General features: G+C 62.1%; 55 protein-coding genes and 1 pseudogene (2 of these 56 running past the window's edge). 24 read left to right on the top strand and 32 right to left on the bottom strand.

What is annotated here, in order from left to right; translation table 11 throughout:
- Both IB223_RS06610 and IB223_RS06605 read left to right on the top strand, forming a co-directional pair.
- A protein-coding gene (locus IB223_RS06610) for a cupin domain-containing protein (RefSeq protein ID WP_192200813.1) crosses the window boundary here: on the top strand, positions 1-272 show its 3' portion. 223 nt of this gene lie to the left of the window's left edge; the window shows 272 of its 495 coding nt (coding positions 224-495); the start codon falls outside the window, past its left edge; the stop codon is at positions 270-272.
- 140 nt (positions 273-412) lie between these two features.
- A complete protein-coding gene (locus tag IB223_RS06605) occupies positions 413-910 on the top strand; it encodes a hypothetical protein (RefSeq protein ID WP_192200812.1) in 498 nt (165 codons plus the stop codon).
- Here the strand turns inward: IB223_RS06605 and IB223_RS06600 are convergent.
- The gene (locus IB223_RS06600) at positions 907-2,022 is read right to left on the bottom strand and encodes an IS1595 family transposase (protein ID WP_192200811.1); all 1,116 of its coding nucleotides are present in this window, start codon (positions 2,020-2,022) and stop codon (positions 907-909) included. The two genes, IB223_RS06605 and IB223_RS06600, sit on opposite strands and share 4 nt — an antisense overlap.
- A 762-nt stretch (positions 2,023-2,784) precedes the next feature.
- Here IB223_RS06600 and IB223_RS06595 point away from each other — a divergent pair.
- The gene (locus IB223_RS06595; protein WP_192200810.1) at positions 2,785-3,744 is read left to right on the top strand and encodes a hypothetical protein; all 960 of its coding nucleotides are present in this window, start codon (positions 2,785-2,787) and stop codon (positions 3,742-3,744) included.
- Between the two features lie 141 nt (positions 3,745-3,885).
- On the opposite strand, the gene IB223_RS06590 is transcribed toward IB223_RS06595, so the two are convergent.
- From IB223_RS06590 to IB223_RS06570, 5 genes and pseudogenes are all read right to left on the bottom strand, one after another.
- On the bottom strand, positions 3,886-6,072 hold the full coding sequence (locus IB223_RS06590; protein ID WP_192200809.1) for a xanthine dehydrogenase family protein molybdopterin-binding subunit: 2,187 nt from the start codon (positions 6,070-6,072) through the stop codon (positions 3,886-3,888).
- Between the two features lie 11 nt (positions 6,073-6,083).
- Complete coding sequence (locus tag IB223_RS06585) at positions 6,084-7,076, bottom strand: xanthine dehydrogenase family protein subunit M (RefSeq protein WP_192200808.1); 993 nt, start codon at positions 7,074-7,076, stop codon at positions 6,084-6,086.
- An 82-nt stretch (positions 7,077-7,158) separates the two neighbouring features.
- Positions 7,159-7,881, bottom strand: a pseudogene (locus tag IB223_RS06580) (2Fe-2S iron-sulfur cluster-binding protein); the annotation flags it as partial.
- Between the two features lie 304 nt (positions 7,882-8,185).
- On the bottom strand, positions 8,186-9,214 hold the full coding sequence (locus IB223_RS06575) for an XdhC family protein (RefSeq protein WP_343227149.1): 1,029 nt from the start codon (positions 9,212-9,214) through the stop codon (positions 8,186-8,188).
- Positions 9,215-9,304: 90 nt separating this feature from the next.
- Entirely contained in the window at positions 9,305-10,192 is an 888-nt protein-coding gene (locus IB223_RS06570; RefSeq protein ID WP_192200806.1) for a LysR family transcriptional regulator, read from the bottom strand.
- A 139-nt stretch (positions 10,193-10,331) separates the two neighbouring features.
- Between IB223_RS06570 and IB223_RS06565 the strand changes: the two genes are divergently transcribed.
- The 6 genes from IB223_RS06565 to IB223_RS06540 all read left to right on the top strand — a co-directional run bounded on the left by IB223_RS06565 (position 10,332) and on the right by IB223_RS06540 (position 16,012).
- Positions 10,332-11,381 (top strand): NAD(P)-dependent alcohol dehydrogenase, encoded by a 1,050-nt coding sequence (locus IB223_RS06565; protein WP_192200805.1) that lies wholly within the window; start codon positions 10,332-10,334, stop codon positions 11,379-11,381.
- Positions 11,382-11,394: 13 nt separating this feature from the next.
- Positions 11,395-12,429 (top strand): alpha/beta hydrolase, encoded by a 1,035-nt coding sequence (locus IB223_RS06560; RefSeq protein ID WP_192200804.1) that lies wholly within the window; start codon positions 11,395-11,397, stop codon positions 12,427-12,429.
- 199 nt (positions 12,430-12,628) lie between these two features.
- Positions 12,629-13,618 carry an aldo/keto reductase gene (locus IB223_RS06555; RefSeq protein WP_192201273.1) on the top strand — a complete coding sequence of 330 codons (990 nt, stop codon included), beginning with the start codon at positions 12,629-12,631 and terminating at the stop codon, positions 13,616-13,618.
- Positions 13,619-13,667: 49 nt separating this feature from the next.
- The gene (locus IB223_RS06550) at positions 13,668-14,894 is read left to right on the top strand and encodes an MFS transporter (protein ID WP_192200803.1); all 1,227 of its coding nucleotides are present in this window, start codon (positions 13,668-13,670) and stop codon (positions 14,892-14,894) included.
- Between the two features lie 207 nt (positions 14,895-15,101).
- Positions 15,102-15,443 (top strand): cyclophilin-like fold protein, encoded by a 342-nt coding sequence (locus tag IB223_RS06545; protein WP_192200802.1) that lies wholly within the window; start codon positions 15,102-15,104, stop codon positions 15,441-15,443.
- Positions 15,444-15,493: 50 nt separating this feature from the next.
- Positions 15,494-16,012: a cupin domain-containing protein gene (locus tag IB223_RS06540; protein WP_343227148.1), complete on the top strand. Its 519-nt coding sequence runs from the start codon at positions 15,494-15,496 to the stop codon at positions 16,010-16,012.
- A gap of 131 nt (positions 16,013-16,143) precedes the next feature.
- On the opposite strand, the gene IB223_RS06535 is transcribed toward IB223_RS06540, so the two are convergent.
- From IB223_RS06535 to IB223_RS18820, 5 genes are all read right to left on the bottom strand, one after another.
- Positions 16,144-16,392: a protein L gene (locus IB223_RS06535; protein ID WP_192200801.1), complete on the bottom strand. Its 249-nt coding sequence runs from the start codon at positions 16,390-16,392 to the stop codon at positions 16,144-16,146.
- Between the two features lie 166 nt (positions 16,393-16,558).
- Positions 16,559-17,443: an NmrA/HSCARG family protein gene (locus tag IB223_RS06530; RefSeq protein ID WP_192200800.1), complete on the bottom strand. Its 885-nt coding sequence runs from the start codon at positions 17,441-17,443 to the stop codon at positions 16,559-16,561.
- Positions 17,444-17,460: 17 nt separating this feature from the next.
- Positions 17,461-18,336, bottom strand: a complete 876-nt coding sequence (locus IB223_RS06525; protein WP_192200799.1) for an NAD(P)H-binding protein — start codon at positions 18,334-18,336, stop codon at positions 17,461-17,463.
- A gap of 97 nt (positions 18,337-18,433) precedes the next feature.
- Positions 18,434-18,865 (bottom strand): limonene-1,2-epoxide hydrolase family protein, encoded by a 432-nt coding sequence (locus tag IB223_RS06520; RefSeq protein ID WP_192200798.1) that lies wholly within the window; start codon positions 18,863-18,865, stop codon positions 18,434-18,436.
- A 64-nt stretch (positions 18,866-18,929) separates the two neighbouring features.
- Positions 18,930-19,628, bottom strand: a complete 699-nt coding sequence (locus IB223_RS18820; protein WP_343227147.1) for an AraC family transcriptional regulator — start codon at positions 19,626-19,628, stop codon at positions 18,930-18,932.
- 487 nt (positions 19,629-20,115) lie between these two features.
- On the opposite strand from IB223_RS18820, the gene IB223_RS06510 reads away from it, so the two are divergent.
- From IB223_RS06510 to IB223_RS06475, 8 genes are all read left to right on the top strand, one after another.
- Positions 20,116-20,685 carry a TetR/AcrR family transcriptional regulator gene (locus IB223_RS06510; protein WP_192200796.1) on the top strand — a complete coding sequence of 190 codons (570 nt, stop codon included), beginning with the start codon at positions 20,116-20,118 and terminating at the stop codon, positions 20,683-20,685.
- A gap of 134 nt (positions 20,686-20,819) precedes the next feature.
- Complete coding sequence (locus IB223_RS06505) at positions 20,820-21,833, top strand: hypothetical protein (protein ID WP_192200795.1); 1,014 nt, start codon at positions 20,820-20,822, stop codon at positions 21,831-21,833.
- A 50-nt stretch (positions 21,834-21,883) separates the two neighbouring features.
- Positions 21,884-22,702 carry an SDR family oxidoreductase gene (locus tag IB223_RS06500; protein ID WP_192200794.1) on the top strand — a complete coding sequence of 273 codons (819 nt, stop codon included), beginning with the start codon at positions 21,884-21,886 and terminating at the stop codon, positions 22,700-22,702.
- Positions 22,703-22,878: 176 nt separating this feature from the next.
- A complete protein-coding gene (locus tag IB223_RS06495; RefSeq protein WP_192200793.1) occupies positions 22,879-23,712 on the top strand; it encodes an SDR family NAD(P)-dependent oxidoreductase in 834 nt (277 codons plus the stop codon).
- A gap of 693 nt (positions 23,713-24,405) precedes the next feature.
- Positions 24,406-25,599 carry an AAA family ATPase gene (locus IB223_RS06490; RefSeq protein ID WP_192200792.1) on the top strand — a complete coding sequence of 398 codons (1,194 nt, stop codon included), beginning with the start codon at positions 24,406-24,408 and terminating at the stop codon, positions 25,597-25,599.
- A gap of 232 nt (positions 25,600-25,831) precedes the next feature.
- Entirely contained in the window at positions 25,832-28,480 is a 2,649-nt protein-coding gene (locus IB223_RS06485) for a protein kinase family protein (RefSeq protein ID WP_192200791.1), read from the top strand.
- A complete protein-coding gene (locus IB223_RS06480; RefSeq protein WP_192200790.1) occupies positions 28,477-29,625 on the top strand; it encodes a hypothetical protein in 1,149 nt (382 codons plus the stop codon). The genes IB223_RS06485 and IB223_RS06480 overlap by 4 nt, the downstream gene beginning before the upstream one ends.
- Before the next feature lie 353 nt (positions 29,626-29,978).
- Positions 29,979-30,836, top strand: coding sequence for a hypothetical protein (locus IB223_RS06475; RefSeq protein WP_192200789.1), 858 nt, complete (start codon positions 29,979-29,981; stop codon positions 30,834-30,836).
- Positions 30,837-30,838: 2 nt separating this feature from the next.
- Here IB223_RS06475 and IB223_RS06470 read toward each other — a convergent pair whose 3' ends face one another.
- The 3 genes from IB223_RS06470 to IB223_RS06460 all read right to left on the bottom strand — a co-directional run bounded on the left by IB223_RS06470 (position 30,839) and on the right by IB223_RS06460 (position 33,841).
- The gene (locus tag IB223_RS06470; RefSeq protein ID WP_192200788.1) at positions 30,839-32,023 is read right to left on the bottom strand and encodes a Druantia anti-phage system protein DruA; all 1,185 of its coding nucleotides are present in this window, start codon (positions 32,021-32,023) and stop codon (positions 30,839-30,841) included.
- A gap of 345 nt (positions 32,024-32,368) precedes the next feature.
- A complete protein-coding gene (locus IB223_RS06465; RefSeq protein WP_192200787.1) occupies positions 32,369-32,854 on the bottom strand; it encodes a hypothetical protein in 486 nt (161 codons plus the stop codon).
- Between the two features lie 600 nt (positions 32,855-33,454).
- The gene (locus IB223_RS06460; RefSeq protein WP_192200786.1) at positions 33,455-33,841 is read right to left on the bottom strand and encodes a hypothetical protein; all 387 of its coding nucleotides are present in this window, start codon (positions 33,839-33,841) and stop codon (positions 33,455-33,457) included.
- 304 nt (positions 33,842-34,145) lie between these two features.
- Here IB223_RS06460 and IB223_RS06455 point away from each other — a divergent pair, with 304 nt between their 5' ends.
- Positions 34,146-34,745, top strand: coding sequence for a hypothetical protein (locus IB223_RS06455; protein ID WP_192200785.1), 600 nt, complete (start codon positions 34,146-34,148; stop codon positions 34,743-34,745).
- 188 nt (positions 34,746-34,933) lie between these two features.
- Here the strand turns inward: IB223_RS06455 and IB223_RS06450 are convergent, their stop codons facing one another.
- From IB223_RS06450 to IB223_RS06425, 5 genes are all read right to left on the bottom strand, one after another.
- A complete protein-coding gene (locus tag IB223_RS06450) occupies positions 34,934-35,395 on the bottom strand; it encodes a hypothetical protein (RefSeq protein WP_192200784.1) in 462 nt (153 codons plus the stop codon).
- Positions 35,396-35,583: 188 nt separating this feature from the next.
- Positions 35,584-35,805 (bottom strand): polyprenyl synthetase, encoded by a 222-nt coding sequence (locus tag IB223_RS06445; protein WP_192200783.1) that lies wholly within the window; start codon positions 35,803-35,805, stop codon positions 35,584-35,586.
- Positions 35,806-35,988: 183 nt separating this feature from the next.
- Positions 35,989-36,282 carry a hypothetical protein gene (locus tag IB223_RS06440; RefSeq protein WP_192200782.1) on the bottom strand — a complete coding sequence of 98 codons (294 nt, stop codon included), beginning with the start codon at positions 36,280-36,282 and terminating at the stop codon, positions 35,989-35,991.
- Between the two features lie 20 nt (positions 36,283-36,302).
- Positions 36,303-36,983 carry a nucleotidyltransferase domain-containing protein gene (locus IB223_RS06435; protein ID WP_343227172.1) on the bottom strand — a complete coding sequence of 227 codons (681 nt, stop codon included), beginning with the start codon at positions 36,981-36,983 and terminating at the stop codon, positions 36,303-36,305.
- Positions 36,984-37,812: 829 nt separating this feature from the next.
- Positions 37,813-38,469 (bottom strand): hypothetical protein, encoded by a 657-nt coding sequence (locus tag IB223_RS06425; protein ID WP_192200779.1) that lies wholly within the window; start codon positions 38,467-38,469, stop codon positions 37,813-37,815.
- Positions 38,470-38,773: 304 nt separating this feature from the next.
- On the opposite strand from IB223_RS06425, the gene IB223_RS06420 reads away from it, so the two are divergent.
- Positions 38,774-39,064 carry a hypothetical protein gene (locus IB223_RS06420; protein WP_192200778.1) on the top strand — a complete coding sequence of 97 codons (291 nt, stop codon included), beginning with the start codon at positions 38,774-38,776 and terminating at the stop codon, positions 39,062-39,064.
- A gap of 6 nt (positions 39,065-39,070) precedes the next feature.
- Entirely contained in the window at positions 39,071-40,075 is a 1,005-nt protein-coding gene (locus IB223_RS06415; RefSeq protein ID WP_192200777.1) for a DNA topoisomerase IB, read from the top strand.
- 69 nt (positions 40,076-40,144) lie between these two features.
- On the opposite strand, the gene IB223_RS06410 is transcribed toward IB223_RS06415, so the two are convergent.
- From IB223_RS06410 to IB223_RS06355, 12 genes are all read right to left on the bottom strand, one after another.
- The gene (locus IB223_RS06410) at positions 40,145-40,498 is read right to left on the bottom strand and encodes a PilZ domain-containing protein (protein ID WP_192200776.1); all 354 of its coding nucleotides are present in this window, start codon (positions 40,496-40,498) and stop codon (positions 40,145-40,147) included.
- Positions 40,499-40,520: 22 nt separating this feature from the next.
- Positions 40,521-41,498 carry a DNA polymerase III subunit delta' gene (locus tag IB223_RS06405; protein ID WP_192200775.1) on the bottom strand — a complete coding sequence of 326 codons (978 nt, stop codon included), beginning with the start codon at positions 41,496-41,498 and terminating at the stop codon, positions 40,521-40,523.
- Positions 41,495-42,157 carry a dTMP kinase gene (tmk, locus tag IB223_RS06400; protein ID WP_192200774.1) on the bottom strand — a complete coding sequence of 221 codons (663 nt, stop codon included), beginning with the start codon at positions 42,155-42,157 and terminating at the stop codon, positions 41,495-41,497. Before tmk ends, IB223_RS06405 begins: the two co-directional genes overlap by 4 nt.
- Entirely contained in the window at positions 42,154-43,221 is a 1,068-nt protein-coding gene (mltG, locus tag IB223_RS06395) for an endolytic transglycosylase MltG (RefSeq protein WP_343227146.1), read from the bottom strand. The genes tmk and mltG overlap by 4 nt, the downstream gene beginning before the upstream one ends.
- A 125-nt stretch (positions 43,222-43,346) precedes the next feature.
- Positions 43,347-44,708 (bottom strand): aminodeoxychorismate synthase component I, encoded by a 1,362-nt coding sequence (locus tag IB223_RS06390; protein ID WP_192200772.1) that lies wholly within the window; start codon positions 44,706-44,708, stop codon positions 43,347-43,349.
- A 145-nt stretch (positions 44,709-44,853) separates the two neighbouring features.
- The gene (gene fabF, locus IB223_RS06385; RefSeq protein WP_192200771.1) at positions 44,854-46,095 is read right to left on the bottom strand and encodes a beta-ketoacyl-ACP synthase II; all 1,242 of its coding nucleotides are present in this window, start codon (positions 46,093-46,095) and stop codon (positions 44,854-44,856) included.
- Between the two features lie 110 nt (positions 46,096-46,205).
- On the bottom strand, positions 46,206-46,445 hold the full coding sequence (gene acpP / locus IB223_RS06380; RefSeq protein WP_014161144.1) for an acyl carrier protein: 240 nt from the start codon (positions 46,443-46,445) through the stop codon (positions 46,206-46,208).
- A gap of 143 nt (positions 46,446-46,588) precedes the next feature.
- A complete protein-coding gene (fabG, locus tag IB223_RS06375; RefSeq protein ID WP_192200770.1) occupies positions 46,589-47,332 on the bottom strand; it encodes a 3-oxoacyl-ACP reductase FabG in 744 nt (247 codons plus the stop codon).
- A 69-nt stretch (positions 47,333-47,401) separates the two neighbouring features.
- Positions 47,402-48,346, bottom strand: coding sequence for an ACP S-malonyltransferase (gene fabD / locus IB223_RS06370; protein ID WP_192200769.1), 945 nt, complete (start codon positions 48,344-48,346; stop codon positions 47,402-47,404).
- Positions 48,347-48,535: 189 nt separating this feature from the next.
- Entirely contained in the window at positions 48,536-49,531 is a 996-nt protein-coding gene (locus tag IB223_RS06365; protein ID WP_192200768.1) for a beta-ketoacyl-ACP synthase III, read from the bottom strand.
- An 87-nt stretch (positions 49,532-49,618) separates the two neighbouring features.
- Entirely contained in the window at positions 49,619-49,813 is a 195-nt protein-coding gene (gene rpmF, locus IB223_RS06360; RefSeq protein ID WP_192200767.1) for a 50S ribosomal protein L32, read from the bottom strand.
- 67 nt (positions 49,814-49,880) lie between these two features.
- A complete protein-coding gene (locus tag IB223_RS06355; RefSeq protein WP_192200766.1) occupies positions 49,881-50,387 on the bottom strand; it encodes a YceD family protein in 507 nt (168 codons plus the stop codon).
- A 125-nt stretch (positions 50,388-50,512) separates the two neighbouring features.
- Here IB223_RS06355 and IB223_RS06350 point away from each other — a divergent pair, with 125 nt between their 5' ends.
- Positions 50,513-51,082 carry a Maf family nucleotide pyrophosphatase gene (locus IB223_RS06350; protein ID WP_192200765.1) on the top strand — a complete coding sequence of 190 codons (570 nt, stop codon included), beginning with the start codon at positions 50,513-50,515 and terminating at the stop codon, positions 51,080-51,082.
- 4 nt (positions 51,083-51,086) lie between these two features.
- Here IB223_RS06350 and IB223_RS06345 read toward each other — a convergent pair whose 3' ends face one another.
- Positions 51,087-52,928 carry a glycosyltransferase family 39 protein gene (locus IB223_RS06345; protein WP_192200764.1) on the bottom strand — a complete coding sequence of 614 codons (1,842 nt, stop codon included), beginning with the start codon at positions 52,926-52,928 and terminating at the stop codon, positions 51,087-51,089.
- 71 nt (positions 52,929-52,999) lie between these two features.
- Between IB223_RS06345 and IB223_RS06340 the strand changes: the two genes are divergently transcribed.
- The 3 genes in view from IB223_RS06340 to IB223_RS06330 are tightly spaced (at most 2 nt apart) and all read left to right on the top strand, a layout consistent with a single transcriptional unit that may run on beyond the window.
- On the top strand, positions 53,000-53,926 hold the full coding sequence (locus tag IB223_RS06340) for an AAA family ATPase (protein WP_192200763.1): 927 nt from the start codon (positions 53,000-53,002) through the stop codon (positions 53,924-53,926).
- A gap of 2 nt (positions 53,927-53,928) precedes the next feature.
- Positions 53,929-54,894, top strand: a complete 966-nt coding sequence (locus IB223_RS06335) for a DUF58 domain-containing protein (RefSeq protein WP_192200762.1) — start codon at positions 53,929-53,931, stop codon at positions 54,892-54,894.
- Positions 54,881-56,477, top strand: partial view of a DUF3488 and transglutaminase-like domain-containing protein gene (locus tag IB223_RS06330; protein WP_192200761.1) — the 5' portion only. Its footprint extends 350 nt past the window's final position; the window shows 1,597 of its 1,947 coding nt (coding positions 1-1,597); it begins with the start codon at positions 54,881-54,883; the stop codon falls past the right edge of the window. The genes IB223_RS06335 and IB223_RS06330 overlap by 14 nt, the downstream gene beginning before the upstream one ends.

Here is a 56,477-nt window from a genome sequence, read left to right as displayed (position 1 = left end):
TCCCACCGCATACCCGCATCGCCGCGCACCATCATCCGGATGACCGGATCGGAACCGTTGTTTCAGGGACCTGGTATTTCGGCTATGGGGCAACGTTCGATGAAGACACATTGAAGGCATTGGCGCCGGGAAGCTTCTACACCGAGCCCCCAGGCCAGCCACATTTCGCACGAACCGGTGACACGGCAGTAGTACTGCAGATCACCGGGCTGGGACCCACCGGCACTACCTACGTGGAGGTCCTCCCACACCCGGAGCACCCTCTGGATTGACCGCCCGGCGCACACCGCAGGATGCGGGTCCCGGCAGAAGCAAAGAAAAGGCCCCGCGATGCGGGGCCTTTCCTGTTGGGGTCGCTTAGAAGTAGCAAATGCCCCGTGTAAGTCCGGGGCACGATCTCTAGAGTGCGCCTATGACATGGCGCACTCCTTCATCTCTCAAATGGTTGATTGTTAAGCACTCCCGGTTACAGGGTGAGCTGGAATTACTTCGGCGCCAATCGACCGAATTGGACAGGCAAGCGGCTGAGCAGAGGGAGCGTGTTGATGAAGCCAAGCGCAATCTGCAAGCCATCGAACGGGCATTAGGCCTGCACGACATCAAGGTCGATCCGAACGATATCGAAGGCGTGCAGCCTCACGTCGACAAGCCTCTTTATAAGCATGGCGACCTGTCGAGGCTTATTTTCTCCGCACTAAAGTCGACTGATGGATGGCTTTCAACCGGCGCTGTGGTTCAGCACGCCACCGGTTACACCTACGACAACATCGACCACGAAATGTACGAGAAGGTTCGGCGCACCTTCCGCAAGAGGATGCGAGCACTAGTCATTAAAGGAATGATCGAGCGCAAGGCCAGCGCAGACCATCGGGGTCACACGCTGTGGCGCTTGGTTAAGTCTACGGACTAGGCCGCACTCTGAGCTGCCTTGGCAGCCCGCTGCAAGAAGTACTCCAAGGTAAGCTCGCCATCACGATGGTTACCTTGGAAATAACCTTTCCACCAGCGCGACGGAGGCGACCCCATCATGCCCTTAAGCAGATCTTGGATCTTTGTCTTCTGACATTGGCGTCGGTTGTTCTCTCGCCAGACCATTTCGCAGACGTAGTCCTGCATGTACTTGGGGCGGAATCCATGCCCCACGCCATACTCGTAACGCCGGATACGGCTGTTCCAAGCTTCAGCTAGGTTGTTGTTGACGCCATCGGAAGTGCAGAACATCAAGGCGTGAGGGACCGCGTAGTGCTCTATCGTCGTCCCCTGCAGACCGCCATATGCAGCGTTCTCATCCGACCAGATCATCGAGTGCGGTGCCACGAAATGACTGGCCAATGTCATCACATTCTGTTCGTTCTCGGAATGAGTTACAAACGCCATCGTGCGTATGGAGCCTTCCCCGGCTTCACCCGCCAGGCAGAGGGAGAGCACGACACGTCGGTTCTTACGCCTCTCCAGGTTCTTGCGCGACATGAAGTGCTTTGCGCGCTTTCCTTTCGTGAGCTTGGCCTTCATGACTTCGCTAGTCATTTTGCCGCGGTGATTGGATTTGCGCGGTTTGCCTCCCAGGTGGATACCATCCATGTGTATCAACCCCGACAAGGGCGTCAGGTCCATCTTATTGATCAAGGTTTCGCGAATTTTTCCCATGTTCGCGAGCATTGTCTTGATCTGAACTCCGAACATACGCGAGGCCTCGGCGATAGATTGACCCTTAGCGCCACACTCGAAGAACACCAGCAAGCCAAGCAGTCGGCGATATGACAGCTTGCGTCCATGAAAAGCGGTACGGCTGGTGGCGCTAAACTCATGGCCGCAGTCAACACAGCGCCAACGACGTTTCGCTTGCAAGCGGTAGTGGCTTCTAAAGGATCCGCAGTCGGTACCTGGGCAGCCCTGTTCCGTGGTGCTTCCCCATCGCACTTGGGCGAATAGCGCCTCAGCCTCGTACTCAGTCATATCCAAACAGAGGCCAGCATAGTTGTGGGCCTCCTTCGATTGCAGGTGGTTCTTTTTCTTTGCCATGTTTACGCCCGGACAGCGAGTTCCTGTCCCCGCCGCCAACCGGCAGCGGGCCAAAGCTGGCTCAAGGCCAGCGGCCGGGCGCACGATGCCGCTCCACCCCAAAAATCTTTGGCTGGGGTAGTTGCGCTCATCGGGCGGAAATGCATAATGGGCGTGCAGGCCCTCGCAGATCTGCATCCCACGAAGACCTAGGTCGCCCCTGGCAGGGCCCCTAGGTTTTCGTGCATTTGGCTCCCGGTTTTTCCTTAGTCATCGCTAGGTCATGGCTGTTTCTCCTCCGTAGGGCGGTCTGCATCCCCTACGGCTGGGCGCAATGACGCCAGCCAGAGGGCTAAGTCTTTGACTAGCGCGTATTTGCCCCGCCGATGTGAGATGGCGAACACGGGAACAGGCACCTGCCCTCGGCAGTAGGCTTGGCGAAACGCTGCCAGGGAGGCGTAACCGAGTGCCTGGCGCAAGTCATCTTGGCCAATCATTGGCCCATAGCGCTTCAGCAGGTCCTGCTCCAAGGACCCAGCCAAACCATCGATTTCCGTTTCAGGGCTCCGGGCCCGAGACGATCCCAAGTCACGCTCTGTCATGGACGCAAGCGTAGCTGCGCTATTCAGATTGAGATACGCTGAGCGCGCGCGGCAAAGCGTTACTCTACAGTGACGGCATAACTGATTGAATAATATAAGGAAATACAACAGATCTCGGCAAAAAGTGCTACTGCGCTTGCTCGAATCGGCCGACGCGAAGGCAGTCGCTGAGGCACTGGGAGTGCTGAAGATCGGTGCTTGGTTTGAGGAACTGCGACGACGAACAGGCGCACCCTCGGCTTACGCGCTCGGCAAGCTGGTGCGCCCCGAGACCTACACGCTACGGATCGACAAAAACCCGCCCCAGCATCACAACCTGTGGGCCAAGTACGCTGCCGGCTTGCATGCGCCAGGGCTCGCAACTCTCAAGCAAACCAGTGCCCTCGTCCCTGGTTCCGAGCAAATTCTCTTGGCTGCGTTCTGGGATGCGTTCGACGTCAGCCAACCACTACAGCAACGAGGCGACATCCTTCTTCGTGGGCTACGACCGGGTGTTGTTCAAGCAATCTACGAGCCCGGACCTTTGGCTGCGGGTAGATACGTTCGCCGACGCGCACCCAAGATGCCGCTGATGCGGCTAGAAGGTCAGGCCGACTTGCAAAGTCTCGCCGCCGCTGTCGTACTACTACGCGAAGCATTTGAAGCGCAAGACCGCGAGAGGGCGTTCGCGGTGGGTCACTCTGTGCATTCGCTGCTTCTCATGGCTTGCGCTGAAATGGGCGAAGTATCGATTGCTGAAGAATTGCTCGGGTTCTTCGTAATGAAGATATTCCCATTGGCTGCGACAGAAGAAGTTCAATTGGCCCCAAACTTTGGGGAGCTGATCTTGCAGATGAAGATGCTTCGCGTAATTCATTCATCACTCAAGCAGCTAGGAACGCTCAGCGACAAGCCGGCATCTACCAAGCAGTTGAGGAAAGTTCTCGTCAACGGCTACGGCTTTGATTTCGGGTTCGCCTTGGCCCCGAAGTTGAGGCTCGTTAACCAGCCTGAGCAAACAAGTGAGGCGGCACGACGGAGGGTCGGCTTCAGGCGAGCAAGCCAAAAGTGGGCTCTCGGTGTCTTGTTTTCTGGCAGGCGTGAAAAGATCCCGTCTGATCATGCATTGGATTTGATGGCTGCAGATGAAGGGCTAGCCTGAGGTGTCGAGTCGGTGATTCCGCCCCTCAGGCGCGCCGATGTCCGCTTCCGACCCGAAGCGTACATGATGTAATTACCCGTTTGATGCAGCGACTGATCGCCCCCTGCACCTGAGCTCGGCTACAAGCGAGTTGCGGGCTGGCTAGACCAGTTTGTCAGGCGTGATGGGCAAATCACGAATGCGTTTGCCTGTGGCGTGGTACACCGCATTGGCAATAGCAGCCGGAATGCCGACCATTCCCAGCTCTCCCATGCCCTTGACGCCAAGCGGGTTGACGATGGTGTCATCTTCCTCGACAAAGATCGTCTCGATGGCGTGGATGTCGGCATTCACCGGCACGTGGTAGTGCTGCAGACTGGCGTTCATGATGCGGCCGTAGCGGTGGTCGATCTCGGTGGCTTCTTCCAGTGCCATGCCGATACCCCAGACGACGCCGCCGATCTCCTGGCTATGCGAGGCCAAGGGGTTGAGGATCTTGCCGCAGGCGGTGATCTCGATGACGCGACTGACGCGGACGGTCCCCAGTTCGGGATCGACCTTGACCTCGACGAACTGGGCGCCGTGGGCGAGCGATGCGTACTTCTCGCGCTCGGGTGAAGGCTTGGAGTCGTAGACCTCGGTCAGCTCCTGCGTTCCAGCGCGCTGCATGATCGCGGCGATGTCGACCGAACGTGCTGCGTCGCTCTTCAGGCGCAAGCGGTTCTCGAACATCTCCACCTCATCGATCGAAGTACCTCGCAACGGCGAACCCGCGTCCTGGTTGGCCAGGCTCAGCAGCTTCTCGGTGATCGTCAAGGCAGCTCCGCGTACTGCGGACCCGACACTGGACGTGGTCCAGGAGCCGCCTTGCGCAGGCGCGCGCGGCTGGTCGGTATCACCTAGCTCGAACTTCACCTTCTCCAGCGCCAAGCCCAGGAACTCGGCGGCGATCATGGTCATGACCGTATAGGTGCCGGGCCCGATATCACTGGTCGCACTGGCGACGCTGGCGGTGCCATCTGCACGGTATGTCACCCGCGCACTGGCCGGCATCTGCATGGCGCCCCACACGCTGGAGGCCATACCCCAACCGACCAGCAGGTTGCCATCGCGCATCGAGCGTGGCTCGGGATTGCGCTTGCTCCAGCCGAACTTTTCGGCGCCCAGCCGGTAGCACTCGCGCAACGCCTTGCTAGAGAATGGCTTGCCACTCTCTGGATCCACCTCGGCATAGTTGATCAGGCGCAGCTCCAGGGGATCGATCTTCAGCGCGTAGGCCAGCTCATCCATCGCGCTTTCCAAGGCGAACATGCCGCTCACCGCTCCGGGAGCCCGCATCCACGTGGGCGTGGCCAAGTCTGTGGCGGCGATCTTCAGAGGCGCGTGCAAATTGGGGCAGGCATAGACCTGCTTGAGAAAGCCCGTGGTGTTGTCCGAGAAGGACTCGAAGGAAGAGGTGTTGTGGAACGCCTCATGGATGATGGCCTGCAGCTTGCCGTCAGGTGCTGCGCCCAGTGCCACCTTCTGGATTGTCTCGGGGCGGTACCCGTGCCCGGTGAACATCTGCGCGCGCGTGAAGACCACCTTGACCGGCCGCTTGAGCTCGCGCGCGGCCATGGCGGTCAGCGAAGGATAGTAGTTGGGCTTGAGCGAGGCGCCAAAGGCACCGCCCACGAAGGGAGACACCACGCGGATATTGCCGGTCGGCACCCCGAGGCCCTGCGACAAATGCTGCTGTACGCCGTAGACGTTCTGGGTCTTGTCGAAGATCGTCAGTTGATCGCCTTCCCAGAATGCGATGGCGGCATGCGGCTCCATCGGATTGTGGTGCTCGATCGGAATGCGGTACTCGGACTGGACCTTGACCGAAGCGGCCTGCATGGCGGCCTGCGGATTGCCCCGCGGCGGCGCTTCCTGTGGGGCCGGTTTGGCACGGCCCAGCACCGCCACCACGTTAGTCTCATGCGGCTGCGCCTGATAGCTCACCTGCACCAGCCGCGCGGCATGACGCGCTTGTTCGTAGGTCTCCGCCACAACGAGGGCGATCGGTTGACCGTTGAAGAAAATCTGATCCGATTGCAGGGGCCAGGCCCATGTGGGCGACGCATCGGCCGCCCGCGGCTTGCCCAGCTTGCCGGCATTGAGGTGGGTAAAGACCTTGATCACGCCGGCAGAGGCTTCGGCCGCACTGGTGTCGATCTGGGTGATCCGCCCCTTGGCGATGGTGCTCAGGACGATGAAGCCGTACGTCAGGTGGGGGATCTGGAACTCGGCGGCGTACTTGGCCTTGCCGGTGACCTTGGCGATCCCGTCTACGCGTGTTGTTTCCTTGCCCAGGTAGCGAGCCATGGTGGTTCTCCTTAAGCCAGGTGCGCCGCACGCGTCAGGGCGCGCACGATGGAGCGTTGAGCCAGTTCGACCTTGTAGGCGTTATGTGCCAGGGGCCGCGCCTGCTGCAGCGCCGCCTGGGCGGCCTGCTGGAACACTGCCTCACCAAGTCGCTGGCCCTTCAATGCCGCCTCGGCCTCGGCGCTGCGCCATGGCTTATGCGCCACGCTACCCAAGACCAGTCGTGCATCCTTGATGGCGCCGTTCTCCATGCGGAGTGCAGCAGCCACGGCCACCAGGGCGAACGCGTAGGAACTGCGGTCGCGGACCTTCAGGTAATACGAATGGCGGGCAAACTCGGCCGAGGCCACCGGCAACTGGATGGCCACGATCAGATCGCCATGCCCCAGCACAGTGTCCCTGTGCGGCTCTTCGCCTGGCAGGCGATGGAACTCGCCAATGGGAATCAAGCGTTCTTTCCCGCCGGCACCACGGACACGCACACTCGCATCCAAGGCGTAGAGCGCATTGGCCATGTCGCCGGGATAGGTCGCTACGCACCCCTCGCTCCAGCCCAGGATCGCGTGGATCTTGTTCAGGCCTTCGCGCGCGCCACAGCCACTGCCCGGCTCGCGCTTGTTGCACGGCATGGCGGTGTCGTAGAAGTAGTTGCAGCGCGTGCGCTGGAGCAGGTTGCCACCGTTGGTGGCCATGTTGCGCAGCTGGCCGGAGGCCCCGGCGACGATGGCCTGCGTCAGCAGCGGATAGTTCTCCCGGATCAGCGGATGGTTGGCCGTCTGCGTATTGGTGGCCAAGGCCCCCAGCGACAGGCCCGCTCGGGAGCGCTCGATCTTGTGCAGCGGCAGGTGGGAGATGTCCACCAAGCGGGTGGGCCGCTCCACGTCCTCCTTCATCAGGTCGACCAGATTGGTGCCGCCGGCCAGAAATTTCGCCCCGGGCACGCCGACGACAGCGTCCACCCCGGCACCCGCGTTCTCGGCGCGGACGTACTCAAACGGTCTCATGGCCCGTCTCCTTGCGTACCGCAGCCAGCTGGGTTTCGGTCGCGAACTGCCAGGTCTGGGCGCTCTGACGTCCCGAATGCGCTTCCTGGACAGCCGCCACGATGCCGGGATAGGCACCGCACCGGCAGATATTGCCGCTCATCCGCTCGCGAATCTCGTCATTGCTCAATGACGTCGTGCCAGCACCCACATCAGCGGTGACATGGCTGACGTGGCCGCGACGGGCTTCGCTCAACACGCCGACGGCCGAGCAGATCTGGCCCGGGGTGCAATAGCCGCACTGGAAGGCATCGTGCTTGATGAAGGCTGCCTGCATGGGGTGCAGCTGATCGTCTTCAGCCAGCCCCTCGATCGTGGTGACCTTGCGACCCTCCAGCGTGGCGGCCAGCGTCAAACAGGCCAGGGCGCGCTCGCCGTCGATGAGCACGGTGCACGCCCCACACTGGCCCTGGTCGCAGCCTTTCTTGGTGCCGGTCATTCCCAATCGCTCACGCAGGGCGTCGAGCAGCACCACGCGGGAGTCCAGTTCAAGCGATTGCGGTTTGCCGTTGATGGTCAGGCTTACCTTGACGACGTTCTGGGCTCTTATCGGCGCAGTAGCTGCGCCAGCGGCCAACGGCATGTGCGCCAATGCGGATTCCTGCGCAAGCAGGTTGGCGGCGAACAAGCCAATACCGCCTACGGCGGAGGTGACCATGAACTCGCGTCGCGACTGGCCTATCCCGTCCAGCGTTGGCATTTCTTTGAGAAGGGCCGCCTCGTCTTCGTTCAACTCGACGGGTTCGTTCGGGGGCGTGTGCGGCATGACAGTGTCCTCTCTGGAACGCGCTAAGCGTCGGCGATGTGGCTGGCCCAGGATGGATTGGTCGCGAGTAAAGCACGTGCAGAGACCAATCCGAACCTTAACCAATTCCCAGTTAAAAGTGCATATCCGTTCGAAACTAGCCCCCATAAGCTGGGCTAATCAATCAGGCTTGCGATGGAGGGTGCGGGATCTGCGACGAAGCGCCTCCCTCGGATGAAGCAGGGAGGCGGACGATGGACGAAATGCCCCGCCTATTCACAGGAAGGTCCTGAATGATGCCTGCTATCAAAGTTGGCAGGCCCACTCACGCCTCCATATTCGTGTGCCTATTGGCTACTACGCCGGGCTGCGCAGTCACCAGCACATGATCCTCGCGCAGCTCACCGCCGACTCCTCCGCGGACGCGTGCCTGCCAAGCCAAGGCAATGTCCGCCAGGACGGAGAGCGCCAGCGAGCTCGCATCCCGCGCCTTGGGGAAGATGCCGATCGGCGCCTTGACTCTCGCAACGTCCTCGGCCCGGTAACCCAGCCCGAGCAGCGCATGTGCCCTGCGCTCGTGAGTCCGCGTGCTCCCCAAGGCGCCGATGTAGAAGGGTGCTGCGTCCAAGGCAGCCTGCAAAGGTCTCATCTCACGGTCTAGGTCATGAAACAGCAGCGCGATGGCGGTGAACTCATCGATCTTGGGCATAGGTCCTGCGTGACTCGCCAAGGCCACCTCGTAACCCGCAGCGTGCGCCAGCGAGGCGGCAGATGAGGCTTCGATCGATCCGCCGAAAATCACTAACCTGGGTCTGGGGACGAAGGCGAGATGGAACTGGTCGCCTGCCCAGCCGATAAACGCGGGGCATGGGATACAAGCGATCGATGAGTGGGACTGATCGTAGGCAAGGCCTGCCGACTGCCGTCGATAGAGTCGCTCCAGCGTGTGCTGAAGGGGGGCGCCGCTTCGGATAACGTGGATGGCCAGCGTGATGCCGCCTCCGCAGGGCAGCACGATGTCGAAATAATCGGAGCCCTCGCCAAATCGAACGACGCGGTCCCGTCCAGAGGCAATGGCCTCAGATGCTTCATGTGCCGCTGCCGCCTCCACACAGCCGCCCGATACGAAACCGCAGTAACGGCCATCAGCCAGGACCACCATTTGGGCGCCAGGCTGACGGGCGGCTCCGCCGCGCACTTCCACCAGAGTCACCAGCGCAGCAGAAACACCAGCGGCTACGGCGTCTGCTGCGTACTGAAGAATCTCCAATGCATCGTCAGTCAGTACGTCCTGCCAGGAAGCGGGGATGGCGCCGCGCGGCGAGGGCTCGTCGGTGTGAGCGTTAGGTAGCACGGCAGCGCAGGTTCCTTGGAGTATGTTGTGCCGGTGAAGGCGCACCCACGAAAGCCAGAACGTTGTCGGCGTCTGTGCTCGCGTGGCGCGTCAGAGCCGAAGAGCATCAACGACAAGCGTGAAGGCAGGCGACGGCTGGCGACGGCTGGGGTAGTACAAGTGGTATCCGGGGAAAGGAGGGCACCAGTCCTCGAGGACTCGCATCAACCTGCCATCGTCCAGATAAGGCGCGAATTCACCCTCGGGCAGGAAGGCGATACCCAATCCCATCACGGCAGCCTCCACGATATGCGGCGAGGTATTGAAGATGCCCTGTCCACTCGCCCTGAAGTTGAGTTCTCGCCCCTTCTTCTCGAATTCCCAGACGTAAACACCGCCGCGCGTGGACTGTCGGATGTTGATGCAGTTGTGGTTGACCAGATCCTGCGGCTTCTTGGGCAGTGTGCGAGTAGCAAAGTAGGTCGGCGTCGCAACGGCGGCCATCCTCAGCGGCGGCGTGATCGGCACGGCGATCATGTCCTGATCGATGGCCTCGCCAAGACGAACACCTGCATCGAACCTGTCGGCCACGATGTCGCGAAAGCCGTAGCAGACATCAAATTCAATGTTGATGTCCGGATACTCCCTCATCAGCGGAACAAGCTTGGGCAGCAGCACCGACTTGAGGACCTGATCGCCTGAGGTTATCCGCACTGAGCCGGCGGGCTTGTCCCGCAGTGCGGTGATGGCGTCCAGTTCGGCTTCGATTTCATCGAAACGATGGCCGATCGCTTTGAGCAGGCGCTCGCCCGCGGCTGTGGGAGACACGCTGCGTGTAGTACGCGTCAGCAGGCGGATCTCCAGCCTGGCCTCCAGCGCCTTGATTGCCTGGCTCAGCGCCGACTGGGTAACCCCCAGGATCGAAGCGGCGCGGGTGAAGCTGCCTTCCCGGGCCACGGTCACGAAGGCGACAAGATCATTGAGGTTGCGCTTAGCCATGAGACAAGTCTGCCACCACTATTGATTAGGTGCGCTTATAGGGTAAATCAGTATTTATTATCTAATCAAAGCGACCCGCGCCCGACAGAATGACCGCCGATACCCGTGCCACCAGGCACGCCCTCTGTCCGGAGCCGACATGACTGTCAACGCCTATGGCGCCCACGCAGGCGACAAGCCGCTGGAACCCGTCGAGATCACCCGCCGTTCCCCTGGATCTCACGATGTCCAGATCGACATCGCCTATTGCGGCGTCTGCCATTCCGACCTGCATCAGGTCCGCGCTGAATGGGCGGGGACGCTGTTCCCTTGCGTGCCGGGCCACGAGATCGTGGGCCGGGTGTCCGCCGTCGGTGCACACGTGTCGGGCTTCGCCGTCGGCGACCTGGTCGGCGTGGGCTGCTTGGTGGACAGCTGCCAGCACTGCGAGGACTGCGAGCAGGGACTGGAGAACTACTGCGACAACACGGTGCTGACCTACAACTCGCCTTCCACCGATGCGCCTGGTCACACGTTGGGTGGCTACTCCGAGCAGATCGTGGTGCACGAGCGATATGTGCTGCACGTGCGTCATCCAGAGAAACAGTTGGCCGCAGTCGCCCCGCTGCTTTGTGCAGGCATCACGACTTACTCGCCTCTGCGTCATTGGAACGCCGGCCCAGGCAAGAAAGTGGGAATCGTCGGTATTGGTGGCCTTGGCCACATGGGCGTGAAGCTGGCCCATGCAATGGGTGCCCATGTTGTGGCCTTCACTACCTCCGATTCCAAGCGTCAGGCAGCCCTGGATCTCGGCGCCGACGAGGTGGTGGTTTCGCGTAACGCTGAGGAAATGGCCAAGCACGCCACCAGCTTCGACCTGATCGTCAACACCGTGGCCGCACCGCATGACTTGGATGCCTTCCTGTTGCTGCTCAAGCGGGATGGGACGATGACCCTTGTCGGTGCACCTGCCACCCCGCACCCGTCGCCCGGGGTCTTCAACCTGATCCTGAAGCGCCGATCGATTGCTGGCTCGGCCATCGGTGGCATCCAAGAAACCCAGCAGATGCTCGATTTCTGTGCCGAGCACGGAATCGTCGCAGATATCGAGCTCATCCGAGCCGATGAAATCAACGACGCCTACGAGCGGATGCTCAAGGGCGAGGTCAAGTATCGCTTCGTCATCGACAACGCCACGTTGTCCGCGTAACTGAGGAACAAACATGAAGAAGACATTGCTGTCACTGGCCTTGCTGGCCAGCTCATTCACTGCGTTGGGGCAAGACATGTCAAACGGTGCAAACAACTTCTACAAGAGTGACCGGCTGGTCGCTGAGAAGGTCGCCTTCAACAACCAGTACCGGATGAAGGTCGCCGGCAATCTGTTCCTGCCCAAGGACCGCAGGCCGGGCGTCCGGTATCCGGCCATCATCGTGGGTCACCCGATGGGTGCGGTGAAGGAACAAAGCTCCAACCTGTACGCGCAGAAGTTGGCCGAGCAGGGGTTCATTACCCTGGCGATCGACTTGCCGTTCTGGGGCGAGAGCGAGGGTCAGCCACGCAACGCGGTAGCCCCAGATCTCTATGCAGAAGCATTCAGTGCAGCCGTGGACTACCTGGGCACCCAGACGTTCGTGGACCGCGAGCGGATTGGCGTGCTCGGCATTTGCGGCAGTGGCAGCTTCGTTATCAGTGCAGCCAAGATCGATCCGCGGATGAAGGCCATTGCTACCGTGAGCATGTACGACATGGGGGCCGCCAACCGAAACGCGCTCAACCACTCACTGACGCTCGATCAGCGCAAGCAGATCATCGCCGCGGCGGCAGCACAGCGCTACGCCGAGTTCGAAGGCAGGGAGGTTGCAGTTTCGGGCGGCACGGACCTGGAGCTGACCCAGGATACCCATCCCATCCAGCGCGAGTTTTACGATTTTTATCGCACCTCGCGCGGCGAATTCACCCCGGCTGGCGCCTCCGACCAGAGAACTACGAAACCGACGGTCACCAGCAATGTCAAGTTCATGAACTTCTACCCGTTCAACGACATCGAGACCATCTCGCCACGCCCCATGCTGTTCATCGCCGGCGATCAGGCCCACTCGAAGGAATTCAGCGAAGAAGCCTATCGCCTGGCAGGTCAACCCAAGGAGCTTTACTGGGTGAAAGACGCGGGACACGTGGATCTCTACGACAGAACCGACTTGATCCCGTTCGAGAAGCTGGCTTCCTTTTTCAAACAGAACCTGCGCGCGAACTGAGGACGTTGGCCCCGCATCCGTCTGAGGAAAGACAATGGACACGCTCCACGACGACAACATATCCACGTCCGAACGCCGTCGCTTCCTGATGGCCGCCGGCGCAACGGCTGCAGCGGCGGCACTGCCTCTGGGCGCAGCCTCGTTGGCGCTGCCCACGAAGGCGCGTGAAGCGCAAGGCAATCTTGCGCAGACCTACAACATGGGCGCCCGCAAACTGGGCGGCCTGCAAGTATCAGAGCTGGGCTTCGGTTGCATGAGCATCAGTGGCAACTACGGTCCGGCGATGGACAAAGCCCAAGGCATCCGCGTCATTCGCGATGCCTTCGAGCGGGGCATCACGTTCTTCGATACGGCAGAGGTCTACGGACCCTACGCGAACGAAGAGCTGGTCGGCGAAGCGCTGGCGCCGGTTCGCGACCAAGTGACCATCGCCACCAAGTTCGGCTTCAAGATCGACGGCACCAATGGCTTGGACAGTCGCCCTGAGCGCATACGGCGCGTCGTCGAGGAATCGCTCAAGCGCTTGAAGACCGACCGCATCGATCTCTACTACCAGCACCGCGTGGATCTCACGGTGCCGATCGAGGACGTCGCCGGCACCATCAAGGATCTGATCGAGCAAGGTAAAGTGCTGCACTTCGGCTTGTCCGAGCCAAGTGCACGCACGATCAGGCGCGCGCACACCGTCCAGCCGGTCGCGGCCATCCAAACCGAGTACTCGCTGATGGAGCGCAGCGTGGAACGCAACGGCGTGCTGCAGGCGTGCGAGGAACTCGGCATCGGCTTCGTGCCGTGGGGACCGTTGGGCCAAGGTTTCCTGGCCGGCAAGCTGCCGCTGGATCTGCAGGCCGGGCTGGATGGGACCCAAGACCTGCGCAAGACCTTCACTCGCTTCAGCCGCGAGGTGATGCAGGCCAACCAGCCGATCCTGGACTTCCTGAAGACGTTCGGGGAGAGGAAGGGCGCCACGCGCGCCCAGATAGCGCTGGCGTGGTTGGCGGCGCAGAAGCCCTGGATCGTTTCGATCCCTGGCACCACCAAGCTGGACCACTCGCGCGAGAACCTGAGCTCGATCAACGTCAACCTCACGCCGAAGGATCTGCAAGAGATCGAGGCGGCGTTAGCCGTGCTCACCGCCCATGGCGGCCGTATGGACGCGAAGCAGATGGACCAGATCGGCAAGGATTGAGCGCGCTCCCGCGACACCCGCTCCGGATACGACGTATGCGCCCATCATCATGCAAAGCGAAACCATGACTCTCCTGACAGGCGTCCACACGGACGACAAACACAGCGACGCCACCGCCCAGCCCGCCCACTGGGGTGGCGTATTCGCCATGACGCTGTGCGTGTTCGCATTGATTGCGTCCGAGTTCATGCCTGTCAGCCTGCTCACGCCGATCGCCGCCGACCTGGCGGTCAGCAAGGGATGGGCGGGCTACGGCATCGCCATCTCCGGCGCGTTCGCGGTGCTGACCAGCCTCTCGATCGCCACAGTGAGCCGTAACATCAACCGCAAGACGCTGCTGCTGTCACTGACGGGCCTGATGGCGGTTTCAGGTGCTGTCGTGGCGTTGGCGCCCAATTACCCCATTTACATGCTGGGCCGGGCGCTCCTGGGCGTGGTGATCGGCGGCTTCTGGTCGATGTCCGCCGCCACGGCCATGCGCCTGGTGCCGACTTCGCAGGTGCCACGAGCCTTGGCCATCTTCAACGGCGGCAACGCTCTGGCTACCGTGATTGCCGCACCCTTGGGCAGCTACCTGGGCTCGGTCATCGGCTGGCGCGGCGCGTTCTACTGCCTCGTGCCTGTGGCGCTCGTTGCGCTGGTTTGGCAATGGGTCAGCTTGCCAGCCATGCCCTCCGCGAACGGGTCCGCGTCTGCCAGTGCATTCCGGTTGCTTCAGCGCCGAGCCGTCGCGCTGGGTATGGCCGCCTGCGGCGCCTTTTTTATGGGGCAATTCGCATTGTTCACCTACGTCCGACCATTCCTTGAAACGGTCACGCACGTGCAGGTATCCATACTTTCGCTCATCCTTCTGGTGATCGGTGTGTCGGGCTTCATCGGTACCGCCGTCATCGGAACCTTCCTGAAGCGCGGCCTGTATCGAACCCTCATTGCCATCCCGTTGTTGATGGCATTCATCGCACTTGCGCTTATCCCAATGGGCGCGTGGGTGAGTGGCGTAACGATCCTGTTTGGTCTTTGGGGGCTGATGGCTACTGCCGCCCCCGTTGGCTGGTGGAGCTGGATTGCGCAGGAATTGCCAAAGGATGCTGAGGCTGGGGGCGGATTGATGGTGGCAGTGGTCCAACTGGCCATCGCCCTGGGCTCAACCATAGGCGGGTTGCTGTTTGACCATGCCGGCTACCAAGCTACCTTCGCTATGAGCGCCGCCGTGCTGCTGTTTGCCGCCTTTCTGACACGGGCGGTCGCGCGATCGCCCCTGCAGCCCTCGGTATAAGCGGTCCATCCTTCTAGGAATCGTGCCATGAGCTCAAATACTACGGGTCCCACTCAAAACCGCTCAGCGAAACGTGGATGCCTGCTCGGATTGGGTGTTCTACTCGGTCTGACGATCCTGGGGGGCTGCAAGGCCAGCCAGCTCGAGGCTCCCGTTATCGTTGCCAAGGATGCAGGTCGTGCATCCGCTACTTCGGAGGGTGCTCGCATGTGGATGACCGTCGGAGAACGTCGTTTCGCCATAACCTTGGCCGATACCGCGGCCGCGCGCGCGTTCGTGGCCAGACTTCCCTTGACGCTCGATATGGCAGAGCTCAACGGCAATGAGAAGCACGCCGATATGCCGCAAGTGCTGCCAACCCATGCAGAGCGTCCAGGCACGATAGAAAACGGCGATCTAATGCTTTACGGCTCCAGTACGGTTGTCATCTTCTACAAGACATTCCGTTCGTCGTACTCGTATACACGGCTCGGGCGTGTTGAGGACCCCAACGGCCTCAGTCAAGCGCTGGGTACGCGCAATAGCCGAGTGGTGTTCTCGGGCAACTAGCCCGACGCACCACGCCTTAAAAGCCTTATCGGAATGGAGAGTAAGTTCCTATGCAGATTCCAACCTCACGGTCACGTTACTCAGCGCTTCTGTTTCTATTGGTTGGCCTTGGGACGATTCCACTCTCGCTCGCATCATCGGAAGGGGCCGAAACCATGCGTATAGATCGGAATGGAACTTTGCCGTCCAGCGTGGGCCCTTCGGAGTACTTCACCGGAAGCGTCAGGATAGACATGCAGTTTCAGCGAGAAGCACCTTCCCGTGTTTCCGGGGCAACGGTGACGTTCGAGCCGGGCGCACGTACGGCCTGGCATAGCCATCCGCTGGGCCAAACGCTGATAGTTCTCTCCGGCAAGGGCTGGACGCAATGCGAAGATGGACCAATCATCGAGATCAATCCCGGAGACCACATATGGTGCCCACCTGGTCATCGTCATTGGCATGGCGCTACGCCCACCACTGCAATGACCCATGTTGCTATCCATGAAGCACTGGATGGGAAGGTGGTCACATGGATGAAACATGTGAGCGACGACGAATACCGAGTCGGCCCGCCGGTGAGCGACTAAGGGAGACCGAAACGCTATTCGAACTCGATGTCCGCTTCTGGCCGGAAGCAGACATCTAGCTCTAACAAAGGAGCAGATGTTGGCCGACTCGGAGTTCATACCGGTTAGGCGCGAAGTGCCACCTGCCTCACTCAACTCTTAGCCGCTGTATTGGCTCGTATGTTGAGCTTCCAGCGGATATCACCTTCGTCCGTGCCGTGTTGATGATGGTTCTGGTGTGGGAAAGGGTCACGTTGGTTAGCCGCGATTTCTCGCCGGCATCCCAGGCAACGGTAGATGCCGGACACCGGCACCTTCTCGCCTGGGCCGTAAACATCCTTCCAGTGCTTCTGCGCGGCATCGCCTTCGCCTATGACCGAAGTGCTGATCGTCCAGGACATCGTCTTCCCCCTTGTTTTTGGGACGGACTCGCGTTGTGGATTGAGAACTTACGCAGAGGAGGAAGTCTCCTCTGCGCACGGGCTGTCATCACGACAGTCCGGCCGCACCATGGGTGACGGCCTGATTGGCCCGGTGTGAAGCCAATCCTCAGGGGACTTGGTGTGGCTACCCGACCGCCGACTCGGAGCACTGCTGAACGCCATCGGCGATCAGCCAGTCATCGAGCCGCCGCAATCTGGGATCACAGGATCGTAGTGCTGCCAGATCAGCTTGGTAGCCGGCCGTACCGAACCAGGCGAACATGTGTCGTACCTCCTGGGGCAGTGCGAGCAGCAGTACGCGCGGAATCGGAACCGGCAGGCCAGCCCATCGGCCTTGGCGATTGAACGTTTTTACGATCTGCGCATAGGTGAGCTCATCACCTGCCAATTCCTCGGTCCGGCCGATGTAGGCCTCGGGGTGGGCAAAGGCGTTGGCGACCCAGCGTCCAATGTCCTGGGTCGCCACCATCTGCAGGGTCTTGTCCGCTGGCAGGTAGCTGCGCAGCATCGCCAAGACGATCACACGCATCGATGGCTTGGCGAAGTTGTTCATGAAGAACGTGGGCCGAACGATGCTGGCCGGCAGACCGATGGCCCTGGTGTACTCCTCCACGCGCCACTTGCTCTCGAAGTGAGCAATGCTCGAACCACGCTCTGCACCGCCCACCGAGCTGTAGATGAAGTGCTTCACCCCTGCAAAGCGTGCGGCCTCGGCCACATCAATCCCGCGTGCGGTCTCGATGTCTCCGCCGCGGTCAGTTCCCTGGACCGAGAACACACCGTAAGCGCCGGCCATGCCGCGCTGCAGCGAATCCAGGTCATCCATGTCTGCTCGCACGACCTCCATGCCCGCGATACTGAGTAGGCGTGCGTTTCGCGAGGCCGGGTCCCTGCTCAGCGCACGCACCTGCCAACGACCATCGGTCACCAGAGCTTGAGCGACCGCGCCTCCCTGCTGGCCCGTGGCCCCGAGGACGACGATCGTGCGCGTTGTCGTTGGGCTTTCCATGGGCCTGTCCGCCCTCGTCATGCTGCAGAGATGAGCGGGCGCAAGGCGTCGATCAACGCCGTGGTGCCATAGCGCATCTCACCGGTGTTGGGCTCGGCGTCCACCTGCCCTCTGTTGTGGGCGTCGTACAGATCCACCAGCAGGCTGGCGGTGCTGGGGCTGGCGATCTTCTCCAACGTTTCCTGCCATGCCGGGCGAGGTAGCTCGACGGCCGCAACAGGCTTGCCGATCAGCGCGCCGATCGCCATGGCGACGTCATTGGCGCTATAGCGGCGCGGACCTTCTGCCTGGACCAGTTGCTCGCCATCGGTGAGGTTGGGCCGACGCAGCAGGTCGGCCGAGATGATGCCTAGATCGTGCGCCGAGATCGTGGGGAATCTGACGGTGAGCGGATGATGCAGGCTGGGCAGTGTGCCGGTGGCGATGGCCACGGGAATCAACGGCGCCCACCCCTCCATGTGCTCGGCCGAGCGTAGGATCACGCGGGGAATCGGCACCTCCCGCAAGCGGGCCTCAAAATTGTGGAAAACACTGGGCATGCCGATGTCCTCTTCGACATGCGCGCCATAGTCGGAGATGGCCACCACCAGCTGCGGCTGGGCCCGGCTCAATGCCTCGACCAGGCTGTTGATGGAGGTGTGCATGTCATCCACGATGTCCTGCGCCGTGGGAATGGGCGGGACGATGACCTGCACGGCCGTGGCCCCGGTGATGGCCTGTGTCAGCGCGTCCGGGTACTGCAGGTCAGCCTGCACGATCTCACAGCCGATAGCCTGCAGTGGGCCAGCCTTGGCCACGTCGCGCACGATCGCGCGAACCGGATGACCCGCCTGACGCAACACCATGGCGGTGGACGTACCCACCTTGCCGGCGGCACCTACGATTGCAAACATGCTTTTTGGTTCCTAAATGAGGGCCAGCGACTATCGCCAGCACCGGTGGCGGCCGTCGCGCAGGATCGGACCGGCCTTGGCAACAACGGACAGCGCGTCAGGCCTCGGTGTAGAGGCCGGTGGGGACGGATCGGGCAAAGCCGGCGGTGTCGAAGTAATCGCGCCAGCTGGCAATCTTCTTGCCGTTGATCTCCAACACGCCCAAGGCTTTGATCGAGGACACGATGGTCCCGTCTGCTTTGCAGAAATGGTCCATGCGTTCGACGTATACCCGGTTGCCCGCACCGGCCAGCGACACGTCCTCAATCCTCATGTGATCGAACTTCACCGGGAAGGCCTTGGCAAAGGCAATGGCCTGATCCCGACCCACGGTACGTGAGACACCCACGTTCTCCCAGACGGTGTTCTCGTCGAAGTAGGTGTCGAAGGAGCGCCAGAACTGCTCGGCAGTGGGTCCTACCGAATTGAAATACTCACGTACCAGGGCGATAGCGCCCTGGCTCTGATCATCATGTACATCAATGGACATGGGTCTCTCCTGGGGAAGGGGGAGACCACAGGGTGGATGCCGCCCAAGGCGGCGTCGCGCAGGATCAGACGCGCCGTTGCAGCTTCGGACCGAAAGAGCTCAGCCGGGCGATGTCGCTGGGCGCTTGGCCTGTCAGGCGACGCATGGTCGAAGCCATGTGGCTCTGGTGCGAGAAGCCGGCGGCTACCGCCACCTCGCTGGCAGGCATGGTCGTAGTGGTCAGCAACGCCTTGGCGTAGTCGACCCGGCGCCGGATCACGTATTGATGGACCGGGATGCCCGTGCTGTTGCGAAACAGGGTCTTCAGGCGCGTACCGCTGACGCCGACGGCATCAGCCAGATCCGACAAGTAGAGCTTGCGATCAAGATTGGTCTCTATGAACTCGGTGAGCAGCTTGAGCTGGCGTTCGGAGAACTTCTGAGTGTGCCCGGTATTAGACGCAGGCTGTCGGTCAATCGTCTCGATCAGGCGCACGGCCAAAGCATTGGCCAGCAGATCGATATAAAGAGGATCCGAGGGAGTTTCGGCCTCCAAGTCCGCCCTAATCGCCCAGCCAATGGCCTCAATGCGGGTATCGCGCATCTGGAAGCGAGGCAGCAGCTCAGCGGCCCGGTCATCCACCCCCAACTCGCCCGCCACCTCAGCCAGCAGTTTGGGATCCAGGCTCAGCTGCAGCACATGGACGTCGGCATCGTCCTCCCAGCTGCCACCCATCCCGGCGGGAACAATATCGATATCCCCCGACCTCTGTATGCGGCGCACACGGCGCCCATCGCACGCACAGCTAGCATTGACTGGTGGGCCTACGTGCATGCCCAAGCGATGAACTTCCGCGCTCGGCGCATGGGAAAGGCCCTTAGGAAAGCGCATGAGATACGCCTCCATACGCGACCAGTCCCTACCAGCGCTGGTAAGCAGTAGTTCGGGAATAGTCGGTAATGATGAGCCGGTCATGGGTCAGGCCTCGAGGACACAGGTAACGCTACTCTCCAGACCGCTCGACAACAACCGAAGGCAAAGATCGTCGCGGACAATCTCTGCCCTAAATTAGGAGTGTCTGCCTCCGACCCGGAGCAGTCTTTGGCCTTGCCGCAGTAGGCAGCTTCAGGGCCGGCGCACGCCGTGGTTGAACTGAGGGGCAACGGACTCTCGCGATCTGAATGCGACACAACACCCTTGAGTGGCTATCCTTGACCTGCGGTCCTGACTGGAATACGTTAATGAGCAAGTACTCAGGCATTGACACTGTATGGCCCGCCCCCTCAGCGAAGAAAAACGCGAAGCGATCCTGGCCGCTGCCGCCGAACTCGTCTCGAGCTTGGGCACCGGCGCACCCACGGCGAAGATTGCTGCTGCGGCAGGTGTCGCCGAGGGAACGCTGTTCACCTATTTCGCGACCAAGGACGATCTGCTGAACGAACTCTTGGTCGATATTGAGACCCAGTTGGCTCAGGCACTGCTCATTTCCTGTCAGGGAGCCAAGAGCCCTCGCGAGCGCGTTCAGCGCGTGTGGGAGTGTCTGGTCGAGTGGGGCACGACGAACCCTGTTCAACGCAGGGCCATGCGGCAGCTCAAGGTGTCGGACCGCATCAGCGCGCAAACACTCCAGCGCTGCAGTGCCTTGTTCGGCGAGATCCGCGCAGTGATCGAAAGAAGCTTGGCTGGCCATGCTGACCCCAAGCGCCTCCCTTTCTACATCGACCATGTCCTGATGGGCCTCGCGGATATCGCGATCGAGGCGACGGCTGCGAATTCGAAGAATCACAAGCAGCACAAGGAAGCGGGCTTCGACCTGTTCTGGCGGGGGATCAAGGCCTGAGGCTTTCTCTTTTCACCCCCAATATGAGCATGTACTCACGCATTAATGGGGGCATTCATGTCCTCCACCGAATGACCGACGCCGACGTTCGGCGCCTGATCCTCGCCCAGCCGAAGCACTGAAAGGAACAAGTTATGCCCACCACCAAGCGCCGCGCATTGATCATCATCTCGTCCGCCCGACAGCTGCCGTTGGCCGAACCGGCTGACGTCAAGTCGATCTCGACCGGGTTCTTCTTGGTCGAGATGGCTCAAGTGCTCAAGGAGTTCGAGAACGACTACGAGTTCACCTTCGCCACCCCCGATGGCAACGCCCCGCAACTCGACATCAACGGCATGGCCCTGTCCATGCAAGCCATCGAGAAGACCGGCACCATTACCATTCCCCTGCGCATGCAGCAGCGCCGCCGCTCGTTTGACGTCAACAGCTTCCGGCAGCGCCACCCCGAGTTGGTCGCCCGCCGCGAGCAGGAAATCCGACTGCTGGAGCGGCACATCGGCCGGATCCCGGTCTCCGAGCTATTGCCTAACAGCGAACCGGAACTCACCGAGTACCGCCCCGAACTGATCCGCCGCCTGGACAAGCTGCCGGAGGGCACCTTCCAGTCTCTGCAGGAACTCATCCTGCGTCACCGCGACCCGGCCGATCCGTTCACTTTTGCCGACTTTGACTTCATCCATACCCCTGGCGGCCACGCCCCCATGGTCGACTTCCGTGACAACCCGTGGCTTGGCGAAACCCTCCACGTGGCCCGGGAGAACGACGTCACCATCTCGCTGATCTGCCACGCGCCCATCGCGGTGACCTCCACCCGGCAGCGCGTCGACGCACAGGGCCGCCCCTACCTCGTCGGCGACAACCCGTTCCTCGCCGCCGCCATCTCGACGGTCCCCGCGATTGGCGAGTTGTTCGCGCTGCGGTTCCTGTACCCGCGCGTCCCGGGAAAGAAGACACGACTTTCCTATTTCGTCGACAAGGCCATCAAGGAAGCCGGCTTCAAACTCGCGACCTCCCTGAACATGGCTGCCCCGCTACTGGCCTACGAGCCGTCCGTGCGGCTGCTCACCGGCAATGGCCCACAGGCCATCGACCAGCAGACCGCCAAGCTGCGCGCCATCCTCGCTGACACCCCGGCGCACCAACAGTAAGCAGCTGAGAAAGTCACTTTGGCCGTCCATCACAACAGGAGAATTACATCATGAGCAAAGTTTGGTTTATCACTGGCACGTCAAAAGGTTTTGGCCGCGAGTTCGCCCTCGCCGCCCTCGAGCGTGGCGATAAAGTCGCAGCGACCGCCCGCAACACGGACACTCTGAGTGACCTGGTCGAGCAATACGGCGACGCCGTCCTGCCGGTCGAGCTCGACGTCACAAACCGCGACCAGGTGTTCGCTGCGGTGAAGTCCGCGCACGAGACGTTCGGGCGGATCGACGTCGTCATCAACAACGCCGGCTACGGGCTCTTCGGAACGGTCGAGGAGATCACCGAGCAGCAGCTGCGCGACCAGATGGAGACGAACCTGTTCGGCGTTTTCCATGTCACGCAGGCGGTCCTTCCGATCCTCCGCGAGCAGGGCGCGGGCCACATCATCCAGATCTCGACCATGGGCGGCATCGTCGCGTTCCCGACCCTTGGCGCCTACCACGCGTCGAAGTGGGCACTGGAAGGGATGACGGATGCACTCTCCCAGGAAGTCGCTGGCTTCGGTATCAAGGTGACGCTGGTCGAACCCGGTGGCTTCGCCACCGACTGGTCCGGTGCATCTGCCATCGTCGCCGACGCGCACCCCGCGTACGCGGCTCTGCACGAGAACATGGCCACGATGCGGGCGCAGGTTGTACTTCCGCAGCCGGTCGGCTTCGGGTCCGCGATCCTCACGGTCGTGGACGCTGAGAAGCCGCCGCTGCGCGTGTTCTTCGGGGAGGGACCGACCCTGATGGCACCGCAGGTCTATCAGCAGCGCCTGGCCGAGTGGGCCCAGTGGGCGCACGTCTCCAAGGCCGCGGAAGGCAAGTAGGAAGGCCGACTTCAAACTCGCGACCTCCCTCAACATCGTCGCCCCGTTACTGGCCTACGAGCCGTCCGTGTGGCTGCTCACCGGTGATGGTCCACAGGCCATCGACCAGCAGACCGCCAAGCTGCACCCGAGCGACTCTCTCCAAATAGAACTCTCCAAATAGAAAAGGTAATGACATGTCGGAAAAAGTCTGGTTCATCACGGGCGCCTCACGCGGTTTTGGCCGCATCTGGGCAGAAGACGCTCTCAAGCGAGGCGACAAGGTTGTCGCAACGGCGCGAAAGCTGGCCGACATCGCCCCCCTTGCCGATGAATTCGGCGATGCCGTCCTGCCTTTGGTGCTGGACGTGACCAGCCGCGATCAGGTTGCCGAAGTCGTCGCGACGGCGCACGCGCATTTCGGCCGTCTGGATATCGTCGTAAACAATGCGGGCTATGCGCTTATCGGCGCGATCGAGGAAGCCAGCGACGCCGAGGTCCGCGCCGAGTTCGATACCAACGTCTTCGGTCCTCTCTCTGTCATCCAGGCAGCCCTTCCGCTACTGCGCGCGCAGGGTTGCGGCCACGTCATCGGCGTTTCAAGCGTGCAAGGGGTCGCCGCCGGCCCGATCACCGGCCTCTATAACGCTTCCAAGTGGGCGTTCGAAGCGCTCCATGAGAGTCTCTCGAAGGAGGTTGCGCAGTTCGGCATAAAGGTCACACTCCTGGAGCCTAATGCGTATGCGACAGACTTTTCGAGTCAGTCCTCGCTGAAGCTCACCACGGGTATCGACGCCTATGCCGAGACACGAGCACAGGTATTCGCCGGCGGCGCAAGCACGAAATTTGGCGATCCTGCCGCAACCTCGGCGTCCCTGTTCAAGGTCGTGGATTCGGAAGAGCCGCCGCTACGCTTCTTCCTTGGGACTGAAGGGTTACCGGTGGCTCGCGCCGCCTATGCTGAGCGACTTGCCGTTTGGGAATCCTGGGAGGATGCCTCCAATGCAGCCCAGGGTCAGCCGGGGATTTGATAAGGAGGGGGGCGCGGAGCGACAGCGCTCCGCGACGGGGCTTGCCCGAGGGATGTGGCGGTCCGTCGGAAGACGGCGCTGGGGGACGTATAGGGCTTCCGCATCGCGAGGAACTTGCGTCTCTGGATTGCGACCTTCCTTTCCATTCTTCTAGCGCTATCAGATCGCTCGGAAAACAACATCCGGTGTACCTTCTTGAGAGCAGACCTTTCAAAGGTTCGAAAGGAGCGTCTTTGCCCTTTGGCTTCCTGTTCGCAAGCGGACCTTGCTATGGCCACCGCGAACGTCTGCTCTGGGGAGAAGCCGAGCCCGCATCGACGGCGCAGAATCCCGGGCTTACGCGGGCGTCTTTGGGATGCATCAGTCGCAGCGACCGGCATCGTCCGGGCCTTACGGCGGCATGCTGACAACGCTTCCGCCGATAGCCCGGCAGCGGGCATTGCCACGTGTCGGCTTCTGGCCGAAAGAAGAAATTCGACCGAATAGGGTAGCCGGATCAGTGGCAGCGATTGATCTAAAAGTAGATGTGTAGATGGCGGATAGGGATGCATGACTCTTATCGAGCTAACTGCATTAGATATCAAATCACGTCACGTGATCTAGTGTTAGATGTGAAATTTCATCCCATAAACGGGGGCACGCCGATTTTTTCAAAGTGATTTAATGGCGACGAGTTCAACACGCCCGGTTGCCATGAAGTCTCGATACGAAATTCCTAGTGGATACACCAACGGTGAGGGCGAACTGCTCGTCCCGACCAGGCTGGCCTATCGTTTTGCTCAGGACCGTCTTGGGCAGGTAGATGATTCAAAACCATCTGTACCGCCCGTTTCAGAAAGCGCCGTTCCACCACTGGTCCCGGTGGCTCGCAAGTCACGCGCGCATCGCGTGCTTCAGGTGTACACCGAACAGGACGTGCAAGAGATGGAGGCAAGCTTGGAGAGCTTGGCCCGGAGCAACGATCGCCGAAAGAATGGCGAGGCGATGGTCCGTCAGTTGAGGAAAACCCAGCCAGTCGGACAGCGCGTGCTGGCGCGCGTACCCAGGGCGTTCCACAAGTACATGGACCTGCTCGAAGCAGAGATGCCCAACTTCAGGCAAGTTGTGGCCACGGTGCGACGCCTACTCGCCTTGCAAGTCGCCGGCGACGGCAGCTTCTACCTGCCGCCCATGCTTTTGGCCGGCGACCCTGGCGTGGGCAAGACCTATTTCGCCATGCGGTTGGCCAGACTGATGGGAACGGGCTTCGAGATGGTGAGCATGGAGGGCGCCTCCAGTCCCATGTCGCTGATTGGCCTGGAACAGCACTACTACACCTCCAGCCCGGGCAAGGTCTTTGATGTGCTTGTCCAAGGCCAGAGCGCCAACCCGGTGTTCGTAGTCGACGAGTTGGACAAGGCTTCATCCGAAGCCCGCTTTCCTCCCGCCAATGCGCTCTACCAATTACTGGAGTCCGAGACGGCGAAACGATTCTGCGATCAGTCGTGCCTGCAGGTGAAGCTGGACGCCAGTCGGATCAGCTGGGTGGTCACGGCCAACGACCTGTCCGCCATTCCGGTCCCGATCCTGTCTCGGCTTTCCACCTTCCATGTCCCCACCCCGGCGCGGGTAGAGCGCGTGCAAATCGCTGGCACCATTTACCGCGATCTTCGCCAGCAGATGGCATGGGGCAAGCGGTTCGGCGCTGTGTTACCTCAGCGCAGTGCCTGTAAGTTGGCCGACGTTGCCGGCTCAGTGAGGCCCATGAAGTCCTTGCTTCGCCTGGCGTGCGCCAACGCTTACCTCCGAAAGAGCTCGTCCGTAGAGCCCGGCGACATCGAACAGGCGCTTCGCTGTGCGATGCCATTGCCGGACTTGGAGCAGTTGGAGACAGGGGGCTGCGCCTGACGCGCAGGATAAGATTGATTGCCGAGCGCCCGTTGTCGTTTGCTGCTTCAGCCTCCGCCGCACTCCCATCAACTTCCAAATCCCCGACTTAGGGCACCGATCCCCGGGGCTCTAGACATAGGCCTACAGTAGTGCTCCCCTATTGGGCCTGAGGCTCTGGATCACCTAGTGACCAAAGTTGCCAAGGGAGTGTTCGGCGTGCCGCCGAAGGGACTGTAGGAGGGGGCTTTAGATGGAACCTTTGAATATGAAGTCGCGTCGGATTCAGATGTCGGATCCCACGAAAGCCTGGCTAAGGGACGGGGGCTCGTTCCCGGCGTTCTTGGACATCACGCTGGCCAATGCATCAAAGATGCAGTTCGAAATCCTTGACCGGCTTGCGGATGGACGAGTGCCAGGTGTTGCGGAGCGGATGGGGCACAAGGGATTTACTCTTCGCGTGCGGAGCAGTGCAAACAACCGCGTGTACGCAGCAAAAATATGCCTGCGGGAAGACTACAGTCCTGACAAGCTAACCGAAGAGATGACGATCGCGAGTGAGATAGATGCGGTCGCTCCAATTCTATCTCACGAACATGTTGGAATTGTTGATTCCCTTCCAGCGCAGCCGGATCCATCAACTGTGTGGCTGTGCTTTATCGGCAGATGGATCGAAGGATCGACACTAGAAAGGCTGATAGAGAGCGGCGCTGACAAGCTCCAGCCGGAACTCGCCCTGCTTGTCCTTAAGAAGCTTCTGTCAGCAGTTCTCTACTTGGAGAAAAAAGGGCTTAAGCATGATGATCTGCATCTTGGCAACGTCATGCTCTCAAAGCGCCCGCAGGAAATCATTGATTCCGAGCCAGGCAGCGATCAGTACTCAATTGACATCATTGACCTGGGCTCTATCAAACGTCGTGATACGCCCACTCGTAAGTTGCATGATGACTGGTCTTGCTATGTGCGGTGCATTGTCAAGATCCACAACACTCTACATGGCGATCGGGCAATCGCTGCGCGTTATCCCCAGCTGTTAAAAGGCCTCTTTGAGTTTTCGCAGTTACTGTCTGATGATGACCCCACGAGGCACTTCATAGATCCAGCATCGTTGGTAGCGCATATCGATGATGCGAAAAGATCCATGTACATGGCGCCAGCTGATGTGGGTGGATCGGCGCTGTCCTCTCCCTTCACTGCTATCAGCGCGGAGCACTTGGCCAGCGACCGACTGCTACTGCAGTTGTTCGTTGATAACTTGGGCTGGTTTAGTAGCGTAAAGGACCCGACCCCTAGTGTTTTGACAGGTCCGCGCGGATGTGGAAAGTCGATGGTCTTTCGCTACATGTCGCTCCGTACGCACTTGGCTACCGAAGAGACCGCCAGGACGGCGTTGTCTGATCTTAGCTTCGTTGGGATATACATTGGTTGCGCCAGCGATCTTCAGAATGACCTTCTTTGGATTAAGAGAGAGCCTGGGCGAGCGGAGCATCTCGCTTCACAGATCGTAACTTTTTTCAACCTGATTGCCGCGAGAGAGCTCTTTCGAACCTTATCTATGATCGCGGCAACTGATAGCGTGGGTAAGGCTCTTGGCGTGAGTCAGGGCACCATTTCACGATTGGCTGAGTTTTCCGTATCAAGCCTTGGGTTGCCCGCAAATCACATCTCAGCTACAGGCATGGATTCGGGGCAAGGACTTGCTGATGAGCTGGATAGAATCCGGATCAAACTTGCGAGAAGCATGCTAGAAGGTTCCTCACCCGAGGTCGTTCTTCCCGACACGTTTCTTCGAGATCTGACGCGAATGGCGGTCAGATTTATGCCCGGTCTGCAGAGTCGGCCTATCGTATTCTTGCTTGATGATTTCACACAGCAGAGACTTGGAGAGAAGGTTCAGTCGGTTCTCAATCCGATACTTTGGCAAAGAGACTCAGCTTGCGTTTTCAAGATATCTTGCGAACCGTATGGCTTCTCGAATTCCCATATCGACGATGCGAAGCTTGACCAGAATCGAGAATACATAGTCATAGACACTGGGCAGCAGCTGCTCAATAGTGCACCGGACATTGCGGCACAGCGGCGAAGATTTGTAGAGGGCTTGATTGATAAGAGGCTAGCCGCGGCAAACTACATCGGTCGCGTAAAGGATCTCATTGGTGAAAGCAGCCACAAGAAGGATACCGAGCTCGCGATCTCGATAAGGGACTCAGTTCAGGGGAGAAGCTATCACTACAACGGCCTAGAAGTCCTTTCCAATGCATGGTCGGGCGATGTGGCCACTGTACTGTTCATGGCAAGAGAGATGTTCCATCGAGCCGGAGTTACCCAAGAAAGAACAGCCCTGATACCCCATCAGCATCAACACGAAGCGATCGTTTATGTGTCCAGAGCGCTAGTTGAGCGCGTCGAGTACTGTCATCCGTTTGGGTCAGAGATGCGGGGCGTGCTAGATATGTTCGCCAGGCTTGCGCGACGCCTGTTGATGGAAGCAAGTCTCCAGACCGATATAGACAGCAAGCTGGAGGTTCCACAGCGGCGATATCGAATGGAAGTCGATATCGATGAAGAAGGTGCATTGTTTGACCAGCTCCATCGCATGACCGGCAGCGACCATGCGGGGTTGCTTCTCAAAGAACTCGTAAGACGATCGATTTTCATCGATCTTGGCGAGAGTCGCAGCAAGGCTAGGAAGCGGACCATCCGACTTCAGGTGAGGTCATCGCTACTGCCGAACTACGGAACGTCGCTAGTTCGCAAAAACTACTTGGATGTAAGGAGCTTGCACGAGCTATCTCTTCTGTTGAATCGCGATAAGGCTTTTGTTGATCGGGTATGGAGTAGATCAGCTGACCTTTCCCGAGCGATAACGGGCGACTTGTTCACCGGGGCGGATCAGCCATGACCGAACGAAAGAACTTCACTGTGAGAACACGGTCAATTGAAGAGGCGATGGTCGATTTTCCGGTGACCACGAGTTGGAGTCCCGGCGCCATAGATGCTGATGTTCTGATTCTGGCCGCCGGATTTGAGCCTAGAGTCAGTGCGTTCCCTGCAAAGTTTCTTGAGTTTGATCAGGCGCCCATACGAGCGGTGCTTGTTGGGCAATATCAAACAAATCCAGAAGACAACGCACTAAGGTTCCAGGAGCTAAGGCCGCTTCTACAGAAGTTCTCGGGCGAACTACGAGAGGTCGACGCTGATGTTCCCGAAGATGTTCTCAGATCGATTATCGAGTTAAGCAAGCTTGGCGGCATCGATAGAATTGCTTTTGATATCAGTGGCGCGTCCTCTAGCTTCATATTCAGTGTGGTTGGGGCTATTTTTCGACAGCTCCCCAACGTCGAACTGACAATCTTCTACGCTGAAGCGGCCACGTACAATCAATCTAAGAAGGTCGGCGACGACTCAGACTCTCCTGCGGAGGCCCCAGAGCATGGCGTTGCCTCTGTGTGGACGAATCCGATATTTCAAGGCAGGCACCAGGATTCAGCCAGCAGCTATATCGTCGCGTTTCCTTCTCTATACTTGTCCCGACTATCTCGTTGTTTGAACTTCTGCGGCGAGGCAGTCGAGAGTCTCGCTGAGCGCAATGTCCTCTGGGTACTTCCTCTTACCGAGGCTGAGGAACATAAATGGCGCCGCGGCGCAACTGTTGATGTAATTAGGAAGTTGGTCGTTCCAATGAGCGAGGATAGTAGTGGCGAATCGATGATGGATCGAGAGGCTCATATCGATTGCCATGTTCGCTCGCCGGATCAGGCGGCACGTATCCTGCTTAGAGAGGCAGAGATAAAATCTGGTCGGAATATCTACCTTGTACATATGGGGTCAAAGATGCAAGCGATTGGTGCGGCGCTCGCACTTGCGGCACGCGAAGAAGTGTCGCTTGTTCATGCAAGACCCGAGCGATTCACTCCAAGCGCATACTCTGACGGAATTGGAAACATGTACTGCCTCAAAATTCCCAACTTGGGAAGAACGGTAAAATCGATGGCTTCAGTTGGTCAAATGGTGTTGGTCTGCGCCGACGGCACAGAAGAGTATTGACTCGGCGCGGGCCTACTTGGGGCAGGAGAATGGGATATCGAGATTCACCCTTACTTGAGGCCGGCAAGGTTTGGCTTTGCCTGACGACGCTCGGTCACCGGCGATTTGTCGAAGATGCCATTCACGCGGCAGGCCTACCCCGCGGCGCTCACTTGAGGTTGAGGTATCGCAGGCCTTATGTATCTAGGCAACTCTGGGATGAGATCAATAGCCGCTCACTTCCCGCGACTAATGGTGAGCGCGTGCTAATTGCTCTTTGCGCAACTCGAATCGATGGAACTAGTCGTGTTGCCCCTTTCCGAGAGGGGAGGATAGTCTCTGTAAGGTGTGAAGGCTCGCTACTAGTTATCGACATGGCGGTAGGTGACTTTGTCAATGAACGAGGCATAGCCGGCAGCTTCTTGATGGAGTTGCAGTCAAAAGTTCACGAACTTCCAGCAACATTTGAGTACCAGAAAGGCGCAAGTCCGACTTATCTTCAGAGGATAGACTTCGTTCCCGGAACAATTCTTACGTCATCAAAGATTGCTACCTGGGAGAGAGCAGCCGATGCATTTTTCGAGGTTGATGCAATAGGTACTGCCGATCAGGGAGAGAACAGGCGTGGTGCTGTGCCATTCTTGTTCTATGTATCAAACTTGGGGCCCTCTGTAGCAAAGCGTCTTGAGAACTCAGGGAGAATTGATGTCGAGGCTGGCCATCGACTCAAGTTCGAAGTGCACACACTCACATCGCCGGATCAGAATGCACTGAAAGATCCGCTTGGTGAGATTCGTTTCGAGCTTTCTCAAGCAGCATGCAATTTTGAGAGTAGTCGAAGGGTTAGAATTGATTCTCGCAGGGACGTCCGTGCAATCACGATAACCACGACCGCACTGTTCAGGCGAGTAGGCGGTCACTTGTCGATTAGAACTGTACTGTTTCAAGAGAAAGATCCGAAAGCGGATCAAGCTCAACCCATCAGAAAAGGTATGACGCCTGCTGCACAGCGCGAGGATTTAGTCATCGCACGCTACGACTTTCCGCTGAAGGTAGGTCGATGGATGCCATGGATTGCGGCCGGACTTGTTTCTCTTGCAGCGGCTGCGGCGGTTCTAAAGATTCCCGAGAGCGGCGGCATTACCCTCAAAGGAATGCTACTGCCGACACTTGTATTTGTGTTGGCAATGTTGGGGATAGTGTTGGGCTTGAAAAATGACTCGAAACGGTAGATTCACTGCAGTAGCGCCTGTAACAGTGCGCTCTTCGCGTCGAACTCTTGCCAGTCGGCATCACGTGCTGCACGAGGTATACACCAACGCTCTTTCCAGTAGTTGCCCCATTCACGGTCATCGAAACTAGTCACCTCTGGAGTCGCGTCGGACTGGCAGACTGCGGTTAGGTTATGCACTAGTTCAAATATAAAGACTTCGCGACGCAACCCGTGCTCTAAATGCTCTCGTGACAAGCCAAGATCTATGAGGGCTCGCATGATGTTCTGCCAGCGCACTTTCGGTCCATTCCCGAAGCCCGCTGGAACGTGACGTTCATGCGCCTTAAGCCAGTCAGCGATACGAGGATAGAGTTCTTCAAGATGGAGAGTGCCGAAGCCTTTGGTGTAACCAAGAGGCTTAGCCAGCACTTTGTTTCCTTGCCTGAGGCGGTTGTAGATAGAACTCCGGCCAAAAGCACTTGCGGTAGTAATTGCGAGTAGCGGCTGCGGAATTCGCTGGTTCAGCTGGGTTGTTCGCCGGCCACCGTAGGAGCGCCAGTATTCCTGTCGAATTACGTTGGAATGCAGAAAGCCCGCAACCAGCTTACCCGCGAGCAAGGGAGCGTAAGTCGGAGATGCGCCCACGGTGTAGGCATCGAGCGTGTTGTTGACAACAGCAAGCTTCTTTTCCTTTGACACGCGAAAGTACTCGTCGCGGCACGCAAGATCGGCAGAAGGAGACTGCAGGCCAATGATTCCTATCACCGCTTCATGGAACGCATCCATGACCAGGAAGCGGAGGCGACGACCATACCCCTTTGAATAGGGCATAGACCAGTAACCACGCATGATCTTGAAAAGATGCTCTTCTCGACTGCGTGGGCGGACCGGTACGAGAATCGGTTCGATCCTGTGCGGCTCGATCTTCGCGGCTTGCGGAAAATATGACCTGAGGCGTCTCAAGTCTAACCGCAAGATTTCGTAGTTGACTGACTTGTCAGCCGCCTTCGCGCTTAGATGCAGCTCTCTGATGGCAGCCTTGTCACCAGATGCGACCGCTTGCCGGCAGTTGCGCCAGGCTGCGGCGATGTCCTCGGATAGAGCTAGGGCGTCCGGGACCCGAACCTCATCAGAGCCTAGAGACGGACTCCGGGCAGGCTGGAAGGCGTGATCGAGCACATAGGCCCTGGTTGCCACGCCTTCCATCAAAGTTCTGCCTTGTCGAGTCTGCCCGCCGTATTTGGCCAGCTACCCCCCCTCCTTGTCAACGGCCTGGCTGAATAGGCAGTCCGCTTTGAGCGGCCTCGGGTGGACCCTGTCATGGTGGGTGTCAGGTTACCCCCAAGTGCGTGTGGCGGCCTCTACTCGATCCTAGTCAGTCTTCCGGACTAGTCTCTGACTTGGATGGCCGTAGCTGTGACAGTTCTAGCCTGATCCAGGCTGGGTAGCCCGTAGAGTCAAGATATTGATTTGTAAAGATTAAGTTCACTCAAGAGCTAGCTAGCTATTCTTGGGGCATTTGCTACGAATAAGCGGTTGGGGTGCGGGGCGTCAGCCGTTGCCGCCGCTGCTTCCCGGCTCGGGGGTGCCGGGCCGTGGCTTGCGGCTGAAGCGGTTGGACAGGATCTCGCGCAGGCCTTCCAGCCCCTCGCCCTTCCCGGAGACTTTCAGCACGGCATAACCTTCCAGCGAACCGGACATCAGGTCGCTGCCCAGTGCCATCTCGCTGTCGCTCATGCGTTCGAACAGGCGCCGCACGCGGGCCAGGCGCGGGCGCAGGGCGTCGAGGGCCGCCAGGTCCGCCACGTAGCCGTCCAGGTCGAAGTTGCGCGGCAGGACACCGCTATTTTCGGTGAAGACCACGACAGCCTGACGGCAGAAGGCTTCGGACTTGTCGCCCATCTTGTTGAGCTGGCGGCGTTCGTCGATGGACAGGCCGATCAGGTTGGCGAACTCGGCGTCCAGCACACCGAGGGCGGCGTCGATAGCGTCGAGCGAGGCTTGCGGGTAGTTCAGTGCGATGCGGTTCTGACTCATTGTCGTTCCTTGATTCCATGTCATGGGATGCCGGCCTCACAGGCCGGCATCCGCAGCGTAGCGCGCGGCACGCGGGCGGCGCATACGTCACGCGCTAATGGGAAACATGTCACGGCAAGGTTCGGAGACTTGCCGGCAAGCCCCTGAATGCGAGGCTTCGCCCGCCAGGACTCGCGCGCAAGCTGCCGGGAGTCGCCAGCAAGTACTTGAAGCTTGCGAGCAAGGCGGGAAGGCTTGCCGCTTCAAGCCTCCGAACCTCGCCGACGACGCTCGATGTGAGACGCGCGGTTCTTCGACACGTGCGGCCGAGTCTCCGGACCTTGCGGCCGAGTCCTGGAGGCTTGCACCGCGACCCTCCGACACTCGCACGCATGTGTTTCGGCGTCGCGCGCAAGGCGGGCGCATGTCAGCCGTGGGAATGCGATGGTTGCCGACGAGTCTCCGGGGCTAGCCTGCGGATTCGGGAAAGCGAACGTCCGCCTCCGCCATACCACGGGCGCACCCACAGGGCGGGCTCGCGCCCACCGAACCGCACCCCACCCGCCACCTGCCGTCGATCGTCACGAACGAAGGGACACCCGACTCGGCCCACCGTGCCGCTCACTCCGTCTGCTTGAGCGTGAGGAGATGGTTCGCCATCACGCCGAAGCCGAAGCCGCAATCGGAGCCGGCGCCGACCTGCTTGATCTCCACCTCATCACCGACGAACGCGAAGGCCAACGCGCACCCCGGGAGTGCGTAGGACTGGTAGATACCCAGATGGTTTTCCAGGGTGAACTGCCCGGATGCCACGCCGATGTTGTACGACGGTTCCCCCCGGTTCAATTCGAGGCGGAAGCTGACCGTGCTTCCGCGCTTCTCTGTCTGCAACCACGCACCCGCCTCACCGGGGCCGTGCCATTCCCACTCCTTGTGCTCGGTCTTTTCCGTTGCTGTGGCCGAAGAGCACATGAGGAGAAGCAACACGGCAGCGGCTGGGGTCTTCATCTGTGGCCTGTCGTCTGTCGTTGGTGGACCTGCGGAGCGGGTCCGGCACTGCGGAATGTCGATGATTCATCCGGTTTCTTGTCGTCATTGCAAGCTGCCGTCGTGGTTTTCTTCATCCGATGGGTCAACAAGCTGCGCCGTTGATGGCCGCGTTCTGCCCACCCCATCCTGCGCGTTGCCCGCGATCATGCAGGTAGATGCGTTTACCTGAAATTCTCCGATGTGCGGTTGCCCGAATTTCATCCTTTGACCGTGATAGCAAGCGTAAGGTCATCCGCTTGTAACGGTGGGTCAGGAGCAAGGAATGTCGGAAGCCAGACGGTTGGACGGCAATCAGGCGCGTCGGCTGGAGATACTGAGTGGTATTGCGGACGACCTGGTCGCGGCGGCCATGTACGTGGATCGGATACTGGATGCAGCGCCAAACGGCGATGTCGAGGCGTGGTGGACGGCGGCCCTGGTCCGTTATGGCCGTTGCTTCGGCAAGGGCGTCGCGCCCTGGGGTGCCGCCGAGGTCGTCGGCAGCCTCGCGGAACTGCTGCAGGTGCGCCACCGCCACTTCAGGAGGCTACGCGACACGCTGGTTTCCCACCCTGGCGGCGTCGACCACACCTACGCCGCAAAGGCCGTGCGTGATCGCGACGGCTACCTCCGTATCGGCTGCGAACGGGTCCCGATGTTCTCCCTGGGCCGTCTTGAGGCCATGGATTTTTCCGAGCTTCTGGATGCGCTGCAGACCCTGGTCGACCGGCGGAGAGTCGAGGTGGAGAACGATCTCCGGATACAACTCTCGGCGATGACGGAGGAGGAGTTCGGGCAGATGCCGCCTTCCAATGCAGCGGGGAAAACGGATCACAGCGAGGCCGGCGTCGTACGCCATGCGCCGGGCGACCGGCCGAATTGATGGTACCCCTTACGATGGAAGCGCGCGCGTAGGATGGGTTGAGCCGAAGGCGATACCCATCGCGTGCAGGGATCCACAACAGCGAGTTGTGACGGCGACGGCTACACGAACAACGCAGTGGAGACTTCAGGCTCTGCCATGCCGTCGTATCGATGGGTATCGCCTTTGGCTCAACCCATCCTACAAGCTCACCCCAGGCTGCCCGACAGCGCGCCGCAGTACATCATCGTGCGGCACACCGCGATCTGCGCGATGCCAAACCCGACGCAGCAGGCAAGAAAGCCGATACCGAAGGCGGAGGCCGGACGTAGCTGGCGGCGCCGGATGACGACGGCAGCCATGATCGCAGTCACGGCCAAGCCAGGCAGAGAGAACAGGTGGCCGAGCCCAAGGAGTCCTTCCGGCTGCGGCAGGGAGGCTTGCCATGCCCAGTAAAGGAGGACAGACACGCCCAACGCCGACGATGCACCGGCAGAAAACAGGGGCGGCACGCGCGCAATCTGCACCGCGCCTATCAGGCCCGCCCAGGCGAGGACGTAGTACCAGACGCCCGCATAGATCGGATCTCCCGCAACGGCGGTCACCGCAAGGATGGCGGCGCCGATCCCGAAGGCGGCAATGACATCTGTTGTGCGTGAATATCTCTGCATGGAGGCTCACAACGGGATTGGGCCAGCGCGTAGGATGGGTTGAGCCGAGGCGATACCCATCGATACGACGGCATGGCAGAGACTGAAGTTTGCGTTGCGCTGCTTCTGTCGCCGTCACAACGCGCTGTTGTCGATCCCTGCACGCGATGGGTATCGCCTTCGGCTCAACCCATCCTACGGGCTTTCGCTCACCTATTCTTCAAGCCGGCAACGACTTCCCGCACGCTCAGTCCCAGTTCGAGCTGGAGGCGCACGTACTCGCGCTCTTTGCGCGACAGGTCGCGCCCCATCTCGATGCGTACGTCCTCGGCCTCGAGGATGCGCAGGATCCTCGGCATCGCTGAGCCGATTGTGTCCTGCCCATAACCCGCCTCGCGCAGCGCGGCACCCAGAAGGGCTTCGATGTCCATGATGTTTCCAGATCCAATAAAGGTGCCGCATTGTGCACCAGCAGCCCGGTATAGGTTGGGGTGAACTTAGTGAAGCCCAACGGCGCGGGCTTTCCAGCATCGTGATGTTGGGCCTTGTTGACTAAGCTCGACTTATCGCATCAAAAATCGCCGGCACCGCCCTCTCCGAAACCCGCAAGACACTCATAGCCTTTCCGCTTTCTCCAAAACACTAGTCAAAAGCTGAAAGGTGGACTCTGCAGCCTCCTGATCGATATCCACAAAAACTTCATCACTGATATCAGCCTCACTTCTGGAAGCCTCGGCGACTTCATACAAAACATCTCTTAGAATCGAGATGAAGTCATCGCCAAACTGGCTTGCAATGCTATCGATCCACGAGTCGATAGCGACATATGAGAATCCAGGTATAGGACGACCGACGCCAACACTGCTGTTAATAATATCAAGAGCACGCCGCTCCAGCGCCACTCTCATCGGAAATCTTGATTCCACTATTATCCACCTTTTAAGATGTTATCAATCCAGTGACATATTGTCTTCGCGCACTCAGCGAGCACCCGCCCGTTCAGATCGGGAATTGAGTACCCTCTATTACTGGCATGCCTAGCTTCAATAAGAGATTTGTAAACACCAGAATCCAATGGCAGTGAGAACTTCCCAGGCAGCGCATAAGGCGCCATACGTGAAAAGTTGAACTCGCCGGAAATCCTAAGAGATGAAAACATTCCTACGTTTCTTGCTGCCACATACAAAAGTCCCGCCTCGTAGCACTCACAGCCCAGCACGCGCCCTGACAACCTAGCCTCTGAAGAGGTAGCGATATCACGCATCATTAGACAATCAGCACGCTCATTTTCATAAGAACTTGGGGCGCCAAAATCAGTAAGAAAGTCACTTCTAAAACCTTTGATAGGCCGGGCTTGGCTATACAAGTGCCACGCAAACGGCGACCCATCCTCCCACATCGCTTCAATCCTCCTCCTCCCATAGATCGACAAACCAATTCTCTCATTGAAGAATGACTGTATTTCAGACCTTAAAGCTTCCTTACTTATTCCCGATGCATTATTAACCACCGCGATTACATCAAGGTCACTCTTAGCATCATTCTCACCACGAGCAACTGAGCCAAAGATGGCCACCTCAACATCTTCCCGGATCATCGCCTCGCATATCTCCGCACAAGAACTGCTGCAAGCAAGCCCAAGAATAGAAACCTGCTAAAAGCAATGACGAAACTTATCCACCATGGGTAAATATGTGTCGACGACCTCTGATATCCCATCATCACTGACGACACAAACTCAACCGAAGATTTGAAGTCTGATTTGTAGAAAAAAGATATTACTGCGGACGAGAATAGCAACCAGATAACTATCCAGACTATCAACCTGAATGGCGAATCTCCGTGCCCCCAGAAATGCTTACCAACAAAGATTCCTGCCCGCTTAAAGGATGACGAAATTTTCCCCTTCCATCCAGGATAGTGCTGACGGTAGTAGGGCTGAACTTGCAGCTGTGCACTTCTCCAATGCTCAGAGCTTGCATCCATCTCCTTTTGAAGAAAGGCCCTAGCATCTTCAACGTCCCCTAAAGACTCGGCGTTCTTCCTTAGATAACGAAGAAATTCTCGTCGTGCATTCTCCCAATGCGGGAGATTTTCAAGAAGCTGACGCGCCTCAACAGGAGATGATTTTATGAATGAATACTTGAAGTCACATTGACTGAAGCGCGCCCCACGCAAGTTTGACTCTGAGATGGTACAACCCGTGAAATCGCAGCCAATAAATTCTGCGCGATGAAAGTAGCAATTCTTTATCAGCGCAGAAGAAAATTTGCAGTTTACAAATCTAACCTTCTTTCCCCTACACCACTCCAATCGACAATTACTAAAATCTTCGTCGCTAACAGTGCTCGGGAAATCAATCGATTCAATTCTTCTTCCAGGCCTTTCAGGATAGACAGTACTGTTCATATCGCACCAATTGAAAAAATTTACAGTCCTTAACAACCCATCGGCGGCAAAAACCCCACCGTCGTCACCTCGACCCATTTCCCCTTCCGCAGCACTTCCACCCTCACGCGCACCGCACTGATCGCCACGAACGGCACCACCGTGCCCAGCGCGTCTCCTTCCCCGATGCGGGGAATCCAGTCATCGGCCATCGCCGGATCGCCCTGCGCCACCGCGTACGCACGCACCGCCTGATCCAGTTCCGCACGCGTGTACGTGGGGAAACACGCGTGCTGTTCCGCTGACGGCGTCGGCAACACGAACGACACCGCATCGAGCGCGTCCGCCGCCTCCCAGTCCGATACACAGTGCTTCCAGTCCGTGAGATCCAGGTGCGGGCCTTCCGCACTCAGGCCCAGGCTGGTTTCGTACTGCACGCGCACCCGGTACGTTTCGCCCGCCTTCGCCGGCTGCACCTGCAATGTCGCGCCGTATACCTCGTCGCCCAGCTCCAGCGGCACCGTCAACTTCGCCGGCACCGCACCTTCGCTCTGCCACCCCGAGAACGCATAGTCCGGACCTTCATGCGGCAATACCCGGAGGCCGGACAACGCCTGCGCCTGCGCCAGCAACGGCGCGCACACCACCAACATCGACAACAGCACGGCCCATGAGCGCGACGGCTGGCTTGCGCGTGATTCCTTCATTCCCTGCTCCCTGCGGGACTCCGACATCCCCGGAGCGGATGGTAGCGCGGCGTGAAGACGTTGCGGAGGGACTGCACGCGCCCCTCATCCGGCCTTCGGCCACCGTCTCCCCGCCGCGCGGCGAGAAGGAGAGCGTGGTCCGTCCGCAGTCATCGTGCAGCGGGCATGAGACCTGCCGTTGCCCTGTCGCGAGAAGGACGTGCTGAACGCCGTTCCACCGACATCCGGATGACTTCACGAAGGCGTGACCGGAGCCGCCCTATGGTCGGGCGAACCACGAAGGCGCATGGCGCAAAGGAACACCATGACCATGATCAGACTGCGGGCCACCGGTCCGCGCACCGGCTTCGATGCGCTGGTGACGGCGTTGCACGGACTGGACGGCGTGGAACGCGTCGAGGAGCTGGCGGACCTGATGCCGCACATGGACGACGACGACTCCAGTTCCGCCGGCCTCACCGACGACATCGGCGGCAGCGACGTGCATGCATTGGAGGTCGAAGCAGGTTCTTCGCACGCCGATGCCGTGCGCGACGCTGCCGATGATGTCGCCGCGCAGTACGGCCTGGTGCTCGAGTACGTCGACGACTTCTGAGGCGCGATGGGCGGCCTGCACTACACCACGGATGCGATGCCCGGCCTGCGCAGGCGCCGCCGTGGGCGTGGCTTCACGTACCTGGATGCGCGCGGCCGCGCGGTCCGCGATCCCGCCACGCTGGCGCGCATCCACCAGCTCGCCATTCCCCCCGCGTACACCGATGTGTGGATCTGCGCCGATGCGCGCGGCCACCTGCAGGCCACCGGTCGCGATGCGCGCGGACGCAAGCAGTACCGCTACCACCGCGCGTGGCAGGCCGAGCGCGGGGCGCGCAAGTACGACCGGTTGATCGCATTCGCCGAAGCCCTGCCGCGCCTGCGCCGACAGGTGCGTGCCGATCTCGCCCTGCCGGGCTTCCCTCGCGAAAAAGTGGTGGCGCTGGTCGTCGCCCTGCTTGGCCATACCCTGCTGCGGGTGGGCAACGCGAGCTACGCGAAGGAGAACGGTTCGTACGGCCTCACCACCCTGCGCAACGTGCACGCGCACTTCATCGCCGGGGGCGAAGTACGCTTTGCCTTCCGTGGCAAGGGCGGCAAGGCGCTGGCATCCCGTGTCAGCGATGCGCGCCTGGTGCGGCTGGTGCGCCAGTGCCGGCAACTGCCCGGGCAGGCGCTGTTCCAGTATCGCGAGCATGGCCGCGTGCAGCGCATCACCTCGGGCGACGTCAACGACTACCTGCAGACGCACCTGCATGGCCCGTATACCGCGAAGGATTTCCGCACGCTGGGCGCCACGCTGTTCGCCTTCCGCGCCCTGGCGGCACTGCCAGCGCCGGCGAAGGAGGATGCGTCGGCCCGCGCGCAGGTGCGACTGGCCGTGCTGCGCGGCGCCGCCGACCTGCTGGGCAATACGCCGCGCATCTGCGAGAAGAACTACGTGGACCCGCGCGTGTTCAGCGGGTGGGAAGACGGCCGCCTGCAGCGCGCCGCCCTGGGCGCGAGTGGTGCGCGGCAGTGGGAGACCGCCACGATCCGCTATCTCCGCCGCGTGCAGCGCGGCGCTTCCTGAGGGGATGGGGCATGGCGCCCTGCAACCGGGAAGCCCCTGGCCGTGTTCGAGCGTGCCGCCCGGTCCGGCTTACATCGTGTGGGTGGGCTTCTCGCCGCCGAGGCTGCCCGCCAGCATCGTTTCGATGCGGTTCTTGATGGCTTCGCCTTCACTGGTCTCGGCGAACTGCACGCCGATGCCGGCAGCGCGGTTGCCCTGCGCGCCGATGGGCGTCACCCATACCACCTTGCCGGCCACCGGCAGGCGGTCGCTGGATTCGGGCAGGGTAAGCAGCAGGAAGACCTCGTCGCCGAGGAAGTAGCGTTTCGGCGTGGGCACGAAGATGCCGCCGCCTTTCACGAACGGCATGTAGGCGTTGTACAGCGCGGCCTTGTCTTTCACTGCCAGCGACAGGATGCCCTGCCGTCCACCTGCTGCATTCATTCCCCGTCTCCGTGCGTGTCGGTCATCCGCGCCGCGCACCGACAGTGCGACCGCGGTCGCTGCCGGCCCAGGCCAGCAGCAGTTCCACCATGGCCAGATCGCCGCGTACCGTGGTCCGCAACAGATCGCGGGTGCGGTTGGCGGCATCGAACCAGGTGGCCAGCTTGTTCAATCGGGCCGGATCGGTCAAGCCGACGGTGCCGGCCTGCTCCAGCGCGAGGTCGGCCGCGTGCCGCAGCCGCGCATCGGCCAGTTCATCGTTGGCCCAGCGCTGCGCGGTTTCCACCACGCCGATCTCGCCTTTCTCCAGCCGCTGCAGGTCGCGGGCTACCGCCTCGCGCAAGGCCAGCCCGTCGTGGCGCAACCAGTCGTCCGCCAGGCCGGGATGGCCACGCGCTGCATCCAGCGCACGCGCGGCCTCGGCCGCCGCGTGGCCCTGTGCCTGCAGCCAGGCCAGGGCTTCTTCACGCGGTGGCAGGCGGAACTCGATGCGCTGGCAACGGCTGCGGATGGTCGCCGGCAAACGCGCGGGCTGCGCACTGACCAGCCACAGGTAGCGTCCCGGTGCGGGCTCTTCCAGCGTCTTCAACAACGCGTTGCAGGCTGAACGGTTGATCGCGTCGGCCGGGTCGATCAGGGCCACCTGTGCGCCGCCGTACTGCGGCGTCAGCGCCAGTTTCTGCGACACCTCGCGGATCTGGTCGATCACGATCTCGGTGCGCAGCTTGCTGCCATCCTTGGTGGCGACGAACGAGATGACCTGCAGGTCGGGGTGCGTGCCTGCGTCGATCAGGCGCGTGCTGCGGTCGCCGGGGGCGGGTTCGCCGTGCGCGTCGCGCTGCTGCGCCAGCACGCGGCGGGCCAGCCGATCCAGCACCGCCCGCTTGCCCAGCCCGGCGGGACCGCAGACCAGCAGCCCGTGGCCGAGACGACCGGCGTCCAGCGCCGCGACGGCGTGGTCATAGGCGCGCTGCTGCCAGGGCGAGAACACGGTGCTCATGCCAGGTCGCTGTCCGTCAGGGTGCGCAGGTAGGCGCCGATGGCGTCATCGACGGCGGCACCCACTCCGGCCGGCGGCTGCGCGGCATCGATCACCCGGAAGCGTTGCGGCTCGGCAGCGGCACGCGCGCGGAAGCCTGCACGCACGCGTTCGAAGAAATCGTCCTGCTCGCTCTCGATGCGGTCCGGCCACAGGTCGCGCCCCGCCGTACGTGCGCGGCCTTCGCGCACGTCCAGGTCCAGCAGCAGCGTCAGGCCGGGCTTCAGGCCCACCGCACGACGCTCCAGCGCGGCGATCCACTCGGGGTCCAATCCGCGTCCCGCGCCCTGGTAGGCATAACTGGAATCGGTGAAGCGATCACTGACGACGAATGCGCCACGCCGCAACGCCGGACGCACGACATCGCGCACATGCTGCGCGCGCGCGGCGAACATCAGGAGCAATTCGGTTTCCGCCGCCAGTGCCTCGTCCTGCGGATTGAGCAGCAACTCGCGGATGCGCTCGGCCAGCGGTGTGCCGCCGGGTTCGCGCGTCTGCACGACGTCGTGGCCGGCGGCCTGCAGACGGTCGCGGATGGCCGCGATCGCACTGGTCTTGCCGGCACCCTCGCCGCCCTCGAGCGTGATCAGGCGTGGCTGCGACAGCACGGCTTCGCTCACGGGGCTGCCGCCTTGCGCAGCGTCTCGCGGCGCGTCACCAGGTAGCGCGCCACGGCGGCGTTGTGTTCGGCCAGGGTGGCGGAGAAGATGTGTCGCCCGCTGCCGTCGCCGACCGCGACGAAGTACAGCGCGTCGCCATCGGCGGGATTCACCGCCGCCTTCAGCGCGTCCACGCCCGGCATGGCGATGGGGGTGGGCGTCAGGCCCTTGCGGGTATACGTGTTGTACGGCGTGTCGGTGGTCAGGTCACGGCGGCGGATGTTGCCGTCATAGCTGCTGCCGATGCCGTAGATGACGGTGGGATCGGTCTGCAGCGGCATGCCGATCTTCAGACGGCGCGCGAACACGCCGGCGATGGCCGGACGTTCTTCGGCGATGCCGGTTTCCTTCTCGATGATGGAGGCGAGGATCAACGCCTCCTCGGCCGACTGCAGCGGGATGCCGTTGGCACGGCCTTCCCACGCGGCAGCCACGGCTTTCTCCATCGCGGTATGGGCACGCTTGAGCACGTCGAGGTCGGATTCGCTGCGCGTGTAGACATAGGTTTCGGGCAGGAAGCGGCCTTCGGGGTGCTGCCCGGGATGACCCAGCGCGGCCATCAGTTCGGCATCGCTCATCTGCGCGGTCTTCTGCTGCAGGGGCGTGGCGTTGCGCAGCGCGGCGCGCACCTGGCGGATGTTCCAGCCCTCGACGAGGGTGAAGCGGTACTGCAGCGTGCGGCCCTCGCGCATGCGTTGCAGCAGCTCGCGCGGGGTGAGTTCCGGGGACAGCGCGTACTCGCCGACCTTCAGCTGGCTGGCGGTATTGGTCTCGCGGGCCAGCAGCCGCCATTGCAGGTCGCTGCCATGCGAGACGCCCTGCCCGCGCAGTTTGCGCAGCACGGTGGGAAAGGCATCGCCACTGGCGACCTCCACGGTGGCCTCCGCGCTGACGCCACCGATGGCGGTATCGGCGAACCCGCGGTGGCCCTGCCACAGCCAGAACGCCGCGCCGGCCGCCAGGGCCAGCAACAGGAGGAAGATGATGACGATGAAGCGGCAACCGCGCTTGAGAGCTGACGCCACGTAGTCCTCGGTGCTTGAAGCAGGCCGTGCAGGATACCCGGTCGCCGTCTCAGGCTGTAGGCGTGCCCTGATCAGCCGCAGCGGTGCCCCCCTTCTCCCCATATATGGGGAGAAGGCAACAGCAATCAGCCTTCCAGCGCCTTCAGTACGCCTCGGGCCTTGGCGCGGGTTTCATCCAGTTCCCTGTCCGGAATCGAGTCGGCGACGATGCCGGCGCCGGTGCGGAAGCGGGCCACGCTGCCCTGCCCGTCGGCCACGATCTCGGCGCTGCGGATCAGGATGTTCAGGTCGAGATCGCCATCGCGGTTCAGCCAGCCGAACGCGCCGGTGTAGGCACCGCGCGGCGTCTGTTCGAGTTCGGCGATGATCTGCATGCAGCGCACCTTGGGGCAGCCGGTGATGGTGCCGCCGGGAAAGGTGGCTCGGATGACATCACCGGGCGTGGCATCGGCACGCAGGTGGCCGCGCACGTTGCTGACGATGTGGTGCACGTGGGCATAGCTTTCCACCGTCATCAGCTCGTCCACCTGCACGCTGCCGGGCATGCACACGCGGCCCAGGTCGTTGCGTTCCAGGTCGATGAGCATGACGTGCTCGGCGCGCTCCTTCGGATGGCCCACCAGTTCGCGGATGCGTGCGGCATCGTCATCGCCTTCGAAGCGCGGACGCGTGCCGGCGATGGGCCGGGTTTCGACCACGTCGCCACGCACCGACACCAGGCGTTCGGGGGATGAGCTCACCACGGTCCATTCCGGCGTGCTGAACAGGCCGGCGAACGGCGCGGGATTGGCGGTGCGCAGCCGCGCGTACAGCGTGGCGGGGTCGAGCGGCGTATCGAAATGCGCGCGCCAGGCCCGCGACAGGTTGACCTGGAAGATGTCGCCCGCACGCAGGTAGTCGAGAATGCGGTCCACGCCGTCGGTGAAGCGGCGCGGCGCGTCTTCGTCGATGCGCGCGGGAGGTACCCAAGCAGGTAGCGCTTGCTGTCGCGCCGTGACCGCGACGTCGTCCACCGTGCGGGCGATCAGTCCTCCCTGCCCCGCTTCGGCCACCACCACGCAATCACCGGTACTGCGGTCGCGCAGCACGGCGGCAGGACAGCGCAGGGCGAGCGCGATCGGCTGCGTCGCCGGCGCCTGGGGCAGCTGCAGAACGGGCTCCACCTGCTGGGCCAACTCATATGCCAGCAACAACGCCCAGCCACCACGGAACGGCCAGCGTGGTTCTTCACGGGGAATGCGCTGCGCCTGCCAGCGGCGATCGAGCACGGCGAGGAAATCGCCGGCTTCCGCGTTGCCTCGAAGGTCGCGGGTCACGCCGTCGGCCCCCAGGCGAAGCCCCGTGCCATCGGCCACCAGCAGGAAATCCCAGCGTCCCTGCGCGGTGCCGGACGCGACGGATTCCAGCAGCACGGGATAGCGCTGCGGATCCTGGCGATGCAGGGCCAGCAGGTCGGTGTCTGGGGGAAGCGCGCGGGTCTCGATCATGTCGTTCCTGGCCCCTCTCCCGCCGGGAGAAGGGTTGGGGAGAGGGTGCGGAGAAGATGCAATGATGCAGGGGTCGATGATTCCGCCGCACCCTCATCCGGCGCTGTGCGCCACCTTCTCCCGGAGGGAGAAGGACGGAACAGGATCAGATCCGCTTGAACACCAGCGTGCCGTTGGTGCCGCCGAAGCCGAAGCCATTCGACACCGCCACGTCGATCTTCTTCTCGCGCGCCGTGTGCGGCACGTAGTCGAGATCGCAGCCTTCACCCGGCTCGTCCAGGTTGATGGTCGGCGGGATGATGCCGTGGTGGATGGCCAGCACGGAGAAGATGGCTTCCGCGCCGCCGGCCGCGCCCAGCAGGTGGCCGGTCATCGACTTGGTGGAGCTGACCATGATCTTGTACGCGTGGTCGCCCAGCGCGCGCTTCATCGCCAGCGTTTCGGCCAGGTCGCCCAGCGGCGTGGAGGTGCCGTGCGCGTTGAGGTACTCGACCTGGTCCGCATTCAGGCCGGCGTCCTTCAGTGCGGACCGCATGCAGCGTGATGGGCCCTCGCCGTTCTCGCTGGGCGCGGTCATGTGGTAGGCGTCCTGCGATGCGCCGAAACCGGCCAGCTCGCAGTAGATACGTGCGCCACGCGCCTTCGCGTGTTCGTACTCCTCCAACACGAGGATGCCGGCACCGTCGCCCAGCACGAAGCCATCGCGATCCTTGTCCCACGGACGCGAGGCCCGGGCAGGATCATCGTTGCGGGTGGACATGGCCTTCATCGCGCAGAACCCGCCCACCGATGTCGGCGACGAGCCGCGTTCAGCGCCGCCGGCGATCATCACGTCGGCGTCGCCGTACTGGATGCTGCGCATGGCGATGCCGATCGAATGGTTCGAGGTGGCACAGGCGGATACCGCCGAATAGCCGGGCCCTTTCAGGCCCTTCATGATGCTCAGGTGGCCCGGCAGCATGTTGATGATGGTGCTCGGGATGTAGAACGGGGAAATCTTGCGCGGGCCGCCTTCGTGCAGCTTCACCGCGGTCTCCTCGATGCCGAGGATGCCGCCGATGCCTGCACCGATGATGGCGCCGATGCGCTCGGCATTGGCTTCGGTCACTTCCAGTCCGGAGTCGTCCATCGCCATCAGCGACGCGGCCAGTCCGTAGTGGATGAACGAGTCCATCTTCTTCACGTCCTTCGGCGGCACGAAGGCGGTGGGGTCGAAACCGCGGATCTCGCCCGCGATCTTCGTGCTGTAACCCTCGGTATCGAAGGTGGTGATCGGACCCAGGCCCGACCGCCCATTGACGATGCCGTCCCAGCTGCTGGCCATGTCATTGCCCAGGGGGGACACCAGGCCCATGCCGGTGATGACGACGCGACGACGCTGGCTCATATCGGATTCCTCATGGATCTTGGCGGCCGCGCCCTACGCGGGCGCATGGGGGCCGGATACGCGCGGGGCCGCATGCGCGGCCCCGACACGGTTTGCTGCAGGTGCGGGACTTACGCCTTGACGTGCGCCTTGACGTAATCGATGGCCTGCTGCACCGAAGTGATCTTCTCGGCTTCCTCGTCCGGAATTTCGCATTCGAACTCTTCTTCCAGCGCCATCACCAGTTCAACGGTGTCCAGCGAGTCGGCGCCCAGGTCATCGACGAACGATGCACTGGTGGTGACTTCTTCTTCCTTCACGCCGAGTTGTTCGACGACGATTTTCTTGACGCGTTCTTCGATGCTGCTCATGGATTCGCTCCAGACGGAGATGGGTGACGTGTTGGATTCTGCCGACGCGGGGCGAGGGCAAACCGGGGATAGTGTAGTGGAAACCGGCGACGGCGGGCAGGTATCGCCAATCGCCGCCGAATCAACCACTTACAGCTAATTCTTTACGGCATGTACATGCCGCCGTTGACGTGCAGGGTCTCGCCGGTGATGTAGCCGGCCGCCGGCCCTGCGAGGAAGGCGACCGCATTCGCGATGTCGGCCGGCTCGCCCAGACGACCGAGTGCGATCTGCTCACCGAGCGCCTTCTTGGTCTCTTCGGGCAGGTCCTTGGTCATGTCGGTGGCGATGAAACCGGGAGCGACCACGTTGACGGTGACACCGCGGCTGCCGATTTCCTTCGCCAGCGACTTGGAGAACGCGATGATGCCGGCCTTGGCGGCGGCATAGTTCGCCTGCCCCGCATTGCCGGTGACGCCGATCACCGAGGCAATGTTGATGATGCGGCCCTTGCGTGCCTTCATCATGCCGCGCATCACTGCCTTGGACGTGCGATAGACACTGGTGAGGTTGGTGTCGAGGATGGCCTGCCAGTCCTCGTCCTTCATCCGCATCAGCAGGTTGTCGCGGGTGATGCCGGCGTTGTTGACCAGGATGGACACCGGACCGAACTCCTTCGCAATCGCATCGATCAGGGCTTCGACCGCCGCGCCATCGGTGACGTTGAGTTCGCGGCCGTGGCCACCGGATGCGGCCATCCGCTCGCCAATGGCCTGCGCCCCGGCGGCGGTGGTCGCGGTGCCGATGACGGTGGCGCCCTGGGCAGCCAAAGCGTCGGCGATCGCGGAGCCGATGCCGCGGCTGGCGCCGGTGACCAGCGCGATTTCACCCTGCAGGGGCTTGCTCATGATGATGTCCTCGGAACGGATCCGCGCGAACGCGGGAGGTCAGGATAAGGGAAGGGAGCCGCGCGGGAGTCAGGCCTGCCAGTCGGCGAGCGCGCCCTGGAAGTCGCCCACACCACCGATGGCGCGCGCGTCCAGGCCCTTGTCGATGCGCTTCACCAACCCGGTGAGCACCTTGCCGGGGCCGCATTCGGCGATACGCGTGGAACCGTTGGATGCCAGCACCTGCACGCATTCGGTCCAGCGTACCGGCAGGTACAACTGGCGAACGAGTGCATCGCGGATGGCATCGACATCGCCCTGCACCTTCGCATCGACGTTCTGCACGACGGGCAGCGATGGCGCATGCCAGCTGAGACCCGCCATCACCTCGGCGAGGCGATTGGCCGCTTCGCGCATCAGCGGCGTATGCGACGGCACGCTGACCGCCAGCTTCACCACCTTGCGGATGCCGCGCTCGGTGAGCAACGCGATTGCACGATCGACCGCCTCGGCGTCGCCGCCGATCACGATCTGGCTTGGCGAGTTGTAATTGGCGGGCACGACGACCTTGCTGTCGGACGCCTGCGTGCAGACCTCGGCCACCAGAGCATCCTCAGCACCCAGCACGGCGGCCATCGCGCCAACGCCCTGCGGAGCCGCTTCCTGCATCAGTTGACCACGCAGGCGCACGAGGTGGGCGCCGTCCTTCAACGACAACGCGCCTGCCGCGACGAGCGCGGTGTATTCGCCCAGGCTGTGTCCGGCGAGCTGGGACGGCTGCACGCCACCCTGTTGCTGCCAGGCACGCCATACCGCGATGCCCGCTGCAAGCAATGCCGGCTGCGTGTACTCGGTGCGATTGAGCATCTCTTCGGGGCCGCCTTGCGACAGCGCCCACAGGTCGACACCCGCACCATCGGACGCTTCGGCGAACGTCTCGCGCACTACCGGATGCAATTCGGACAACTCGGCCAGCATGCCGACCGACTGCGAGCCCTGGCCCGGGAAGACGAAAGCGAGTTGCGTGGAAGTCACTCGGACACCCTGCGTGAAATCAGGCGGCGATGATACGGGCGAACCCGCTCGATTGTCTGTACCGGTGCGTATGCGCATGCGACGCCGCGTCGCACGCAGCAACGCCATGTGCAACGGAAAACGCAGCGCCGGAAACGAAGAAGGCGATGCCTCGCGGCATCGCCTTCCATCGTCGCAGGGGTGCGTACCTCAATAGCGCAGCAGCACCGAGCCCCAGGTGAAGCCGCCGCCGAACGCTTCCAGCAGCAGCAACTGGCCACGTTCGACGCGGCCCGACCGGACGGCCGCATCCAACGCCAGCGGCACGGACCCGGACGATGTGTTGCCATGCTTGTCGACGGTCACGATGACCTGGTCCATCGACATGTCCAGCCGCTTGGCGGTGGCTTCGATAATGCGCAGGTTGGCCTGGTGCGGGATCAGCCAGTCCAGGTCGTGCTTGTCCAGGCCGTTGGCCTCGAGCGTCTCATCGACCACGCTGTCGAGCGCCTTCACCGCATACTTGAAGACGTCGTTGCCCTTCATGTGGATGCGGATGCCGTTGTTCGGCTCGTCCGGCTTGAAGCCGGCCGACACGCCGACCGGATTCCAGAGCAGTTCCTTCTTGCTGCCATCGGCATGCAGATGGGTGCTGAGGATGCCGGTCTCGCCGTCGGCCTTCAGCACCGCCGCGCCAGCACCGTCGCCGAACAGCACGCAGGTGGTGCGCTCGGTCCAGTCGACGATGCGGCTGAGTGTTTCGGTGCCGATCACCAGCGCGGTCTTGACGTCGCCGCAGCGGATGAACTTGTCGGCCACGCTGAGCGCGTAGATGAAGCCCGAGCAGGCCGCATTGACGTCCAGCGCCGCGCAGCCCGCGATACCCAGCCGGGCCTGGATCAGGCAGGCGGTCGAGGGAAAGATCAGGTCGGGCGTGGTGGTGCCCACCACGATCAGGTCGATCTCGGAGGCATCGACGCCGGCCGCCTCGAGGGCGCGGAGCGCCGCCTGGTAGCCCAGGTCGCCCGCGGTCTCGCCTTCGGCGGCGATATGGCGCTCACGGATGCCGGTGCGGGACTGGATCCATTCGTCGCTGGTATCCACCAGCTTCGACAGGTCTTCGTTGGTCAGCACCTTCTCGGGCAGATAGCTGCCCGTACCGGCGATGCGCGCATAAATGCGCCCCTTGTTACCCGGCTCGCTCATGCACACTCCCGTTGCCAGCCCCACGAAGGGCCCTGATTGTCATTGATCATGCGGAAAGCGCGCCCCGCGAAGGGCGCGCCACGCGGATCAATCTTCCTCGACCATCGTGGTCTTGGTGGCGATGACCTTCTTGCCGCGGTAGTAACCGTCGGCGGTCACGTGGTGGCGCAGGTGGATCTCGCCCGTGGTCGGGTCGGTGGACAGCTGCTTGGCGGTCAGCGCGTCGTGCGAACGACGCTGGCCACGGCGGGACGGGGTAACGCGGGATTTCTGCACAGCCATGGGATTGCTCCAGCTCTTGTATCTGTTGGTGAACCTTGCGGTTCGTGTTGCCAGACCGCGGTAGCGGCTAGTTCTTCTTCAGCGAGGCCAGTGCCGCGAACGGACTGGTCTTCGCCACCTCTTCTTCATCCGCGGCCCACTCGCGCTCCACGGCCTCGGACGTTGGATCCACCGGCACCACCGGCACGGCGAGGACCAGTTCGTCCTCGACCAGTTCGCTGGGGCGCAGCATGCCGTCTTCCGGCACCAGCAGGGCCTCGTAGCCGGGCGGAAGCGCGGATTCCTCATCCTCGCTCCGGACCAGCCCGAGCCGCTGCTCGACCGTCACCGGCAACACGAAACGCCGCAGGCTGCGCTGGCACACCAGCGGCAACCCCACTTCGATCCGCAAGCCTATGTAAGGCACCTGCAGCGCGTCACGGTCGAACTCGATCGTGTAGCGCACATCGCCTTCGGTATCGACCAGAAGACCCTGCAGACGCGTCATCGCGGACAACGGCAGGCGGCCTTCAAAGCTGCGCCGGGCCGCGACCATGCGCCAAGCATCCAACATCTCGGGCGTATTCACGGACATAAGCCGCTGAATGTTAAGGATGAAGGACCGAACTGTCAAACCACCCCGTCCGGCGAGGATGGCTTGCCGGGCGCCCCGCCGCCCGTCAGACTCCCCCGCCCGCCCCCTGCCGGTCACCCGACGCCATGCCGCTGATGCTTGCCTCGACTTCCCGCTACCGCCGAGAGCTGCTCGAGCGGCTGCGCGTGCCGTTCCATATCGCGCGCCCGGAAGTGGACGAAGTGCTGCTGGACGGCGAATCCGTGCCAGCCATGGCCAGCCGCCTGGCCCGGGCCAAGGCCGATGCCATCGCCCACCAGCACCCAGGCAGTTGGATCATCGGTGCGGACCAGGCTGCCGAGCTCGACGGGCAGCCCCTGGGGAAGCCCGGCCAGCGCGAGGCCGCCATCGCTCAGCTGAACGCCATGTCGGGCCGGGAGGTCCGTTTCCACACGGCCGTATGCCTGGTACGTGATGAACAGGTCCTGCAGGCGCAGGACGTCACCACGGTACGCTTCCGCCGCCTGGATTCCGCCGAGATCGAGCGGTACGTGGACGCGGAGCAGCCCTTCGATTGCGCCGGAAGCTTCAAATCGGAAGGGTTCGGCATCGCCTTGTTCGATGCCATCGAATCTTCGGACCCCACTGCCCTGGTCGGCCTGCCCCTGATCGCGGTGGCGCGGATGCTGCGCGAGGCCGGCTTCGAACTGCCCTGAAGCGTCACCGCACCACGACAGGCTGTTCCGCCCAGGTCTCCACACTGCCGTCGCCACCGGTCAGACGCAGTCCCAGCCAATGCCGGCCAGCCGGCAACGCGCCGGCGTCCACCTCGACATTGAACTGTACGCGGGGCATGCGCGGATCGCGCGAGGCGCCCTTCAGGAAAACGGTCAACCATTCATTGGCGCTGGCGTCCGTGGCTTCGGCGACGATCCGGCCATCCATCAGCACTTCCACCTTCGTCACGCCCACCACGTCCTTCACCGCCCAGCCACCCACGCTGAAGCGGCGGGCGACAGTGGCGCCGGCTTCCGGCACGTCGATGTTGGCCACCACAGGCGTCGTGCATTCACCTCCGGCGGGTTCCTTCGGCAGAGCGAACAGCAGGAAACGCCGCGCTCCATGATCGATGTTCACCACGTCCGCTGGCGGCAAGGGCCCCACCACGGCACACAACTGCTGGTAGTGCGCGAGCAATGCGCTGAACTTCACGTCGGTGGCAGCGACCACCAGCAAGGTGGGTGCGCTGCGCTTGCCATCGTGCTCGAGGCCCCATAGCCGGAGCTGGGGAGCCCGCCCATGCTTGCGATTCAACGGGTGATCCAGGGTCGGGATTTCCGCATCCCCCAGCGCGAAGCCGAGCTCCGCGCCGGTCTTGAAGCTGTCCGCGAGCAGCACCGCCCCCTCGGGCAACCCGGCCTGGGCCTTGCGCACTTCCGCCGCCAGCGTGTCCCAGCCCGCGAAGTTCTCGGGGTAGTACTTGCTGCCAGCCATCTGCGTGCGCAGCCCCGGCAACGACACCACCACGTAGTAACCCAGCATCAGCGCCGCGCCGATGCCGGCGATGCCCCAGGTCGCCTTGCGCCGCACGGGAGACCACGTGCGCAACAGCAACGGCACCACCATCAGAAGGGCGAGGTAGCCCGGCAACGGCCAATGGAAGCTGACGCGTTCGTTGTCGGCGAAGAAGCCGATGAGGAAGAAGCCGAGTGTGGAGATTGCGCCAAGCAACGCGAAGTAACGCCATGCGGTGCCGGCATCCTCGCTGCCACGCAAGCCGCGCAGGCACACCACGAGCATGGCCCAGAACAGCAACGGCGTGACCAGGGCCGCCTGCACCAGCAGGAAGCGCGCACCGTCTCCGTGGAAGGCCCAGGGATGGCGATCGAGCAACTGGAAACGCAGGCCGGCGTCGGCGTACTCGAGGTTCCATGCGAGCAATGGCGCCCAGGCGAGCAGGCCCACCGCAAGCGCGACCCAGACCCGCGCATCGCGGAGTACTTTCCGGCCCTCGGGCAACCACAGCAGGGCGATGAGGCCCACGCCGATCACGCCCACGAAGCGGTAATGGCTCAGCGCGCCCAGCATCAGCCCGAGGGCCAGTTCGGTCGCCGACATCGCATCGACATCACGCAGCAGTCGCGCACCGGCATCGGCGCAGAGCACCGTCGCGACCGCCATTGGCACATCCGGCAACGCCAGCAGGCCGAGCGTGCCCGACAGCGGCATCAGCACGGTCAGCAAGGCCGCCTGCCATCCCACTACAGCACCAAACCAGTGTGCTGCGCTCCGGGCCACCAGCCATGGCAGCACCGCCGCCAACAGCAGGAAGGGCGCGCGCACCGCCAGTACGTGATGTCCGCCGAACTCGGTTCCGAGGCGCGTCAACCAGGCGGTCAATCCCGGCAGGTCGGAATACGCCGCCGCCAGGTGCTGGCCTTCCTGCCAGTAGAACGCTTCGTCCACGAACAACGGCAAGCGTGCGGCGATCGCGATCTTGACGACCGTCACGATTGTCCACACCGCAAGGAACCATTGGCGCGCGCGTTGTTGTTCTTCCATCTCGCTACACTTCCCTGAACCCACGATCGGAAACCGAGAGCGCGATGTCCGCCATTCCCAGCACCCGCCCTATGCTATCCGAAGGCTTGGCCGACGCCCTGAAGCGCGCCCAGGCGCAGGTCAACTCACTGGTGCTGGGCAAGGCCCATGAAGTACGCCTCGCCTTCGTGGCGCTGCTCTCCGATGGCCATCTGCTGATCGAAGACCTGCCGGGGCTCGGCAAGACCACGCTCGCGCACGCACTGGCGGCCACGCTGGGCCTGACGTTCCAGCGCGTGCAGTTCACCTCGGACCTGTTGCCGGCCGATGTCCTCGGCGTATCGGTTTACGATGCCCAGGCGCGCGCCTTCAGCTTCCATCCGGGACCGGTCTTCACCAACGTGCTGCTGGCGGACGAGATCAACCGCGCGCCGCCGCGCACGCAAAGCGCGTTGCTGGAAGCCATGGCCGAACACCAGGTCACGCTGGATGGCGTGACCCACGCGTTGCCGGAGCCCTTCTTCGTGATCGCCACGCAGAATCCCGTGGACCTCTCCGGCACGTATCCGTTGCCGGACTCGCAACTGGATCGCTTCCTGCTGCGGTTGGCGCTCGGCTATCCGAATGCGGAATCCGAGCGCGCACTGCTGGCCGGCACGGACCGGCGGATGATGATCGCGCAGGCGATGCCATTGCTGTCGTCCGAAGAAGTGGTGGCGCTGCGGAAAGCCGTTGGCGAAGTGCATGCCAGCGATGCCCTGATCGACTACGTGCAGGCACTGCTGGCCCGCAGCCGGCAACACCCCGGCGTGCGTGTCGGCCTGTCCCCGCGCGCGGGCATCGCGTTGCTGCGCGCCGCACGTGCCTATGCATTGCTGGTGGGCCGCAACCATGTGCTGCCCGAGGACGTGCAGACACTGTTCCTCGCCGTGGCCTCCCATCGCATCGTCGCCGAGGCCGAGACCGGTCAGGCGATCGCGTTGACCAAGGCCATCCTGCACGCGGTGCCCGTGGACTGAGCATGGCAAGCACGCCGCGCGCCCGCCTCGCCCGCCGTTTCGCCAGGTTGGCCAGACCCCGCCAACCCGAATCCCTGCCTGTGCAGCTGGACCGCCGGCGCATCTATGTGTTGCCCACGCGGTTCGGTCTTTTCTTCGCGGCGCTGGTGTTCACGATGGCGCTGGGCGCGTTGAACTACAACAACAATCCGGGTTTGCTGCTGGCGCTCTTGCTGGGTGCCACGGCGATGGCCAGCCTGATCTTCGCGCACCTGCAACTGGCAGACCTGCGGATCGATGCGATCGCCGCAGACCCCGTCCCGGCAGGCACCCCGTTACGGCTTCAAGTGGCGTTGTCTTCACGCGACGCGCGCCCGCGCCATGGCCTGCGCGTGGATGCCTGCGACAGGCACGCCTTCACCACGCTGGCGCCATCCGACGGCGTCGTGGCGGAACTGTCGCTTCCGACTCAGCAGCGCGGATGGTACGACCTCGATCGTATCCGCCTGTCCACCACGCAACCGCTGGGACTCGCGCGCGCTTGGGCCTGGGTATGGCCCTCCTCCCCTCTGCTGGTCTACCCGGCTCCCGAGCCGCAAGGTCCACCGCTGCCTGAAATCTCGGGGGCCGGAAGTCGCACGCGATTGCACGCCGGCGGCGAGGACGTGCACCAGTTGCGCAACTACCGCGCGGGCGATGCACGGCGCTCCATCGCATGGAAACCCTCGGCTCGGCACGATCAGCTGCTGGTACGCGAATACGAGAAGCCGCTGGGGCAGGAGGTGGAACTCGCATGGACCGCGCTGCCCGCGCTGCTCCACGAGCACCGCATCCAGCGCCTGGCGCACTGGATCGACCTGGCCGAACGCGAGGGCCGTCGTTATCGCCTGCTGCTGCCTGGCCAACCTCCGCTTGGTCCAGGCGCGGGCACCGCCCATCGACACCTCTGCCTGCGCGCGCTGGCGCTGATGCCGCATGCCCTCTCCTGAGCCCACGACGCTGGATCCGGCAAGTCGCCGATGGACGCTGGCGACGGCGGGCGTTTGCCTGCTCGCCTTGCTGGTCCACCTGCCCCCCACCTTGGCGACGGGGTTGGGCGCAACGGGCGTGGCGCTCGCCTTCGCATCATGGAAGCGTCCGCTGCCCGCGCTTCTGCGTGCGCTGCTGGCCATCACGATGGTGGTCGCCGTCATGGCCTTCACCGGCATGCAGTTCGGCCGCGATACGGGTTGTGCTCTGCTGGCCGCGATGCTGGCCATCAAGCCCACCGAAACCCGCAGCCTGCGTGACAACCGCAGCCTGCTGGGCTTCGCACTGTTCGCACCCTTCGCTGCTTTCCTCCTCGACCAGGGACCACTGAGCATGGCCCTGGGGCTGGTCGGCGTATTGAGCGCCCTGGTCGCGCTGCATCGCCTTGCCGACGCCGAGGTCACCTTGTCCGCTGTCCCGGCGCGGCCGCTGCAGCAACTCCGCCAGGTCGGGAAGCTCGTGCTGATCGGTGTGCCGCTGGTGATGGCGGCGTTCTGGCTTTTCCCGCGCTTTCCCACGCCGCTGTGGGGAGTGCCCGAACGCGCCCTCTCCAAGCCCGGCCTGAGCGACGAAATGTCCCCCGGCGGGTGGCTGGACCTGATCGCCGATGACACGCCCGCCCTGCGTGTGCAGTTTTTCGGCGCAACGCCACCGACCTCCCAGATGTACTGGCGTGGCCCGGTGCTGGCGGACTTCGACGGCCGGACCTGGACCCGCGGCAATCCGCTGTCCGATATGCCGCCGGCGGAGAGCATGCGCGCGCCCACGGTATGGGACTACCAGATGGACGTGGAGCCGACCGACAATCGCGACCTGGTGATGCTGGACCTTCCCGTCGCCGCGCCGGAAGGCACCCGCCTGACGCGCGACTACAGCACGCGCACGCGCCTTCCACTGAATGCACTGAGCCGCTGGCGCGTGCAATCGTCGGCTCCGACCCGTTTCGATGTCCAACTGCCCGACGCCGTGCGCCGACAGGCATTGCAGCTGCCCGCCGGCTTCAATCCACGGACACGCGCACTGGGTGCCCAATGGCGGCGCGAAGCCGGCGGCAATGACGCCGTGCAGGTCGCGCGCGCACTCGACTGGATCCGCTCCAGCTTCGCCTACACGTTGAACACGCCCTTCCCTGGCCGCAACACCGTCGACGAATTCCTCTTCGACCAGCAGGCGGGATACTGCGAGCACTTCAGTTCGGCCTTCGTCTTCCTGATGCGCTCCGGTGGCGTGCCGGCGCGCGTAGTCACTGGCTACACCGGTGGCACCTACAACCGGCTGGGCGATTACTGGATCGTCCGCAACATGGACGCGCATGCGTGGGCCGAGGTCTGGCTGCCGCAGCGGGGCTGGGTTCGCGTGGATCCCACCGCTGCAGTCGCACCGGAGCGCATCTACGACACCCTCGAGGACAGGCTTGGCGGTGCCCGCGCCGGCGGCGCCGGATTGATCAGCATCGATGGCCTGGGCCAGATGAGCGATTGGCTGCGCCGCGGATGGAACGACATGGTGCTGGGTTTCGATGCCAAGCGTCAGACGCGCATCC

It is taken from the genome of Pseudoxanthomonas sp. PXM03 (assembly GCF_014852005.1).
Taxonomy (GTDB): Bacteria; Pseudomonadota; Gammaproteobacteria; order Xanthomonadales; family Xanthomonadaceae; genus Pseudoxanthomonas_A.
The sequence above is the reverse complement of the archived record's forward strand: the minus strand, read 5'-3'. Positions and strand labels throughout refer to the sequence as shown.

Coding starts and splice junctions, on each gene's coding strand:
- IB223_RS06605 (WP_192200812.1), top strand. CDS start 413: ATGACATGGCGCACTCCTTCATCTCTCAAATGGTTGATTGTTAAGCAC.
- IB223_RS06600 (WP_192200811.1), bottom strand. CDS start 2,022: ATGGCAAAGAAAAAGAACCACCTGCAATCGAAGGAGGCCCACAACTAT.
- IB223_RS06590 (WP_192200809.1), bottom strand. CDS start 6,072: ATGGCTCGCTACCTGGGCAAGGAAACAACACGCGTAGACGGGATCGCC.
- IB223_RS06585 (WP_192200808.1), bottom strand. CDS start 7,076: ATGAGACCGTTTGAGTACGTCCGCGCCGAGAACGCGGGTGCCGGGGTG.
- IB223_RS06570 (WP_192200806.1), bottom strand. CDS start 10,192: ATGGCTAAGCGCAACCTCAATGATCTTGTCGCCTTCGTGACCGTGGCC.
- IB223_RS06565 (WP_192200805.1), top strand. CDS start 10,332: ATGACTGTCAACGCCTATGGCGCCCACGCAGGCGACAAGCCGCTGGAA.
- IB223_RS06560 (WP_192200804.1), top strand. CDS start 11,395: ATGAAGAAGACATTGCTGTCACTGGCCTTGCTGGCCAGCTCATTCACT.
- IB223_RS06555 (WP_192201273.1), top strand. CDS start 12,629: ATGGGCGCCCGCAAACTGGGCGGCCTGCAAGTATCAGAGCTGGGCTTC.
- IB223_RS06550 (WP_192200803.1), top strand. CDS start 13,668: ATGCAAAGCGAAACCATGACTCTCCTGACAGGCGTCCACACGGACGAC.
- IB223_RS06545 (WP_192200802.1), top strand. CDS start 15,102: ATGTGGATGACCGTCGGAGAACGTCGTTTCGCCATAACCTTGGCCGAT.
- IB223_RS06540 (WP_343227148.1), top strand. CDS start 15,494: ATGCAGATTCCAACCTCACGGTCACGTTACTCAGCGCTTCTGTTTCTA.
- IB223_RS06535 (WP_192200801.1), bottom strand. CDS start 16,392: ATGTCCTGGACGATCAGCACTTCGGTCATAGGCGAAGGCGATGCCGCG.
- IB223_RS06530 (WP_192200800.1), bottom strand. CDS start 17,443: ATGGAAAGCCCAACGACAACGCGCACGATCGTCGTCCTCGGGGCCACG.
- IB223_RS06525 (WP_192200799.1), bottom strand. CDS start 18,336: ATGTTTGCAATCGTAGGTGCCGCCGGCAAGGTGGGTACGTCCACCGCC.
- IB223_RS06520 (WP_192200798.1), bottom strand. CDS start 18,865: ATGTCCATTGATGTACATGATGATCAGAGCCAGGGCGCTATCGCCCTG.
- IB223_RS06510 (WP_192200796.1), top strand. CDS start 20,116: ATGGCCCGCCCCCTCAGCGAAGAAAAACGCGAAGCGATCCTGGCCGCT.
- IB223_RS06505 (WP_192200795.1), top strand. CDS start 20,820: ATGCCCACCACCAAGCGCCGCGCATTGATCATCATCTCGTCCGCCCGA.
- IB223_RS06500 (WP_192200794.1), top strand. CDS start 21,884: ATGAGCAAAGTTTGGTTTATCACTGGCACGTCAAAAGGTTTTGGCCGC.
- IB223_RS06495 (WP_192200793.1), top strand. CDS start 22,879: ATGTCGGAAAAAGTCTGGTTCATCACGGGCGCCTCACGCGGTTTTGGC.
- IB223_RS06490 (WP_192200792.1), top strand. CDS start 24,406: ATGAAGTCTCGATACGAAATTCCTAGTGGATACACCAACGGTGAGGGC.
- IB223_RS06485 (WP_192200791.1), top strand. CDS start 25,832: ATGGAACCTTTGAATATGAAGTCGCGTCGGATTCAGATGTCGGATCCC.
- IB223_RS06480 (WP_192200790.1), top strand. CDS start 28,477: ATGACCGAACGAAAGAACTTCACTGTGAGAACACGGTCAATTGAAGAG.
- IB223_RS06475 (WP_192200789.1), top strand. CDS start 29,979: ATGGCGGTAGGTGACTTTGTCAATGAACGAGGCATAGCCGGCAGCTTC.
- IB223_RS06470 (WP_192200788.1), bottom strand. CDS start 32,023: ATGGAAGGCGTGGCAACCAGGGCCTATGTGCTCGATCACGCCTTCCAG.
- IB223_RS06465 (WP_192200787.1), bottom strand. CDS start 32,854: ATGAGTCAGAACCGCATCGCACTGAACTACCCGCAAGCCTCGCTCGAC.
- IB223_RS06460 (WP_192200786.1), bottom strand. CDS start 33,841: ATGAAGACCCCAGCCGCTGCCGTGTTGCTTCTCCTCATGTGCTCTTCG.
- IB223_RS06455 (WP_192200785.1), top strand. CDS start 34,146: ATGTCGGAAGCCAGACGGTTGGACGGCAATCAGGCGCGTCGGCTGGAG.
- IB223_RS06450 (WP_192200784.1), bottom strand. CDS start 35,395: ATGCAGAGATATTCACGCACAACAGATGTCATTGCCGCCTTCGGGATC.
- IB223_RS06445 (WP_192200783.1), bottom strand. CDS start 35,805: ATGGACATCGAAGCCCTTCTGGGTGCCGCGCTGCGCGAGGCGGGTTAT.
- IB223_RS06440 (WP_192200782.1), bottom strand. CDS start 36,282: ATGAGAGTGGCGCTGGAGCGGCGTGCTCTTGATATTATTAACAGCAGT.
- IB223_RS06425 (WP_192200779.1), bottom strand. CDS start 38,469: ATGAAGGAATCACGCGCAAGCCAGCCGTCGCGCTCATGGGCCGTGCTG.
- IB223_RS06420 (WP_192200778.1), top strand. CDS start 38,774: ATGACCATGATCAGACTGCGGGCCACCGGTCCGCGCACCGGCTTCGAT.
- IB223_RS06415 (WP_192200777.1), top strand. CDS start 39,071: ATGGGCGGCCTGCACTACACCACGGATGCGATGCCCGGCCTGCGCAGG.
- IB223_RS06410 (WP_192200776.1), bottom strand. CDS start 40,498: ATGAATGCAGCAGGTGGACGGCAGGGCATCCTGTCGCTGGCAGTGAAA.
- IB223_RS06405 (WP_192200775.1), bottom strand. CDS start 41,498: ATGAGCACCGTGTTCTCGCCCTGGCAGCAGCGCGCCTATGACCACGCC.
- IB223_RS06390 (WP_192200772.1), bottom strand. CDS start 44,708: ATGATCGAGACCCGCGCGCTTCCCCCAGACACCGACCTGCTGGCCCTG.
- fabF (WP_192200771.1), bottom strand. CDS start 46,095: ATGAGCCAGCGTCGTCGCGTCGTCATCACCGGCATGGGCCTGGTGTCC.
- acpP (WP_014161144.1), bottom strand. CDS start 46,445: ATGAGCAGCATCGAAGAACGCGTCAAGAAAATCGTCGTCGAACAACTC.
- fabG (WP_192200770.1), bottom strand. CDS start 47,332: ATGAGCAAGCCCCTGCAGGGTGAAATCGCGCTGGTCACCGGCGCCAGC.
- IB223_RS06365 (WP_192200768.1), bottom strand. CDS start 49,531: ATGAGCGAGCCGGGTAACAAGGGGCGCATTTATGCGCGCATCGCCGGT.
- rpmF (WP_192200767.1), bottom strand. CDS start 49,813: ATGGCTGTGCAGAAATCCCGCGTTACCCCGTCCCGCCGTGGCCAGCGT.
- IB223_RS06355 (WP_192200766.1), bottom strand. CDS start 50,387: ATGTCCGTGAATACGCCCGAGATGTTGGATGCTTGGCGCATGGTCGCG.
- IB223_RS06350 (WP_192200765.1), top strand. CDS start 50,513: ATGCCGCTGATGCTTGCCTCGACTTCCCGCTACCGCCGAGAGCTGCTC.
- IB223_RS06345 (WP_192200764.1), bottom strand. CDS start 52,928: ATGGAAGAACAACAACGCGCGCGCCAATGGTTCCTTGCGGTGTGGACA.
- IB223_RS06340 (WP_192200763.1), top strand. CDS start 53,000: ATGCTATCCGAAGGCTTGGCCGACGCCCTGAAGCGCGCCCAGGCGCAG.
- IB223_RS06335 (WP_192200762.1), top strand. CDS start 53,929: ATGGCAAGCACGCCGCGCGCCCGCCTCGCCCGCCGTTTCGCCAGGTTG.